This window comes from Nocardioides sp. (assembly GCF_004803405.1).
In the GTDB taxonomy this organism is placed as follows: domain Bacteria; phylum Actinomycetota; class Actinomycetes; order Propionibacteriales; family Nocardioidaceae; genus Nocardioides; species Nocardioides vastitatis.
Genome location: NZ_SSXI01000226.1, coordinates 63,837 through 119,823, shown reverse-complemented (window position 1 = coordinate 119,823; position 55,987 = coordinate 63,837). Strand labels below are relative to the sequence as shown.

At 70.8% G+C, this 55,987-nt stretch carries 57 protein-coding genes and 1 pseudogene (1 of these 58 running past the window's edge); 43 read left to right on the top strand and 15 right to left on the bottom strand.

Annotated elements, in window-relative coordinates; genetic code table 11:
* Positions 1–1,029, top strand: the 3' portion of a protein-coding gene (locus E7Z54_RS15710) for an LCP family protein (protein ID WP_168798366.1). The gene continues 3 nt to the left of window position 1, outside the view; only the last 1,029 of its 1,032 coding nucleotides appear in the window; its start codon lies beyond the left edge, outside the window; its stop codon occupies positions 1,027–1,029.
* Here the strand turns inward: E7Z54_RS15710 and E7Z54_RS15705 are convergent.
* Entirely contained in the window at positions 1,010–1,693 is a 684-nt protein-coding gene (locus E7Z54_RS15705; protein ID WP_136435239.1) for a helix-turn-helix transcriptional regulator, read from the bottom strand. The two genes, E7Z54_RS15710 and E7Z54_RS15705, sit on opposite strands and share 20 nt — an antisense overlap.
* A 434-nt stretch (positions 1,694–2,127) precedes the next feature.
* Here E7Z54_RS15705 and E7Z54_RS15700 point away from each other — a divergent pair, with 434 nt between their 5' ends.
* Together E7Z54_RS15700 and E7Z54_RS15695 are read left to right on the top strand one after the other, a co-directional pair.
* On the top strand, positions 2,128–3,501 hold the full coding sequence (locus tag E7Z54_RS15700) for a sensor histidine kinase (protein ID WP_168798365.1): 1,374 nt from the start codon (positions 2,128–2,130) through the stop codon (positions 3,499–3,501).
* Positions 3,502–3,506: 5 nt separating this feature from the next.
* The gene (locus E7Z54_RS15695; RefSeq protein WP_136435235.1) at positions 3,507–4,199 is read left to right on the top strand and encodes a response regulator; all 693 of its coding nucleotides are present in this window, start codon (positions 3,507–3,509) and stop codon (positions 4,197–4,199) included.
* Positions 4,200–4,203: 4 nt separating this feature from the next.
* Here the strand turns inward: E7Z54_RS15695 and E7Z54_RS15690 are convergent, their stop codons facing one another.
* Complete coding sequence (locus tag E7Z54_RS15690; protein ID WP_168798364.1) at positions 4,204–5,571, bottom strand: sugar transferase; 1,368 nt, start codon at positions 5,569–5,571, stop codon at positions 4,204–4,206.
* A gap of 436 nt (positions 5,572–6,007) precedes the next feature.
* Between E7Z54_RS15690 and E7Z54_RS15685 the strand changes: the two genes are divergently transcribed.
* The 5 genes from E7Z54_RS15685 (at position 6,008) to E7Z54_RS15665 (ending at position 10,877) form a co-directional block, all read left to right on the top strand.
* On the top strand, positions 6,008–6,658 hold the full coding sequence (locus E7Z54_RS15685) for a LuxR C-terminal-related transcriptional regulator (RefSeq protein ID WP_240769718.1): 651 nt from the start codon (positions 6,008–6,010) through the stop codon (positions 6,656–6,658).
* A gap of 226 nt (positions 6,659–6,884) precedes the next feature.
* Positions 6,885–7,706, top strand: a complete 822-nt coding sequence (locus tag E7Z54_RS15680; RefSeq protein WP_206056278.1) for a hypothetical protein — start codon at positions 6,885–6,887, stop codon at positions 7,704–7,706.
* Between the two features lie 174 nt (positions 7,707–7,880).
* Positions 7,881–8,525: a LysE family translocator gene (locus tag E7Z54_RS15675; RefSeq protein ID WP_136435228.1), complete on the top strand. Its 645-nt coding sequence runs from the start codon at positions 7,881–7,883 to the stop codon at positions 8,523–8,525.
* A gap of 28 nt (positions 8,526–8,553) precedes the next feature.
* Entirely contained in the window at positions 8,554–8,991 is a 438-nt protein-coding gene (locus tag E7Z54_RS15670) for a methyltransferase family protein (protein WP_136435226.1), read from the top strand.
* A 77-nt stretch (positions 8,992–9,068) separates the two neighbouring features.
* A complete protein-coding gene (locus tag E7Z54_RS15665) occupies positions 9,069–10,877 on the top strand; it encodes a CocE/NonD family hydrolase (RefSeq protein ID WP_206056276.1) in 1,809 nt (602 codons plus the stop codon).
* Between the two features lie 40 nt (positions 10,878–10,917).
* Here the strand turns inward: E7Z54_RS15665 and E7Z54_RS15660 are convergent, their stop codons facing one another.
* Positions 10,918–11,391 (bottom strand): nucleoside deaminase, encoded by a 474-nt coding sequence (locus E7Z54_RS15660; RefSeq protein ID WP_136435224.1) that lies wholly within the window; start codon positions 11,389–11,391, stop codon positions 10,918–10,920.
* The gene (locus tag E7Z54_RS15655; RefSeq protein ID WP_136435222.1) at positions 11,388–12,473 is read right to left on the bottom strand and encodes a hypothetical protein; all 1,086 of its coding nucleotides are present in this window, start codon (positions 12,471–12,473) and stop codon (positions 11,388–11,390) included. The genes E7Z54_RS15660 and E7Z54_RS15655 overlap by 4 nt, the downstream gene beginning before the upstream one ends.
* A 41-nt stretch (positions 12,474–12,514) precedes the next feature.
* Between E7Z54_RS15655 and E7Z54_RS15650 the strand changes: the two genes are divergently transcribed.
* The 8 genes from E7Z54_RS15650 to E7Z54_RS23805 all read left to right on the top strand — a co-directional run bounded on the left by E7Z54_RS15650 (position 12,515) and on the right by E7Z54_RS23805 (position 19,166).
* Positions 12,515–12,805 (top strand): hypothetical protein, encoded by a 291-nt coding sequence (locus E7Z54_RS15650; protein ID WP_136435220.1) that lies wholly within the window; start codon positions 12,515–12,517, stop codon positions 12,803–12,805.
* Positions 12,806–12,875: 70 nt separating this feature from the next.
* Positions 12,876–13,799 (top strand): N-acetyl-1-D-myo-inositol-2-amino-2-deoxy-alpha-D-glucopyranoside deacetylase, encoded by a 924-nt coding sequence (mshB, locus tag E7Z54_RS15645; RefSeq protein WP_136435218.1) that lies wholly within the window; start codon positions 12,876–12,878, stop codon positions 13,797–13,799.
* A gap of 1 nt (position 13,800) precedes the next feature.
* Complete coding sequence (locus E7Z54_RS15640) at positions 13,801–14,166, top strand: DUF6113 family protein (protein WP_136435216.1); 366 nt, start codon at positions 13,801–13,803, stop codon at positions 14,164–14,166.
* A 16-nt stretch (positions 14,167–14,182) separates the two neighbouring features.
* Positions 14,183–15,976 (top strand): VanW family protein, encoded by a 1,794-nt coding sequence (locus E7Z54_RS15635; RefSeq protein WP_240769721.1) that lies wholly within the window; start codon positions 14,183–14,185, stop codon positions 15,974–15,976.
* A gap of 75 nt (positions 15,977–16,051) precedes the next feature.
* Positions 16,052–16,621 (top strand): 2'-5' RNA ligase family protein, encoded by a 570-nt coding sequence (locus tag E7Z54_RS15630; protein WP_136435212.1) that lies wholly within the window; start codon positions 16,052–16,054, stop codon positions 16,619–16,621.
* Between the two features lie 98 nt (positions 16,622–16,719).
* Positions 16,720–17,163 (top strand): Zn-ribbon domain-containing OB-fold protein, encoded by a 444-nt coding sequence (locus E7Z54_RS15625; protein WP_136435210.1) that lies wholly within the window; start codon positions 16,720–16,722, stop codon positions 17,161–17,163.
* On the top strand, positions 17,160–18,350 hold the full coding sequence (locus tag E7Z54_RS23810; RefSeq protein WP_136435209.1) for a lipid-transfer protein: 1,191 nt from the start codon (positions 17,160–17,162) through the stop codon (positions 18,348–18,350). Before E7Z54_RS15625 ends, E7Z54_RS23810 begins: the two co-directional genes overlap by 4 nt.
* A 6-nt stretch (positions 18,351–18,356) precedes the next feature.
* Positions 18,357–19,166, top strand: a complete 810-nt coding sequence (locus E7Z54_RS23805) for an enoyl-CoA hydratase (protein ID WP_136435207.1) — start codon at positions 18,357–18,359, stop codon at positions 19,164–19,166.
* Positions 19,167–19,169: 3 nt separating this feature from the next.
* Here the strand turns inward: E7Z54_RS23805 and E7Z54_RS15610 are convergent, their stop codons facing one another.
* On the bottom strand, positions 19,170–19,994 hold the full coding sequence (locus E7Z54_RS15610; protein WP_136435205.1) for an adenylate/guanylate cyclase domain-containing protein: 825 nt from the start codon (positions 19,992–19,994) through the stop codon (positions 19,170–19,172).
* 52 nt (positions 19,995–20,046) lie between these two features.
* On the opposite strand from E7Z54_RS15610, the gene E7Z54_RS15605 reads away from it, so the two are divergent.
* From E7Z54_RS15605 to E7Z54_RS15565, 9 genes are all read left to right on the top strand, one after another.
* Positions 20,047–21,552: an AAA family ATPase gene (locus E7Z54_RS15605; protein ID WP_136435203.1), complete on the top strand. Its 1,506-nt coding sequence runs from the start codon at positions 20,047–20,049 to the stop codon at positions 21,550–21,552.
* Entirely contained in the window at positions 21,545–23,560 is a 2,016-nt protein-coding gene (locus tag E7Z54_RS15600; RefSeq protein WP_136435201.1) for a vWA domain-containing protein, read from the top strand. The genes E7Z54_RS15605 and E7Z54_RS15600 overlap by 8 nt, the downstream gene beginning before the upstream one ends.
* Before the next feature lie 61 nt (positions 23,561–23,621).
* A complete protein-coding gene (locus E7Z54_RS15595) occupies positions 23,622–24,194 on the top strand; it encodes a hypothetical protein (RefSeq protein ID WP_136435199.1) in 573 nt (190 codons plus the stop codon).
* A complete protein-coding gene (locus E7Z54_RS15590; RefSeq protein WP_136435197.1) occupies positions 24,185–24,511 on the top strand; it encodes a hypothetical protein in 327 nt (108 codons plus the stop codon). Before E7Z54_RS15595 ends, E7Z54_RS15590 begins: the two co-directional genes overlap by 10 nt.
* Positions 24,512–24,514: 3 nt before the next feature.
* Entirely contained in the window at positions 24,515–26,353 is a 1,839-nt protein-coding gene (locus E7Z54_RS15585) for an alpha/beta hydrolase (RefSeq protein ID WP_136435195.1), read from the top strand.
* Positions 26,350–26,862, top strand: a complete 513-nt coding sequence (locus tag E7Z54_RS15580) for a hypothetical protein (protein WP_136435193.1) — start codon at positions 26,350–26,352, stop codon at positions 26,860–26,862. Before E7Z54_RS15585 ends, E7Z54_RS15580 begins: the two co-directional genes overlap by 4 nt.
* A 30-nt stretch (positions 26,863–26,892) precedes the next feature.
* Positions 26,893–27,672, top strand: coding sequence for a TSUP family transporter (locus tag E7Z54_RS15575; protein ID WP_136435191.1), 780 nt, complete (start codon positions 26,893–26,895; stop codon positions 27,670–27,672).
* A gap of 65 nt (positions 27,673–27,737) precedes the next feature.
* Positions 27,738–28,514, top strand: a complete 777-nt coding sequence (locus tag E7Z54_RS15570) for a VOC family protein (protein ID WP_136435189.1) — start codon at positions 27,738–27,740, stop codon at positions 28,512–28,514.
* A 60-nt stretch (positions 28,515–28,574) separates the two neighbouring features.
* Entirely contained in the window at positions 28,575–29,336 is a 762-nt protein-coding gene (locus tag E7Z54_RS15565; protein WP_136435187.1) for an MOSC domain-containing protein, read from the top strand.
* Here E7Z54_RS15565 and E7Z54_RS15560 read toward each other — a convergent pair.
* A complete protein-coding gene (locus E7Z54_RS15560) occupies positions 29,333–30,679 on the bottom strand; it encodes an ABC1 kinase family protein (RefSeq protein ID WP_136435185.1) in 1,347 nt (448 codons plus the stop codon). The genes E7Z54_RS15565 and E7Z54_RS15560 overlap by 4 nt on opposite strands.
* 69 nt (positions 30,680–30,748) lie before the next feature.
* Complete coding sequence (gene msrA / locus E7Z54_RS15555) at positions 30,749–31,387, bottom strand: peptide-methionine (S)-S-oxide reductase MsrA (RefSeq protein ID WP_136435183.1); 639 nt, start codon at positions 31,385–31,387, stop codon at positions 30,749–30,751.
* Positions 31,388–31,519: 132 nt separating this feature from the next.
* Between msrA and E7Z54_RS15550 the strand changes: the two genes are divergently transcribed.
* Entirely contained in the window at positions 31,520–32,680 is a 1,161-nt protein-coding gene (locus tag E7Z54_RS15550) for a cystathionine gamma-synthase (RefSeq protein WP_136435173.1), read from the top strand.
* A gap of 18 nt (positions 32,681–32,698) precedes the next feature.
* A complete protein-coding gene (locus tag E7Z54_RS15540; protein WP_240769717.1) occupies positions 32,699–34,147 on the top strand; it encodes an AI-2E family transporter in 1,449 nt (482 codons plus the stop codon).
* Between the two features lie 15 nt (positions 34,148–34,162).
* Here E7Z54_RS15540 and greA read toward each other — a convergent pair whose 3' ends face one another.
* Entirely contained in the window at positions 34,163–34,675 is a 513-nt protein-coding gene (greA, locus tag E7Z54_RS15535) for a transcription elongation factor GreA (RefSeq protein WP_136435167.1), read from the bottom strand.
* Positions 34,676–34,793: 118 nt separating this feature from the next.
* Positions 34,794–35,204 (bottom strand): DUF4307 domain-containing protein, encoded by a 411-nt coding sequence (locus tag E7Z54_RS15530; protein ID WP_136435166.1) that lies wholly within the window; start codon positions 35,202–35,204, stop codon positions 34,794–34,796.
* Positions 35,205–35,245: 41 nt separating this feature from the next.
* Between E7Z54_RS15530 and mca the strand changes: the two genes are divergently transcribed.
* From mca to E7Z54_RS15515, 3 genes are read left to right on the top strand one after another with little or no spacing between them, the layout of a single operon-like run.
* Positions 35,246–36,145, top strand: a complete 900-nt coding sequence (gene mca, locus E7Z54_RS15525) for a mycothiol conjugate amidase Mca (protein WP_136435164.1) — start codon at positions 35,246–35,248, stop codon at positions 36,143–36,145.
* A gap of 12 nt (positions 36,146–36,157) precedes the next feature.
* The gene (locus E7Z54_RS15520) at positions 36,158–36,391 is read left to right on the top strand and encodes an FxsA family protein (protein WP_136435162.1); all 234 of its coding nucleotides are present in this window, start codon (positions 36,158–36,160) and stop codon (positions 36,389–36,391) included.
* Positions 36,391–37,041: a LysE family translocator gene (locus E7Z54_RS15515; protein ID WP_136435160.1), complete on the top strand. Its 651-nt coding sequence runs from the start codon at positions 36,391–36,393 to the stop codon at positions 37,039–37,041. Before E7Z54_RS15520 ends, E7Z54_RS15515 begins: the two co-directional genes overlap by 1 nt.
* Before the next feature lie 14 nt (positions 37,042–37,055).
* Here the strand turns inward: E7Z54_RS15515 and E7Z54_RS15510 are convergent, their stop codons facing one another.
* Positions 37,056–37,307: a hypothetical protein gene (locus E7Z54_RS15510; protein WP_136435158.1), complete on the bottom strand. Its 252-nt coding sequence runs from the start codon at positions 37,305–37,307 to the stop codon at positions 37,056–37,058.
* Positions 37,308–37,381: 74 nt separating this feature from the next.
* On the opposite strand from E7Z54_RS15510, the gene E7Z54_RS15505 reads away from it, so the two are divergent.
* A complete protein-coding gene (locus E7Z54_RS15505; protein WP_136435157.1) occupies positions 37,382–37,753 on the top strand; it encodes an MmcQ/YjbR family DNA-binding protein in 372 nt (123 codons plus the stop codon).
* Between the two features lie 7 nt (positions 37,754–37,760).
* Here the strand turns inward: E7Z54_RS15505 and E7Z54_RS15500 are convergent, their stop codons facing one another.
* From E7Z54_RS15500 to E7Z54_RS15480, 5 genes are all read right to left on the bottom strand, one after another.
* On the bottom strand, positions 37,761–38,432 hold the full coding sequence (locus E7Z54_RS15500; protein WP_136435155.1) for a PaaI family thioesterase: 672 nt from the start codon (positions 38,430–38,432) through the stop codon (positions 37,761–37,763).
* A gap of 106 nt (positions 38,433–38,538) precedes the next feature.
* Positions 38,539–38,868, bottom strand: a complete 330-nt coding sequence (locus E7Z54_RS15495; protein WP_168798362.1) for an STAS domain-containing protein — start codon at positions 38,866–38,868, stop codon at positions 38,539–38,541.
* Complete coding sequence (locus E7Z54_RS15490; RefSeq protein ID WP_136435151.1) at positions 38,865–41,042, bottom strand: SpoIIE family protein phosphatase; 2,178 nt, start codon at positions 41,040–41,042, stop codon at positions 38,865–38,867. Before E7Z54_RS15490 ends, E7Z54_RS15495 begins: the two co-directional genes overlap by 4 nt.
* A 487-nt stretch (positions 41,043–41,529) precedes the next feature.
* On the bottom strand, positions 41,530–42,552 hold the full coding sequence (locus E7Z54_RS15485; protein ID WP_240769720.1) for an ROK family glucokinase: 1,023 nt from the start codon (positions 42,550–42,552) through the stop codon (positions 41,530–41,532).
* A gap of 146 nt (positions 42,553–42,698) precedes the next feature.
* Positions 42,699–43,439: a GntR family transcriptional regulator gene (locus E7Z54_RS15480; RefSeq protein ID WP_136435150.1), complete on the bottom strand. Its 741-nt coding sequence runs from the start codon at positions 43,437–43,439 to the stop codon at positions 42,699–42,701.
* A 133-nt stretch (positions 43,440–43,572) separates the two neighbouring features.
* On the opposite strand from E7Z54_RS15480, the gene E7Z54_RS15475 reads away from it, so the two are divergent.
* The 12 genes and pseudogenes from E7Z54_RS15475 to E7Z54_RS24070 form a co-directional block, all read left to right on the top strand.
* Entirely contained in the window at positions 43,573–44,574 is a 1,002-nt protein-coding gene (locus tag E7Z54_RS15475; RefSeq protein ID WP_136435148.1) for a Gfo/Idh/MocA family protein, read from the top strand.
* The gene (locus E7Z54_RS15470; RefSeq protein ID WP_240769716.1) at positions 44,571–45,452 is read left to right on the top strand and encodes a sugar phosphate isomerase/epimerase family protein; all 882 of its coding nucleotides are present in this window, start codon (positions 44,571–44,573) and stop codon (positions 45,450–45,452) included. Before E7Z54_RS15475 ends, E7Z54_RS15470 begins: the two co-directional genes overlap by 4 nt.
* A complete protein-coding gene (gene iolC / locus E7Z54_RS15465) occupies positions 45,449–46,396 on the top strand; it encodes a 5-dehydro-2-deoxygluconokinase (protein WP_276606232.1) in 948 nt (315 codons plus the stop codon). Before E7Z54_RS15470 ends, iolC begins: the two co-directional genes overlap by 4 nt.
* Positions 46,389–47,285 (top strand): Cgl0159 family (beta/alpha)8-fold protein, encoded by an 897-nt coding sequence (locus tag E7Z54_RS15460; protein WP_136435146.1) that lies wholly within the window; start codon positions 46,389–46,391, stop codon positions 47,283–47,285. The genes iolC and E7Z54_RS15460 overlap by 8 nt, the downstream gene beginning before the upstream one ends.
* Positions 47,282–48,142 (top strand): 5-deoxy-glucuronate isomerase, encoded by an 861-nt coding sequence (iolB, locus tag E7Z54_RS15455; protein WP_136435145.1) that lies wholly within the window; start codon positions 47,282–47,284, stop codon positions 48,140–48,142. Before E7Z54_RS15460 ends, iolB begins: the two co-directional genes overlap by 4 nt.
* Positions 48,139–50,022 carry a 3D-(3,5/4)-trihydroxycyclohexane-1,2-dione acylhydrolase (decyclizing) gene (gene iolD / locus E7Z54_RS15450; protein ID WP_136435143.1) on the top strand — a complete coding sequence of 628 codons (1,884 nt, stop codon included), beginning with the start codon at positions 48,139–48,141 and terminating at the stop codon, positions 50,020–50,022. Before iolB ends, iolD begins: the two co-directional genes overlap by 4 nt.
* A 33-nt stretch (positions 50,023–50,055) precedes the next feature.
* Complete coding sequence (locus E7Z54_RS15445) at positions 50,056–51,552, top strand: CoA-acylating methylmalonate-semialdehyde dehydrogenase (protein ID WP_136435141.1); 1,497 nt, start codon at positions 50,056–50,058, stop codon at positions 51,550–51,552.
* A gap of 45 nt (positions 51,553–51,597) precedes the next feature.
* Positions 51,598–52,563 carry a sugar ABC transporter substrate-binding protein gene (locus tag E7Z54_RS15440; RefSeq protein ID WP_136435139.1) on the top strand — a complete coding sequence of 322 codons (966 nt, stop codon included), beginning with the start codon at positions 51,598–51,600 and terminating at the stop codon, positions 52,561–52,563.
* A 64-nt stretch (positions 52,564–52,627) separates the two neighbouring features.
* Positions 52,628–53,662: an ABC transporter permease gene (locus tag E7Z54_RS15435; RefSeq protein WP_136435137.1), complete on the top strand. Its 1,035-nt coding sequence runs from the start codon at positions 52,628–52,630 to the stop codon at positions 53,660–53,662.
* Positions 53,659–54,645 (top strand): ATP-binding cassette domain-containing protein, encoded by a 987-nt coding sequence (locus E7Z54_RS15430; RefSeq protein WP_136435135.1) that lies wholly within the window; start codon positions 53,659–53,661, stop codon positions 54,643–54,645. The genes E7Z54_RS15435 and E7Z54_RS15430 overlap by 4 nt, the downstream gene beginning before the upstream one ends.
* Complete coding sequence (locus E7Z54_RS15425; protein ID WP_136435133.1) at positions 54,642–55,679, top strand: Gfo/Idh/MocA family oxidoreductase; 1,038 nt, start codon at positions 54,642–54,644, stop codon at positions 55,677–55,679. The genes E7Z54_RS15430 and E7Z54_RS15425 overlap by 4 nt, the downstream gene beginning before the upstream one ends.
* Positions 55,676–55,987: pseudogene (locus E7Z54_RS24070) on the top strand (hydroxypyruvate isomerase); the annotation flags it as partial. The gene E7Z54_RS15425 and the pseudogene E7Z54_RS24070, both read left to right, overlap by 4 nt.

Genomic DNA, 55,987 nt, shown 5'->3' with positions numbered 1-55,987 from the left:
GCGACCAGACGACGCCGGGCCTGGACCCGCGCGGCTGTGGTGGTGACGCTGGTCGTCGTCTCCATCGCCGTCTCGATCACGGTCTATCTCGAGCGCACGCTCGTGGCGCCGGTCGACCGGATCGAGGGCGTGTTCACCGACCTGCCCGACCGACCCCCGATGCCACGGGCTCGTCCGGGGCGGAAGCCGGTCAACATCCTGTTTCTCGGCACGGACCGACGATCAACCGCGCAGACCACGGGCGCACGGGCGGCTGGCAGGGCATGGGAGCCGGGCGCGCAGCGGACGGACGCGATGCTGGTCGTACACATCGACGGCGACCGGGATGGCATGTCGGTGATCTCGTTGCCGCGCGACTCGTGGGTCGAGATACCCGGGCACGGCAGTGCCAAGATCAATGCCGCGTTCTCGTACGGCGGCCCGCGGCTCGCGGTGGCGACCGTGGAGCGGCTGACCCGCGTCCGGATCGACCACCTCGCCATCATCGACTGGGAGGGTCTTCGGCAGCTGACCGACGCGCTCGGTGGCGTCACGGTCGACGTACCTGAGACCGTCCACGACTCGGCGCGTGGCATCACCTGGACCGCCGGACCACACACGCTCGACGGCCAGGACGCCCTCGACTACGTCGGGCAGCGCTACGGCCTCCCCGGGGGCGACCTCGACCGCGCCCGCCGCCAGCAGAACTTCCTGCGCCTGGTCCTGGCCGACACCCTGGAGCGGATCTCCGGTGGGGGTCCGTTGGAGGTTTTCCGCCTTCTCCGCGTGGTGGCGGACAACGTCAGCGTTGATGCCGGGTGGTCGACCGACGACATGGCACGGCTCGGATGGTCCCTGCGTGACCTGGACGCCACCCGGACGCGCTTCCTGACCACTCCCGTCGCTGAGTTCGGGTGGGAGGGCGCCCAGAGCGTGGTCCGTCTTCACGACCGTCGCGGTCGGGCGCTGTGGAAGGCGGTCCGCGACGATCAGGTCGCGGACTGGGCGGACCACAACCCCGACGTGGAGCTCACGGACGACGTCCGTTGAGCCCGCCGGGCTCTCGCCCCTCAGCACGGACGAGCAGGGCGACTGCGGCCAGCTGGGAGTGCACACCGAGCTTGCGGAGCACTGACCTGATCTGGGTGCGCACCGTCGACGGTGAGGAGTCATTGAGCTCGGCGATCTGGGGGACGGTCAGACCCGATGCGAGCAGCTCGAGGATCTCCCGCTCACGGCGGGTCAGCGTCCTCAGGTGCGCGCTGGCGGCGGCCTCGAGTGCCCGCGCGTCGTGCCAGGCTGCCACGAGCTCGTCGCGGCCCGGGACCTCGACGGGCTGACGACCGGCGGCGAGCTCCTCGATGACCGTGACCAGGTCATCGAGCGTGATGCGACTCGGCAGCACTCCGACCACGCCGAGCTCCAGCAGCGCTCCCCACTCGGGGCCTCGAGGCGTGTCGGTCAACAGGATCCAGCGGCTCGGGTACGCCATCAACAGGCGCCGCGCCGGATCGATCGTCGCCGGGCCCAGGTCACAGAGCAGGATGGCTTGATCCGCTGGAGCTCTGCGCCCCCGCCACGGCCGGCTGCTCGGCTCCGGGGTGCCTTCCCACGGGAGGCGGACCACCGTCAGGCCGCAGGCGGCCACCGCCGCGGACAGCGTTTCGGCGACGAGAGCCCGATCGGCGGCTACTGCGACTTCGATTCCGGTCATGCCCGGTCGCGTCTGGCAATGGCATCGCCCATGTCTCTGCCCTCCCGTCTCCCTCCGGACGTCGCATCCTTTCTCCGGTCGCGACCGGGCGGACGGAACATGGGCGGTGCTGCCTGAAATTGGGGATGCCGCGAAGGGCGACGGCCGGCGGCCGAGCCCCGTCGCCTCGAGTGGTCCAGTCACCAATTTGAGGTATCCGTCCCCAAAGGACTGTGTTATCAGCGACCCGGTTCCTACCTTCGATTGGTGATGTGGATCAGGCAGTCGGGGAGCACCACCCTCCGGGCCGGCGTGGCGCGGAACCCCGCACCGGCAGAAGTGCCCGCAGCCCGCTCGGGGGGCCGTCACTGATGCTTCAACGCTATCCGCGATCGATCTGGAACCCGGCGGCAACCGCAGTTGTCACTGCGCTCGTGATCCTGCCGTTGGTAGGCGTGACGATCCTGGCGCCGAAGATGCGCTCCTCCGAGGGCATCGCCACGGCCACGCAGTTGGTGGTCTTCCCCGTGGTTCTGGGCGCCGCCGTCCTGCTGTACCTGTACTTCCGCGGAACCGAGTCTGGCGAGGCCGGCTGGCTCACCCTCTGCCTGACCGTCTACGCCGTCCAAGGCGCCACCCTCGCCGGTCTCCGGACCGCAGACGTCGACTTCTTCGTCGGCCGGCCGGAGTGGGTCCTCCTCGTTCACCTACCTGTCGGCATCCTCGTCCTCACTGCCGTCGTCTTCGCAGCCCGGGCACCGCTGCGCGTCGACCCGATGGTGGCAGGACTGGTGCTGGGCCTGTTCGTCGCCGCCTGCTGCGTGGCGGCGAACCGGTTGGGCCCCGAGCTGCCCATGACCAGCCCGCCGATGCTCGCGGTCGACCTCGTCCTGGTTCTGATCGCTGCGGCCATCGCTCACGCGGCGCTGCGCCTGCGCGACCTCCCCAGCTGGTGTGTCAGGCGGCTGGCGGTGGGCACGGTCGCCTTGGTGGTCAACCAGGTCGCGATCAGCCAGCCGGCCGCGGGAGCGACTTCAGCTGTCGCAGTCGTCGCCGGTGTCACCGCTGCGGTCTGTATGGCGAGCGCAGCGGCAGCCGTCCTCCGATGGGCGCTCCTGGAGCAGAGCTCAGCGGTGGTCGACCTGTCCGAGAGCATCGCGGAGATCGAGGCGAGCAACCGCCACAGTCGTGCGCGGTTGCATGAGATCACGAACTCGATCGCCGGCATCGCCGCAGCCTCGAGCCTCATCAACCGCCATGACGCCATCCGAGCCGAGGATCGCCGGAGGCTGGAGGAGATGCTGGAGAGCGAATCGAACCGGCTCGCACGACTGCTCGGCGGCAACCGCCTGGTGACGAACGGCTCGAGGGAGGACGGCAGACCGCATGGGTCTGAGCCTCGCCTGCTGGACGTCGACCAGGTGATCCGGCCACTCATCACCGGTCAGAAGGCTCTCGGTCGCCGGATCCACTGGCGTCCGAGCGCCGAGGTCGCCGTCGGCGACGCTGACGCGGTCGCAGAGGTCATCAGCATCCTGCTCGACAACGCGGCCCGGCATGCGCCCGACTCCGAGACCGTCGTCGAGGTCGTTCGCACCGCGAGCACGGTGGAGATCGCTGTGCGGGATGACGGGCCTGGGATCCCGGCGGAGGTGCGACGTCGGCTCTTCGAGTGGGGAGGCCGGGGCCCCGACTCGAACGGCCAAGGCATCGGCCTGCACCTCGCGCACCAGTTGATGTCGTCGAGAGGCAGTTCCCTACGGCTCGACCTGAACGGAATAGGCACCACCTTCGTAGTCGGACTCCCACTACCACCTGAGGACTCGTAATGACGATGACAGCCCCTACCGCCGTTCGCGCGAAGACGCGGGTCCTGATCATCGAGGACCACGTGGTGTTCGCCGAGTCCCTCGAGCTCGCCCTGAGCATCGAGGGCTACGACGCCCGCCGACTGCCGCTGCCGGACTGCGCGCGGAGCGGTGAGCTGGTCGCGACGGTCGCTCGCCTCCGTCCGCGCGTCGTCCTGCTCGATCTCGACCTCGGCTCCTTCGGCGACGGCGTGCGGCTGATCCATCCGATGGCCCGGTCCGGCGCGAATGTCGTCGTGGTTACCGCTTCGGCGGACAAGTGCCTCTGGGGTGAGTGCATGAGGAACGGCGCGCGAAAGACGCTCACCAAGACTCAGCCTCTCAACGAGATGCTGGCCGTCGTCAGACGAATCCAAGAAGGCCTGCCGGTGGTCTCCGCGGCTGAGCGGGAGGACCTTCTCGCCTGCTGGGACGAGCATCGGATCGCCGTGGAGCAGCAGCGCGAACGACTGGGGCGGCTCACTCGCCGCGAGCGAGAAGTGCTGGCGCAACTCACTCTCGGCCGCTCGGTCCGTGAGGTGGCTCGCACCAGCTTCGTCTCCGAGGCGACGGTACGCACGCAGGTGAAGTCCATCCTGGCCAAGCTGGACGTGTCCTCCCAGCTTGCGGCGGTGGGCCTGGCGAACCATGCGGGCTGGCGGCCGCCGGTGGACGCCTGATGGCTCAGTAGGCGCCGCGGTGTCCGACGATCGCACCCGGCGTCCGGCAGAGGATCGCCAGGTCCAGCCACGGGGACCAGTTGTCGACGTAGTGAAGGTCCAGGCGGACCGTCTCCTGCCAGCTGAGGTCGGAACGTCCCGAGACCTGCCACAGGCCGGTGATGCCGGGCTTGACCACCAGCCTGCGCCGGGCGTCCTCGCTGTATTCGGTCACCTCCTCGGGTAGCGCCGGGCGGGGGCCCACCAGTCGCATGTGTCCGAGCATGACATTGGCCAGCTGAGGCAGCTCGTCGAGTGAGTATCGCCTAAGGCAGCGTCCTAGCGGCGTCACCCGCGGGTCGCTGCGCAGCTTGAACAGCACGTCGTCGAAGTCGTTGTCGACCAGGGTCGGCCGAGGGGCGGCGACCATGGTGCGGAACTTGTAGATCGTGAACACCCGACCGTGCTGGCCGACGCGCACCTGGCGGTAGATGGCAGGCCCGGGTGACGTCGACCGGATCGCAACAGCGATCAGGACCAGGGCAGGCAACAGGATCGCCAGGCCGACTGCCGCGGTGACCCGGCCGGCCCAGCCGATGACCGTCCACGACAGGCCCCGACGCTGGGCCGCCCGGATCCGAACAAGCGAGAGGCCTCCGACGTCGACGGGCATCAGTCGCGTCGAGGCGACCCCGACCATTCCCGGGTCGACGTAGAACGGCATCCGAATGCCCTCGAGCTCCCACTGGAGGTGTCGCAGCGACGCCGCGTCCAGCCCGGGTCCCGGAATCGCGACCACGGCCCCCGCCTGCACCCGACGGGCGTAGCCCGCAACGTCCCCGACCCCCAGTGCTACCCCCACGTCCGGTCGGCGCGCCGACGCGTCGGTCACGACCTGGGCCACCGGAACTGGGCCACCCACGCGCCGCTCGAGCGTCGCCAGGGCGTGCGGGCTGAGCTGCTCGCCGTCGCCGACCACGACCAGCGGGCGCGATGCACGTGCCGCGCCCGCACCGAGCGACGCGACGGCGAGCCGGAGCGCGCACGAGAGTGCCACCCAGAGTGCCGCGAGGACGAAGACCTCCCGCGGGGCAAGTGAGTCGGCGAGCACCAAGGTTGCAGCGGTTCCCGTGAGGGCGAGGGAGCAGCCGGCCCGGACCACGTGGTGGCACACCCGGGGCCTGGACTCCACCCACGACGGATCGGCCGCATGGGATGCGACCAGGCAGGTGACCCACAACGCGAGCAGAACACCCAGGGCGACCGGCGAGGCCGCGAACCATCCACTCTGCACGCCGAGTACACCCGTGAGGATGGCGGCCGCGAAGTCCCCGGACAGCAGAGCGGTGGGCGCCGTCCACCCCAGGACACGGCTCGACTCAAGCGTGTCCACTGCTCGCTTCTGGTCAGCGGACGCTGTCTGCAACACGAGTGCTGCGTCGGTCACCTGTGCTCACCCCAGACCTGCTCTGCCATCACGGGACGTTCGTCAACCTAGGAGCCGCGCGAGATCCGCACATGCCCCAATTCGGGCATTCCGATCGGAGCGACGGGGCTCCGGGAGCACTCGCGGTCGCGGCCAGAGGAGATCCGCGAGAGCGTTCGGTTAAATTTCGGCGAGGTTGATGATCAATGCGCCATGACGGGTGACGATGGCTGTTAGAAGACGCGGATCTCCGCAGTTCGGGTGCGTGGCGTCGTAACCGACACAGCACCCGGGGGATCACATGGTTTCCGCTCGCCAAGGGAATGCAAGGCACCCGACGCCGCAGGCACAGCTGCGTTCCCCTTCTTCGGGCTCCACGGCCTCGGCCGCCCGGATCACTGTGGTGGACGACCACCTGCTGTTCGTCGAGATGCTCGAGCTCTCACTCACCCGCGAGGGTCACGACGTCCGGACGGTGGCGGTCAGTGATCCGAGAGTTCAAGCGCGACACCTGTGCTCCGCGATCCTCAGGACCCGGCCCCAGATCGTCCTGTTGGACCTCGACCTGGGACTCCAGGTCGACGGCGTCTGCTTCGTCGAGCCGCTCCAGCGTGCGGGGGTGGCGGTCATCGTCGTCACCGGCGACGAGGACGAGACACGCTGGGGTGAGTGCATCGCGCGCGGCGCCCGGATCGTCCTGCCGAAGTCGGCCTCACTCGACACGATCCTGAGGACGGTTCGTCGAGTTGCCGAGGGTCGGCCAGTCATGGGGCCTGAGGAGGCGGATCGGCTGCTCCGCCGTTACCGGCAGGAGCTGGGCTGGGTGCAGGACGTCAGGGCGCGCCTGGACACGTTGACGCCGCGTGAACGGGAGATCCTCGCGGCCTTGATGAGCGGACAGAACGTGCATGACATCGCTCGCGCGGCATTGGTCTCGGAAGCAACGGTGCGGTCGCAGGTGAAGTCCGTACTGGCGAAGCTGCACGTCTCTTCGCAGCTCGCCGCCGTGGGGATCGCCCACAAGGCGCACTGGCTGGAGCCGCACTCGGCATGACAGACTCCCGAAGGTCGGTCCGTCATCCAGGCGTCCCCTGGGACTGCGTGCAGCCAGTCATCCCGGGTGAGGGCGCAGTGACCCGTTTGAACCGTGTGTCTTCGGACACCGTCATGACTGTGTGCCTGCCGGCGCGCAATGACCCCCCTCGAAGTCCTGGAGCCAGAAAATGCGTGGTACTCGTTTGAAGTCCGTCGGTGCGGCCCTCTCCGCCGCAGTCCTGAGCGTGAGCATCCTTGCTGCAGGCCAGGAGGCGACGGCCGCACCGACCCTCAGCACCTGGGCGCCTGCCGCCACCGCGGAGATCCACCCCGGGGTGCAGACCTACACCGACGGTGGGCAGTGCACCGCGAACTTCGTGTTCACCGACGACGCCGGCAACGTCTACCTCGGGCAGGCGGCGCACTGCTCCGGGACCGGCGCGGCGACCGACACGAACGGCTGCGACGCCGGCACGCTTCCGCTCAACATCGAGGTCACGTTCAACAAGGGAGGCAGCCTGGTCTCCGGCGGCACCGTCGTCGGGCGGGGGACGCTGGCCTACAGCAGCTGGAACACCATGCAGGAGCGCAACGAGAGCGACGCCAACACCTGCGCCTACAACGACTTCGCGCTGGTGAAGGTGGCCGCGGCGGACGTGGCCAAGGTCAACCCGACGGTGCCGTTCTGGGGCGGCCCGGTCGGCCTCAACACGACCGGGACGCAGGCAGGCGACAAGGTCTACAGCTACGGCAACTCCAGCCTGCGCGGCGGTCGTACCGAGCTCTCGCCCAAGACGGGCGTGAGCCTCGGCCAGGACCCGGCCGACGGTGGCTGGACCCACCCGCTCTACACGGCGACCCCGGGGGTCCCCGGAGACTCCGGCAGCGCCTTCCTCGACGCCGAGGGCAACGCGGTCGGCACGCTGTCGACCTTGGGCCTGGCGCCGCTCCCGGCGTCGAACAACATCGGCGACCTCGCGCACGAGCTCGCCTACGCGCAGAACCACTCCGGCATCGCCGGGCTACGGCTGGTCCTCGGCACGGAGCCGTTCGACCCGGCGCTCTGAGGGCGCTCCGACCAGGCCTTCGACCGTACGCCGAGCATGACGACCGTCGATGGCCAGAAGACGGGACCTCAGGCAACAGCGAGCCGGGATTCCATGCCTGGCCGATCGACGCGGACGAGCCGCGGATGAGGAAAGGGGTCGCGCGCGTGGCGGGCGCTGCCGGATACTCGGCGCGTGCCCTCGACCAGCCAGCTCGCCGCATTCGCGGTGGCCTCCTTCCTCCTGATCCAGGTGCCTGGACCGAGCCTGCTGTTCACGCTCGGTCGCGCGCTCACCGTGGGGCGCCGGGACGCGCTGCTCTCAGTGATCGGCAACGCGCTGGGGCTCTTCGCGCAGGTCGCCCTGGTGGCCGTCGGGCTCGGAGCGGTGGTGGCCGCGTCCGCGACCGCGTTCACCGCTCTCAAGCTGGTCGGCGCCGCGTACGTCGTCTACCTCGGCATCCAGGCGATCCGGCACCGTGCCGACGCGCGCGCCGCGCTCGAGAGCGCCGGTGCGCTGGCCTCGGCGCCGAGGGCCGGGCTCGCTTCGGTGCGCACGGGCTTCGTGGTCGGCGCGACCAACCCGAAGACCATCGTCTTCTTCGTCGCCTTCCTCCCGCAGTTCATCGACGGCGGCGCGCCGGCCGCGCCGCAGCTGGTTCTGCTCGGCGCGCTGTTCGGCGCGATGGCGATCTGTTCGGACACCTGCTGGGCGCTGGCGGCGAGCCGGGCGCGTGACTGGTTCGCGCGCAAGCCGGCTCGCCTCGACACGCTCGGCGCGACCGGCGGGGTGATGATGGTCGGGCTCGGGGCCGCGCTGGTGACGAGCAACAACCATTAGGGCCTGACGTCGATGGCAGGCTGAGCCCATGCCCCACGTCCCGCCACCCGTGGTCGCCCTCGCCGCCGGGACCGCCCAGCACCTGCTGGCCGGTGACCGACGCCCCGGTCCACTCCGTGCCGCCGTCGCCGCGGCGGTGGCTGCTGGCAGCGCCTATCTGCTGGTGGGGAGCACGCAACGCTTCGCCAGCCACCACACCACGGTCGACCCGCTGCGCCCGGCCCGGGCGAGCGCGCTGGTCACCGACGGTCCGAACCGGATCACCCGGAACCCGATGTACCTGGGCATGGCCGGCCTGCTCGCATCGCACGCGGTGGCCCGTGGCGGGCCGGTCCTCGCGCTGCCCGTGGCCGCGTTCGTCGCGATCATCGACCGGGTCCAGGTCCGTCCCGAGGAGGCTGCGCTGCGCGGTCAGTTCGGCGCGGAGTACGACGCCTACTGCCGCACCGTCCGCCGCTGGCTCTGAGGCCGCGTAACGGGCGTCACACGACGCTCGTTGGGGTCCTTGCGGCCCGGACCGACCGGGAGCAGATCGGACGGACAGTGAAGCGCATCTCCGGCGTCCTCGTCGCCCTGGCCACCCTCGTCACGGCGGTCCTCATACCGCTGACGGCGACCACGACCGCGGCGGCGGCCCCGCCGTACTCGGTGCGGACCCTGCACTTCCGGGTCGTCGTCGGGCCGGCGGACGACCAGGTCTGCGACATCGTCGGCGACATCTATCTGCCGACCGGGGCGACCAGCACGTCGCGAGTGCCGGCCATCCTGACGACCAACGGCTTCGGCGGGTCGAAGAACGACCAGGCGTCGTTCGCCACCGCGTTCGCGAGCCGGGGGTACGCGGTGCTGTCCTACTCCGGTCTCGGCTTCGGAGGCTCGAGCTGCAAGATCACGCTCGACGACCCGGACTACGACGGCAAGGCGGCGAGCCAGCTCATCAGCTACCTCGGTGGGTCCGGCGGGATCGCCTACCTCGACGCCGCGCACAGCCAGCCGGCCCCCCTTCTCGAGGTGATCACGAAGGACGCTCGCGACCACCGCGGGATGCGCCGCGCCGACGACCCGCGGGTCGGGACCTTCGGCGGCTCCTACGGCGGCGGCTTCCAGTTCGCGGTGGCCTCCCTCGATGCCCGCGTGGACGCCCTCGTCCCGCTCATCACCTGGAACGACCTCAGCTACAGCCTCGGCCCCAACAACACCGGCCAGACCGGCGTCTCGACCACCATCCCGGGCGCTGCGAAGATCAACTGGGCGGCTGGGTTCTCCGCGGTGGGAATGACCCGCGACCTCCAGCTGGGCCAGGTGCCGCCGGACGTGGTGCCGTGCCCCAACTTCGCCGACTTCGTGTGCCCCGCACTCGTCACCGCGGGGACCACCGGCTACCTCCAGCCCGAGCACGTCGCAGCCCTGCGGCATGCGTCGGTGGCGTCGTACGTCAGGAAGGTCAGGGTGCCCACCCTCCTCGTGCAGGGACAGCAAGACACCCTGTTCAACCTGAACGAGGCCGTCGCGACCTATCGGGCGCTGCAGAGTCAGCGCACCGAGACGAAGATGATCTGGCAGCAGGGCGGCCACTCCGGGTCCGCCGCCCCGGGCGAGATCAACTGGGGCTCACTGACCTCGGGCTACGTCAGCGGCCGGATCCTGGGCTGGTTCGAGCGCTACCTGAAGGGTCGTGGCGGCGACACCGGACCCGAGTTCGCCTACTTCCGGCCCTGGGTGAGCTACCAGGGCAGCGCGGCGCCCGCCTACGCGACTGCGACGTCCTTCCCGGTGGGCGACCGGCGCACCTGGCGGCTGTCCGGGGCCGATGCCCTGGTGACCGACAGCAGCATCGCCGCGCCGGGCGGCCAGTCCTTCGTCACCCCGGCGGCCGGCGCACCGACCTCGATCGACCAGGCCGACGTGCTCGGCTCGGTCATGGCCCCGGTCGTCCCGACGGTCCGCGACCTGCCGGGGACGTTCGCCGCGTGGTCGACACGTGCGCTCGGGACGCCGCTCCGGGTGGTGGGCTCACCGACGGTCCGGATCAAGGTGGACGCACCGACCAGCGCTCTCAGCCAGAACGCCGGCCCGGGCGGCCGGCTCGTGCTGTTCGTCAAGGTCGTCGACGTGGCGCCCGACGGCACCGCCCGGCTGATCAACGGCACCGAGGCGCCGGTCCGGGTCCCGGATGTGACCGAGCCGTTCACGGTCACCCTGCCCGCGATCGTGCACGAGTTCGCGACGGGCCACCAGATCCGGCTGGTCGTCGCCGGCGGGTCGGTGAACTACCGTGGCGGCCTCGTCGCCTCGCCGGTGACGATCTCCTCGGGGGCAGCGCAGACGCTGAGCCTGCCGGTCGTGAGGTGACGACAGCACGACGGACCCGGCGGGCTGGCGGGCCGCAGGCTCAGTAGCGGGTGCGGTCCTCGGTGGCGAGCCACGTGTCGAACGGCTCCGAGGCTGTCTCGACCCGCTCGTTGACCACGGCCATCGGCCACGTCTCCCGCGGCCTGGAGAGCAGCTGGTAGAAGAAGCTGTCGTCGAAGCCGCCGCGAGCGGCGTCGTCGCGGTCGGCGGCGTAGACCACCCGGTCCAGCCGTGCCCACAGCGACGCGGACAGGCACAGCGGGCACGGCTCGCACGAGGCGTAGAGCACGCAACCCGCCAGGCTGAAGTCGCCGATCGTGCGGCAGGCCTCGCGGATCGCGACCACCTCGGCGTGGGCGGTGGGGTCCAGGTCCCGGGTCACGAGGTTCTGCCCGGTGCCGACCGTGGCCCCGTCGCGCACCACCACCGCGCCGAAGGGTCCACCACCCTCCGCGACGTTGGCCGTGGCCAGCCGCACCGCCTCGTCGAGCCAGCGCGCGTCGTCGCCCGTCATCGAGTCCTCCTGAAGCCCTTGCGGCCCATCGCGTAGATCCAGCGTCGGTGCGGATGCTCCGTCACCGACCAGAGCGCGTCGTTCTGGGGCCAGTACACGAGGTCCTCCGGTCCGATCGGCGTGGCGAAGCGGTGGCGACGAAACTCGCCCAGCCGTCCAGTATGGACCGTGCCCGGCGCGACCGGGCCGTTGGACGACGTCACGTAGTAGACACCGTCGACCACCGCCGCGCCCTGCATGCGCTCCTCACCACGCTCGTCGAGATCCGGGACGACCAGCCCCTCCGCGTCCGCCCGCGGCATCCCCGTCTCCGGATCCGTCGGGAAGCGGGCCAGCCGGCGGGTCCGCCCCGTGCGGCCGTACTCGCCCACCACCATGGTCGGCGGCTCGGTGCTGCGATCGAGGCTGAGGAACGAGAACCGCAGTCGCTCGATGCCCTCCTCGCTCGCCCCACGGTGGGCGAAGCGGACCGGCAGGACGTAACGGTGGCCGTACGTCTCGTACGGCGAGCCCGGCGGCACCCGCATCGCGTCCTCGAGCCGAACGGTGAAGAACCCGCGTCCGGTGCCGGCGACGTGGAGGTGCGCCCCGTGCCACAGGATGCCGCCCGCATGGACCTTCAAGGGCATGAAGCCCGGCCTGCCGTCCTCCAGCATCGGCGTCACCAGCAGCACGTGGCCGTAGCGACGCCGCTCGAGGTCGACGACCGATATTCGCGACCCGGCGCCGTCCTTGGCGTACCACGACACGGCGAGCACGTCGTGCCCGTGGACTCGGTCGACGCCGGTGGCGACCGACGAGGAGATGCCCTGCGGCCACCAGTTCCGGTCACCGTTGTCGGCCCGGTCCCAGGTGTACGCACGGTCCACCTTCAGGCCGAGCAGCCGCGGGTGAGGAGCCCAGCTCCGGCGGACCTTCCGATGCAGGTCCTGCAGCACCGCATGGATGCCGACGCGGCCTCCTCCGTCAGCCGCCAGCTCCGCTGCCAGCGCGTCGATCTCGGCGACGTTCTCCTGAGTGCGCCTCAGGTGCAGCCCGGGCGCGTGCCGGCGCGCCGGTCCGGGGACGTCGTCGGCCTGCACGGCCGCAACGGTAGCCGAGCAGGATGCGCGATGATGGGGCCGTGAGGGGCATCTTCTTCGACGAGGACGACGCGCGCGCAGCTGCGCTCGCCCTGGTCCGCGGCGGCTATACCGCGGAGGTGGTGCGGGAGAGGCTCGCGGGCGAGGACGACGACGAGGACCACCCCTGGGCGGTGCTCACCGACGCGCCCGAGATACAGCTGGACATGCTCGTCGACATGTACGACGGATGGCTGGACTTCGAGGAGCCGTCGACCGACGGCGCGCTTCCCGCGGCCGGCACGCCGCTGCCGCTGCCGGAACAGCCGCGGCGGCTCAAGCGCGAGCCCTGACCACTCCGGCAGCCGGGCGGACTGGCAGCCGGGCGGACTGGCAGCCGGGCACCTCACTACGCTGCAGGACATGACTGCGACGCCGCCGCACCGGCTGCTGTTGGTGCACGCCCATCCCGACGACGAGTCGATCGGCCAGGGCGCGACGATGGCGAAGTACGCCGCCGAGGGGCGCGGCGTCACGCTGGTCACCTGCACGGCGGGGGAGATGGGCGAGATCCTGGTCCCCGAGCTCGAGCACCTGGCGGCCGATCGCGAGGACCGTCTAGGTGAGCACCGCCAGGGAGAGCTCGCCAACGCCATGAAGGCGCTCGGCGTCTCCGACCACCGCTTCCTCGGCGGCTTCGGCACCTACCGGGACTCGGGCATGAAGTGGCACGAGGACGGCCACGCCGTCGCTGCCGACGAGGTGCATGAGAACGCCTTCTGGAACGCCGACCTCACCGAGGCCGCGAGCCACCTGGTCGCGGTGATCCGCGAGGTCCGGCCGCAGGTGCTGGTGACCTACGACGAGTTCGGCGGGTACGGCCATCCCGACCACATCCAGGCCCACCGCGTGGCGATGTACGGCGCTCAGCTCGCCGCCGCGCCGTCGTACCGCCGTGACCTTGGCCCGGCGTGGGACATCGCGAAGATCTACTGGGGCACGATCTCGGAGAGCCGGATGCGCGAGAGCCTCCGCCGGCTGCGCGACGCGGGCGACACCACGTCGTTCGAGGGGATGGAGCCGGACGGTCAGCTGCCGCCCCTGTTCAGTCCCGACGGTGACATCAGCTGCGAGATCGACGCGAGCGAGTACGTCGACCGCAAGCTCGACGCGCTGCGCGCGCACGCCACCCAGATCACCACCGACGGCCCGTTCTTCGCGCTGTCCAACAACAAGGGCGCCGAGGCGTTGGGACGCGAGCAGTACCGGCTGGTGAAGGGCGTGCCCGGCGAGCTCGGGGAGGATGGTTGGGAGACCGACCTCTTCTCCGGGATCCCCGCGAACTGACGTGCGTGCGGCGCTCCGTGCGGCGCTCGTGGTGCCGTGCCTCGTGCTCGGGTCCGCCATGTCGCTGTGCACCGTGCTGCTCCACGACTACTGGTGGGGGCTGGGTCTCGGCATCGCCGCGACGGCCGCGACGCTGGTCGCGCTCCCGGCCGGCTGGGGGACGCGTCTGCCCTTCGCGACCGGCTGGGCCGTGGCGCTGCTGCTGGTCACACCGGAGCGGCCGGAGGGGGACTACCTCGTGTCCGGGGACCCGTCCGGGTACCTGCTGCTGGGGGCTGGGATCGCCGTGTTCGGGGCCGGCTTCACGGGGCTGATGCCCCGGCGTGGCGCGGCTGAGGATTCCGGGGGCGCCGGACCGGCTACCTAGGATGGCCGGCGTGACGATGTGGGAGTCCGGCGCCGACGGCGCAGACGCGAAGCGCGAGCGCCCCGGCGGCAGGGTCGTGATCGCTGTCGTCGCCGCGCTCGTGCTCCTCGTGAGCGGCGGCTACGCCGCGGCGTATGCCGTGGCCGGGGACAAGGTGCCCCGCGGTACGTCCATCTCCGGCGTCGACGTCGGCGGCCTGACCCGAGCGAAGGCGATGAGCACCCTCGAAGCGGCCTTCGAGGACCGCGCCGACGCGCCGATCGAGGTGTCGGTCGAGGCGTCCGGGTCGACACCCCGCACCGCCACGGTCCGACCTGAGGAGATCGGCCTCTCCGTCGACTACGCGGCGTCCGTCGACGAGGCCGGTGCCGGCGAGAGCTGGAGCCCCGGGCGGCAGTGGGACTACTTCACCAGCGGCGGGGACGTCGACGCCGTCGTGGTGATCGACGAGCAGCGTCTGGACGCGAAGCTCGACGAGCTGTCCGAGGGCCTCGGGACGCCGCCCCAGGACGGCCGGGTGACGTTCACGTCCGACGGGGTCGAGACCGCCGAGGCTGTCCGCGGCGAGGAGATCGACCGCGACGCGGCCCGCGACGCCATCATCGGCGCCTACCTCGGCGAGGACGCCGAGGTCGAGCTGACGGTGGCGCCGGCGGAGCCCGAGATCGACGACTCCGACGTCGCCGAGGCGGCCGAGGGCTTCGCGAACCCGGCCATGGCCGACCCGGTCGACCTGGTGTTCGGCAAGAACCGGATCCGCCTGAAGCCGGCGCAGTACTTCCGGGCACTCGCGATGGAGCCGGAGAACGGCGAGCTGGTTCCCGTCATCGACGAGGCGGTGCTCACCCGCCTCGTCAACGGCGCGACCACCGACGGCAAGCCGGTCGACGCGACCGTCCGCCTGGTCAACGGCAAGCCCCGGGTGATCCCGGCCAAGCCCGGCGTCAGCTTCGACCCCGCCGAGGTCGCCTCCGTGTTCGAGCGCCTGCTGACGGCGCCGCCCGGCTCGCGCCGGGGGACGGTCAAGGCGAAGGTGGTGGAGGCCGCGTTCACCACGAAGGACGCGAGGGCCCTGAAGATCGTCGAGAAGGTCTCCGAGTTCAAGACGTTCTACCCGCACGCCGACTACCGGAACGTGAACATCGGTCGTGCCGCCGAGCTGATCGACGGCACCGTGGTCAAGCCCGGAGAGCGGTTCTCGCTCAACGAGACCGTGGGGGAGCGGACCGCCGAGAACGGCTTCACCGAGGGCTACATCATCAGCAACGGCATCCTCCGCAAGGACCTCGGCGGTGGTGTCTCGCAGCTGGCGACCACGACCTTCAACGCCATGTTCTTCGCGGGTCTGAAGGACATCGAGCACAAGCCGCACTCTTTCTACATCGACCGCTACCCGGTCGGTCGCGAGGCGACCGTCGCGTGGCCGACGGTCGACCTGGAGTTCGAGAACGACACCCCGTACGGGGTCCTGATCCGCGCGTGGGTCGAGCCGAGCAGCTTCGACCGGCAGGGGGTGGTGACCGTGCAGATGTGGTCCACGAAGTACTGGGACATCGACACCACGACCTCTCGCCGCTACGCGTACGTCCCGCCGAAGACCAGAACCCTGACGACGCCCGACTGCGAGCCTCACTCCGGCTGGTCCGGCTTCCAGGTGGACGTGACCCGGATCTTCCGCAGGCACGGCGACTCGGAGGTCGTGAAGACCGAGAAGTTCCACACCGTCTACACCCCCTCCGACACCGTGAAGTGCGAGTCGCCCGACCCGCCGCCGGCCGAGGCCGGCGAGGAGCCCGACCCGGCGGAGTAGCCCACGCGTTCCGCCGTTCCGCTACGGATCGCGCCCTGCTGTCCGATCGGGGCCGGTGAGAGGGGTGTGGTCACCATGATGTTGCGAGCCGCGTTCGTGCCGCCCGAGCCGGTGTTGCACGAGCTTCGCGAGGCCAGCGACCGAATCGACGTGCTCTCGGAGCTGCGTTCCACGCCGCCGGACCGGCTGGACGTCCCGGTGGCCGGCTTCGGCAACGTGACCGACGCTGACGCGCGTCGGCTGCGGGCCGCGCTCGTCGCACGACTAGCGAACGAGCCTGCGCCGGTGGTCCGGTTCGCCGGGGTCGACGTCGGCCACGACGGCGACGTGCTCGTCCCGCTGATCGGTGACGTCGCACCGCTGACCTCGATCGCCCAGGTCGTCGCCCAGGTGGCGGCTCGGGTCAACCTCTACGTCGATCGACGCCGGTTCCGTCCCGCGCTTCCGATCGCGACGCCCGCCCGGCTCTCCTCCGGATCGTCCGCTCTCGGCCTGGAGCGCGGGACGCCCGCGTGGACCGGCATGGAGTGGGAGGCCGCGGGTGTCTCACTGCTCCGGACCCGCTGGTTCGCCGGCGGTGCGATCTGCGAGGAGTACGGGTTCGTCGAGCTCGGCCATCCGCTGGACCGCCGCGCCGGGGCGTGACGCCCGGTCCCGTCAGACGGGACGTCCGACCCTGCCCCTGCTCTCCGCTAGAGTGAGAACACGTTCTAGTTCTGGCCGAGTGCCACGGAGGGGGCCGCATGACCGCCACGCCCGTCATCGACGGCTGGTTCACGACCGGCGAGGAGCCGCACCTCCTCGCCTCCCGCTGCATCGGCTGCAGCAACATCGTGTTCCCGCCGGTCTCCAGCGAGGCAGGGGGCGCGACGTCCTACTGCCGGAACCCGACCTGTGACGGCGAGGAGCACGAGACCGTCGAGCTCTCGCGCCGCGGCACCGTCTGGTCCTACACCGACGCGCAGTACCAGCCGCCGGCGCCGTACGTCCCGCAGGCAGAGCCCTACCAGCCGTTCGCGCTGGCCGCGGTCGAGCTCCCCGAGGGGATCGTCGTGCTCGGTCAGGTGGCCGACGGCTACGGCGTCGCGGACCTGAAGGTCGGCGCCGAGGTCGAGCTCGTCGTCGAGACCCTCAACACCGATGACTCGGGAGACCGCACGATCTACCGCTGGAGGCCGGTCCGATGAGCAACGCAGTCGCGATCGCCGGGGTCGGCATGCACCCGTGGGGCAAGTGGGGACGCAGCTTCGTCGAGTACGGCGTGCACGCGGCCCGCGCTGCGCTGAAGGACTCGGGCATCCCCTGGTCGGACGTCGATCTCGTGGTCGGCGGCGAGACCGTGCGCAACGGCTACGCGGGCTACGTCGCGGGGTCGACCTTCGCCCAGGCACTGGGCTGGAACGGTGCGCGGATCGCGACGTCGTACGCCGCGTGCGCCACCGGGGCCCAGGCCATCGACACGGCCCGCGCCCGGATCCTCGCCGGGATGTGCGAGGTGGCGCTCGTCGTCGGCGCCGACACCACGCCCAAGGGCTTCCTCGCGCCCAACGCCGGCGAGCGCTGGGACGACCCCGACTGGCTGCGGTTCCGGCTGCTGGGCATGACGAACCCGGCGTACTTCGCGCTCTACGCACGGCGCCGGATGGATCTCTACGGCGCGACGGCCGAGGACAACGCGTTGGTGAAGGTGAAGAACGCCAGGCACGGCCTGAGGAACCCCTACGCCCGGTTCCGCAAGGAGACCACGGTGGCCGACGTGCTCGCCTCGCCGGTCGTGTGCGACCCGCTCCACCTGCTCGACATCTGCGCCACCTCCGACGGCGCTGCCGCAGTCGTGCTCACCAGCGTCGAGTACGCGAGGCGGCACGGCATCGCCAACCCGGTCCGGGTCGAGGCCGTCTCCACGGTGACCCCGACCTTCCCGAACACCACGATCGACATGCCGCTGCTCTCGACCGACTCGACCGCCGTCGCGGGCGCGCCCGAGCTGACGTTCAAGGAGGCGATCGGCCAGGCCGCCTACGAGGAGGCCGGCATCGGGCCCGAGGACGTCGACGTGGCCGAGGTCTACGACCTCTCGACAGCGCTCGAGCTGGACTGGATCGAGGACCTCCAGCTCTGCAAGCGCGGCGAGGCCGAGGTGCTGCTCCGGTCCGGCGAGACCACGATCGGCGGGCGGATCCCGGTCAACCCCTCCGGGGGGCTGGCCTGCTTCGGCGAGGCGGTCCCGGCCCAGGCGATCGCGCAGGTCTGCGAGCTCGCCTGGCAGCTCCGCGGCGACGCGGAGGGCAGGCAGGTCGAGGGCGCGAAGGTCGGCCTCACCGCCAACCAGGGCCTCTTCGGGCACGGCTCCTCGGTGCTGCTGGCGGTCTGAGCGCCGATGAGCTTCGTCCTGCAGGACCGGCCGGTTCCCGAGGTCGCAGTCGTCACGCTCAACCGCCCGGAGCGGATGAACGCCATGGCCTACGACGTGATGGTGCCCCTGCACGACGTGCTGCGTGAGATCGGCCAGGACAACGGCGTCCGCGCGGTGGTCCTGACCGGGAACGGCCACGGCTTCTGCTCCGGCGCCGACCAGGAGTCCGCCGGGGTGCCCCCGGGCGTGGCCGGGGTGACGCGCCCGACGTACGCGCTGCGCGCGATGGAGGCGTTGGAGGACGTGGTGCTCACGCTGCGCCGGCTGCATCAACCGGTCATCGCGGCGATCAACGGCGCGGCGATCGGCGGGGGGCTCTGCCTGGCACTGGCGTGCGACCTGCGTTACGCCGCGCCGTCGGCGTACTTCCGGGCCGCGGGCATCAACAACGGCCTGACGGCCAGTGAGCTCGGGCTGTCGTACCTCCTGCCGCGGGCGATCGGCTCCACCCGCGCGGCGGAGCTGATGCTGACGGGGCGGGACATGTCGGCCGAGGAGGCCGAGCGCGCCGGGCTGGTCTCGGCCGTCCACGACGACGTCCTCACGGCCGCGGTCGAGGTCGGGCGGCGGATCGCGAGCTTCTCGCAGCCGGGCGTCGAGCTGACCAAGAAGTCCCTCCAGGCAGGGATCGCGGCATCCTCCGTGGAGGCACACCTGCCGAGCGAGGGGATCGGGCAGCTCTACCTGCGACTGCTCACCGACAACTTCGAGGAGGCCAGCCTGGCCCGCAGGCAGGGACGGCCGCCGGTGTTCCGCGACGGCCGGGACGCCTGAGCGTCAGGCCGGCGGGAGGATCTGCCAGACGACGTGCTCGCCGCCGAGCCCCCTGAGCTCGACCGAGGACATCTCGGCCAGCTCCACCGCGGCGTCCTCGTCGAGCGCCTCGCGGACGGCGTCGCTGCCGAGTACCTCGCCGCCGTGCGCCAGGTCGGCGACCCGGGCGGCCATGGCGACGTTCCGCCCGAAGTAGTCACCGTCGCGCGCCACCACCTGACCGGTGTGGATACCGATCCGCACCTGGATCCGGCCGTGCCGCCGTAGCGCCGGATCCCTCGGCAGGTCACGCTGGATGTCCAGCGCGGCCCGGCAGGCCGCCTCCGTGTCGCGGAAGGCGACCATGAAGCCGTCACCGGCGGTCTTCACCACCTGGCCGCGGTACTGCGCGATCCGGCCGCGCAGCACCCGGTCGTGGGCAGCCAGGACCTTCACCCAGGTCGCGTCGCCGAGCTGCTCGTTGAGCTGCGTGGAGCTCTCGATGTCGGAGAAGAACAGGGTGACCGTGCCGTCGGAGGCCGCCATGTTGAGGATGTCGGCGCGCTCGTCGGCGCTGGCCCAGGTCTGGACGTCCTCGAGGGTGCTCTGGATCAGGCCGGTGATGCCGTGCTCCCGGACCTTCGACGCGGTCCGGAGCACCCGACGCACGGCCCGCTCGGCCGAGCTGCTGGGCGGCGGCGGCCGCAGCGCCGCGTCCAGGTCGGACTCCAGCTCATGGATCCGCTCGCCGGCTGCGACCAGCTGCTTCTCCAGCCCCCGGTTCTGCTGCCTCAGCCAGATCGCCACGGCGAACATCCCGATGCAGAGCACGCCCAGAGCAATCACCACAGGTCGAGCGTAGGGCCCGCACGGGGTTGCGGACCGGAAGTAGCGTGAGACAGTGACCACTGTCGCCTCCTCCCAGACACCTGGCCCCGCGCCCTCGATCGCGACCGTCGGCGAGCTCCGGGCCGCCGGCCACGAGCAGAGGACGCTGCGCGCCGAGCTCCGCGACAACCTGCTGGCGCGCCTGGCTGCCGGTGAGGACCCCTGGCCCGGACTGCACGGCTTCGCGGACACCGTCATCCCGCAGCTCGAGCGGGCCATCATCGCCGGTCACGACGTCGTGCTGCTCGGCGAGCGCGGACAGGGCAAGACTCGCCTGCTGCGCACGCTTGTCGGGCTGCTCGACGAGTGGAGCCCGGTGATCTCGGGATCCGAGCTGGGCGAGCACCCCTATGCGCCGATCACCCACGCATCGAAGGCCGCAGCCGCTTCCTACGGCGACGACCTGCGCATCTCCTGGCGACACCGCAGCGAGCGCTACGCGGAGAAGCTGGCGACCCCGGACACCTCGGTCGCCGACCTGATCGGCGACGTCGACCCGATGAAGGTCGCCGAGGGCCGCTCCCTCGGCGACCCCGAGACGATCCACTTCGGCCTGATCCCGCGCTCCCACCGCGGGATCGTCGCCGTCAACGAGCTGCCGGACCTCGCAGAGCGGATCCAGGTCGCGATGCTCAACGTGATGGAGGAGCGCGACATCCAGATCCGCGGCTACGTCCTGCGGCTGCCCCTCGACGTACTGGTGGTCGCGTCGGCCAACCCCGAGGACTACACCAACCGGGGTCGGATCATCACTCCTCTCAAGGACCGCTTCGGCGCCGAGATCCGCACCCACTACCCGCGCGAGCTGGACGCGGAGATCGCCGTGGTCCGCCAGGAGGCCCACCTGCTCGAGGACCGGGTCGACGTCCCCGACTTCCTCGTCGAGATCCTCGCCCGGTTCACCCGCAACCTGCGCGACTCGAGTGCCGTCGACCAGCGCTCCGGGGTGTCCGCGCGGTTCGCGATCGCCGGCGCGGAGACGATCGCGGCCGCCGCGCTGCGGCGGGCGGCCGTCCGTGGCGAGGACCGCGCAGTGGCCCGGGTCGTCGACCTCGAGACCGCGATCGACGTGCTCGGCGGGAAGATCGAGTTCGAGTCCGGCGAGGAGGGCCGCGAGGCGGAGATCCTCACCCACCTCCTGCGCACGGCGATCGCGGAGACCGTGCGCGAGAGGTTCCGTGGCCTCGACTTCGCACTGCTCGTCGCCGCTATCGAGGACGGTGCCATGGTGACCACCGGCGAGGTGATGAGCGCCCGCGACGTGCTCGCCGGCCTGCCGGTGCTGGGGGAGTCCGACCTCTACGACCAGGTGTGCGAGCGCATCTACGGCGCCCCGTCGGTCGACGAGGTCGATCTCGAGACGCTTGCTGCGAGAGCTTCTCGATCCGAGCCGCAGCGATCGGCACGAGACCTGACGGACGGCGAGCGGGCGGCCGCTGTCGAGCTGGCGCTCGAAGGCCTGTTCCTCGCCCGCAAGATCGGCAAGGACACCGACGGATCCGAGACGATCTATGGCTAGCTCCCGCTACCACCGGTACGACGGCGGCGATCCCCTCGCGCCGCCGGTCGACCTCGCCGAGGCGCTGGACGCGATCGGCGAGGACGTCATGGCCGGTTACAGCCCCGAGCGCGCGATGCAAAAGTTCCTGCGCCGCGGCGGTCAGGACCACGCCGGCCTCGACGACCTGGCCCGCAGGGTGGCCGAGCGCCGCCGCGACCTGCTGCAGCGGCACCACCTCGACGGGACCATGGACGAGGTCCGCGAGCTGCTCGAGAAAGCCGTCCTGGAGGAGCGGAAGCAGCTTGTCCGCGACCCGATGATGGACGACGCGGACCGCGCCTTCCGCGAGCTGCGGATGGACAGCCTGCCGTCCTCACCGTCCGCTGCCGTCAGCGAGCTGGCGGACTACGACTGGCAGTCCCGTGAGGCACGCGAGGCCTACGAGCAGATCAAGGACCTGCTCGGCCGGGAGCTGCTCGACCAGCGGTTCGCCGGCATGAAGCAGGCCCTGGAGAACGCCACCGAGGCGGACCGGCGAGCGATCCAGGAGATGCTCGACGATCTCAACGAGCTGCTGGAGAAGCGCACGCGGGGTGAAGACACCCAGCAGGACTTCGACGAGTTCATGGCGAAGCACGGCCAGCACTTCCCGGAGAACCCCCAGAATCTCGACGAGCTGATCGACGCCATGGCGCAGCGTGCCGCCGCTGCCCAGCGGATGCTCAGCTCGATGACGCCGGAGCAGCGGGCCGAGCTGATGCAGCTCTCCGCCCAGGCATTCGGCTCACCCGCGCTGATGGACCAGCTGGCCCGCCTGGACCGGAACCTGATGAGCCTCCGGCCGGGCGCCGACTGGGCCGGCTCCGAGCGGTTCGGGGGTGACGAGGGGCTCGGTCTCGGCGACGGCACCGGCGTGTTCCAGGACCTCGCGGACCTGGACGCGCTCGCCGACCAGCTCTCCCAGTCCTACGGTGGGGCGCGGCTGGACGACGTGGATCTGGACAAGCTGGCGCGACAGCTCGGCGAGGAGGCCGCGGTGGACGCGCGGAGGCTGCAGGAGCTGGAGCTCGCACTGCGGCGGTCGGGTGCGATCGAGCGCGGCTTCGACGGGGAGCTGCGGCTCACCCCGAAGGCGATGCGTCAGCTCGGCAAGGCCCTGCTCCGCGACGTCGCGCAGCGGATGTCCGGACGCCAGGGCCAGCGTGACCTGCGCCAGGCCGGCGCCGCCGGGGACCTCTCCGGAGCGACCCGACCATGGGCGTTCGGGGACACCGAGCCGTGGGACATCCCGCGCACCATGCTCAACGGCGTGCTGCGACGGTCCGGTGATCCGAACGGGCCGCTCCTGTCGATCGAGGACGTGGAGGTCGCGGAGACCGAGGCCCGCACCCAGGCCGCGGTCGCACTCTGCGTCGACACCAGCTTCTCGATGGCCATGGACGGTCGCTGGGTGCCGATGAAGCAGACGGCGCTGGCCCTGCACACGCTGATCGGCACCCGGTTCCGCGGTGACGACCTGGAGCTGATCGGCTTCGGGCGGCACGCGGAGACGATGAGGATCGAGCACCTCACCGCGCTGGACGCGCGCTGGGCCAAGGGCACGAACCTCCATCATGCGCTGCTCCTCGCCAACAGCCACTTCCGCAAGCACCCGAACGCTCAGCCGGTCCTGTTGATCGTCACCGACGGAGAGCCGACCTCCCACCTCGGTCCCGACGGCGAGGTGTTCTTCTCCTACCCGCCGCACCCGATGACGATCGCGCTCGCGGTCCGGGAGCTGGACAACGCACGCAGGCTGGGAGCGCAGACCACCTTCTTCCGGCTGGGCGAGGACCCGGGCCTGGCGCGCTTCGTCGACTCGATGGCGCGGCGCGTCGAAGGCTGCGTGATCGCGCCGGAGACCGGTGACCTCGGTGCGGCAGTCGTCGGCTCCTACCTCGGCTCGCGCCGCGGCGGTGGCCGTGACACCAGCGGGCCCGGCTCCTACGGAGACTTCTTCGGATCCCGGGGGTTCTGGGTCGGCTGACCCCTGTGGACAGCGACCGGGCGACGTTTGCCGGGCCCGGATGCCGGGCAGTCGTCGCCGTATGACTGATGAGGAGCTCGGGCCCTACCGGAAGGTCGATCAGGCGGTCGTGGAGCGCGACCGCTTCTGGGCGCAGGTGCGTCGCCGTCACCCCGACGTCGACATCGTGCTGCTGGAGCCGGCGGGTGACGCCGAGGACGCGCTCGGGCAACCCACCGTCGCCATCGAGACGGTCAGGTCCGTGGCCGACGAGCTCACGCAGGCCTGGCGCTCGATCGTGTCCGTGGTTGCCGATCGCGGCTCGGTCCAGGCCCCGGCGGTGCGGTGGGGAATCGGTGCGGGCGGCCACGCACTTCTCGTCGAGAAGGCTCTCCAAGGACTCGGCTCCCACGCCGGCGCCGGGCTGCTCCGGGACATCGCGTTCCGGATCGGCGCCGACGGATGGCGGATGCGGCCGACGACGCGCGACGACCGGCCGCTGCTGCGCGCGACCAACGGGCTGCTCGACCTCCAGGCGGAGGCCGGCGCCGGTGCGACCGTGCTCACCCTCGCCACCGGGGTGATGCCGGTCGCCGAGGCGGATCGTGTCGTCGTACGCGCCGATGTCCGCGGGGAGGTGGAGTCGTGGGCGTGACCCTCGATGTGCCCGCCCACGTCCTGCAGCACTTCAAGGGCGAGTGGGATGCCGCCGCCGACAAGCTCGACGGCGCCTGGCGGCGCCTGGCCAAGGCATCCACGGACGGCTTCGCTCGCGAGGTGGTCAGTGCGGTGGAGCAGTTCCAAGACGCGTGGGTCGAGGAGATCAAGAGGATCGCCGGCGTCGCACAGGGCAACAGCGACGCATTCGTCCTGGCAGGCGACGACTTCGCGATCACCGACCGCGGCGAGGCCGAGCGGCTCCGCAGCCTGCTGTCCTGGGGCTACCACGACGCGAAGATCCGGGAGAGCTGACCGATGGCGATCGTGCTGCCCGGGACCATCGCGGAGTTCCAGGAGATGGAGTCGACGCCTGAGCGGGCGATGACGCTCGCGACCAACCTCCGAGCGGTCACGACCAGCGTCAAGGACGTTCAGGGCTGGGCGGGGTTCCTCGGCGCCGGGCAGTGGGCAGGCGACACGAAGGAGGCCTCCGACCACGCGCTCACCCGCTTCGGACGGAGACTCGAGGGACCCGAGGCCGCCCTGTTCCGGGCGGTCACGGCCACCGACCGCTTCGAGGACCGGCTCCGCAGGCTGAAGGCGCGCCGGTCGGCCCTCGAAGCGCGACGGTCCGGTCTCAACACCGACGTCGACACGCTGGAGGGCGAGATCAACGGCGCCGGCGACGGGGTCGACGAGGCCACGGTCGCGACATGGGAGCGTCGGGCGGAGCGGCTGCGCAGGCGAGCCGACGAGGTGGGCGCCGACATCACCGCGTGGGTCACCGACTACACCAGCGCCGAGACCGACTACATCGCTGCCCTGCAGGGGGTGGACTCGGTGGCCGAGGGGAAGACCGCTGCCGAGGATCCGACGCTGCCCGACGTGGACCACCTCACCGAGGGCTTCGAGCAGCGCAGGGAGAGCCCCGAACTGCTCAATGCCTGGTGGCAGTCCCTGACCCGAGCGCAGCGGCAGGCTCTGGTGACCGAGTACCCGGAGCTGATCGGCAACGCGGACGGCATCCCCGTGCGCGACCGTGACGAGGCCAACCGCGCCGGCCTCTACAGCGACATCGACCACCTGACCGAGCGGGAGACGGACGGCCAGCTCACCGAGACCCAGCGAGAGATCCTCGAGAACGCGAGGACCATCCGGGAGAACCTGGACGACTACAAAGAGCGCGTGGACCCGGCCACCGGCGACCACCTCACCAACCTGATCGTCTACAAGCCCGGCATCCACACCGAGGACGGAGGTGTCGCCATCAGCTTCGGTGATCCGGACCGGGCCGACCACGTGGCGGCGTTCGTCCCCGGCCTCACCAGTGAGACGTCCAGCCTTCCGGGCAACCTGGCGAGCATCGACCAGCTCTATCAGGAGGCGGCCGGCAACAAGAACGGCTCCGTCGCCACCATCTTCTGGCTCGACTACGACGCACCGAGCGGTGACTTCAGCTCGTCCGAGGAGGTCCTCGACTTCGCGGAGGTCATCGCCTCGGGTGCGGCCGACCGCGGCGGCGAGCGCTTCGGAGACTTCATCGACGGTCTCCGGGCATCCGACAGCGGCGAGCCGGCGCACCTGACCGCGATCGGTCACAGCTACGGCTCGACCACGGTCGGCCACGCCCTCCAGGACGGCGCGCCGGTCGACGACGCGGTCCTGATCGGCAGCCCCGGTCAGCCGGTCCGCACGGCCGACGCCCTGACCGACGCGGACGTCTGGGTGGGCTCCAAGGACTACGACCCGGTCACCCTGCTCGGTCTCGGCGACCGCGGCGGCATCGGCGCCCTCGGACACGATCCTGCGCAGGAGACCTTCGGCGGCACCCGCTTCGAGACCGGCAACGGGTTTTACCGAGTCGAGGACCTGTTCACGAACCACACGTCGTACTTCGACGGCGAGTCGCTCGAGAACCTCGGGCACATCGTCGCCGACAACGACGGCGGCGTCACCCGGGACGACCCGCGCGACGCCTGGACCGCTGGGCACTACCAGACCCTCGACGAGCTCCTCCTCGGCACGTCCGTGGCCAGTGGTGGTGACTGGTTGTGGGATCGTGGCAAGGACGCGGCCGAGGGGATCGGTGAGGCGCTGACGGGGATCCCCGACAGCCTGGTGAGGGGCTTCGGCCCAGGAAGGTTCATCCCGTGAGGACGTTGTGGGGCATCAGCTGGGGGGCGCTCGCGGCGTTCGCCGTCCTCCTCGGCGGCTGCGACTCCGGGGGAGAGCCCGAGGACGCCCGCGCTGCCCTCGACGATGCCGAGCAGGCCGTCGACGCTCGCACCGAGGAGGTGCTCCCGGTCGCGCTGCAGGAGCTGCGTGCGGCGTTCGGCACCGGCACGGCCGGCTTCGAGAGCTGCACGATGGGCCTGGCCGGTGACGCCCGCTACGTCGCCAAGGTGCAGCTCCGGCAGGACGCCGGCGTGCCGCCCGAGGAGGCCGCGTCGCGGGTGGCCGCCCAGCTCGAGTCGGCCGGCTGGACGCTGGGCGACGACTCCATCCCCGGGCGCCTGGAGGCCGAGCGCGACGGTGTGACCCTGTCGCTGACGACGGGGCAGTTCGCCACCGACCTGTGGCTGGAGTCCGCATGCGTCGAGGCGTCGGACGACCTCACGCAGGAGTACACCGAGCGGGACCAGAAGGACATCCCGGCTCCCTGACGGCGCCGACCGCGCCCTAGGGTCACTCCGATGAGCGACCTCAGCCTGACCCTGCTCGCACTGCTCGCGCTCGCGGCGCTCACGGCCGGGTTCGTGGACGCGGTGGTGGGCGGCGGCGGCCTGATCCAGCTGCCCGCGCTGCTCGTGGGGCTCCCGAGCGCCAGCCCGGTGCAGATCCTGGCCACCAACAAGATCGCCTCGGTGTGCGGCACGGCAGCGAGCTCGGTGACCTACTACCGGCGCATCCGTCCCGATCCCAGAACGTTCGCGCCGCTGATGCTCCTGGCCCTGGCGGGGGCGTTCACGGGCGCCCTGGCGGCCTCTCACATCCCCCGCGAGGCGTTCGAGCCGATCGTCCTCGTCGTGCTGGTGGTGGTGGGTGCCTACGTGGTGCTTCGGCCGAGGATCGGCGAGGAGACGTTGCTCCGGTTCTCCGGGCACCAGCACCTCGCGGCCGCGATGGCTGTCGGCTTCGTCATCGGCCTCTACGACGGTGCCCTGGGACCGGGCACGGGGAGCTTCTTCGTGTTCGCGCTGGTGGGCCTGATGGGCTACAACTTCGTCGAGGCGTCGGCCAAGGCGCGGATGGCGAACTTCGCCACCAACCTCGGCGCCCTGCTCCTCTTCGTCCCCACCGGCGCGGTGCTGTGGGATGTCGGGCTGATGATGGGTGCGTGCAACCTGATCGGCGGCTATGTCGGTGCCCGGACCGCAGTCGCCCGTGGCGCGAAGTTCGTGCGTGCCTTCTTCATCGTGGTCGTCAGTGCCTTCGTCGTCCGGATCGGCGGCGGCGTCCTCGGCGTGTGGTGATGCCGCCACCTCAGCTCGGACCAGCGCGGCGCAGTCCCTGCGCCGACCTCGTCTAACGTGAGGACATGAGCACCCCCGCGGACCCGGCGGACCTCGGGACCCCGGTCAACCCGCTCTGGCTGACCGCGTTCTTGGACAACAGCGCCGCCCACCACGACGCGAGCGTGGAGTTCTGGCGGCAGGCGACGGGATACGGGCTGTCGCTGCCGCGCGGTGACGACGGCGAGTTCGCGTCGCTCGTGCCGGCTGCCGGCGACGCCTACCTGAAGACCCAGAGACTGAGCGCCGGTGCGGACGGGGTGCACATCGACGTCCACGTGCCCGATCCCCGGGCGGCGGCGGATCGGGCCGTCGGCCTCGGCGCCACCGAGCTGACCTTCGTCGGGGTGGGCTACGTCGTGCTCACCTCACCCGGCGGCCTGCGCTTCTGCTTCGTCTCGCATCCGGCCGAGCGAAAGCCGGGTGCGACGAAGCATCCCGGCGGGCACGAGTCGCGGGTGCACCAGGTCGCCGTCGACACTCCGAGCGCGGAGTTCGAGCGTGAGCTGGGGTTCTGGCAGCAGGTGACCGGCTGGACGCCCCGACCGTCCTCGGAGTTCGAGGAGTTCATGCTCCTCGGCCCGGGCGGGGGCCAGCCGCTCGGGCTGCTCGTCCAGCGGCTCGGCGAGGACGACCGGGGCCCGGTCCGCGCCCACCTCGACTGGGGTACGACGAACCGGGTCGCCGAGACCGCCCGGCACACCGCGCTCGGGGCCACGGTGGCCGAGGTCCACCGGCGCTGGACCGTCATGAGGGAGCCGACCGGGCGCAGCTACTGCCTCACCGACAGCGATCCCGCCTGACCCGGGGCCCCTTCCGGACCGGTTGCGGGCGGCTCCTCCGCGGGTGGCACGCTCGGCATCATGCATGTGGTCGAGAGCGGCTTCGCACCCGTCAAGGGCACGCGGCACCGGGCGTTCGACGAGGTGGCGTTCGACGACCACGGACCGGTCGGCGACCGCGCGTTCTGCATCGTCGACGTCGAGCGCCGCAAGGTCCTGCGCACCGTCCAGCACCGGTCGCTCCTCTCCGTCACGGCTCACTGGGACGGCGCGGAGCTCGCCCTCGAGCTACCCACGAGCGAGACCGTCACGGGAGCGGTCCGCCTCACCGGCGAACGGCTGGTCTGCGACTACTGGGGCCGCTCGGTCGCCCACGGTCTGACCGACGGCCCGCACAGCGCGCTGCTCTCCGACGTCGTGGGCAGGCCGGTCCGCCTCGCCGCCTCCCCGCGCGGGGGCGTCGTCTACGGAGCGGCGGTCAGCATCCTCACCACCGCGTCGCTGCGCGACCTCTCCGATCGCACGGGTCGTCCCGATCTGCTCGCCACGGCCTCCCGGTTCCGGATGACCATGGTCGTCGACGCGGGTGACGAGCCGTACGTCGAGGACGGCTGGTTCGGCCGCAGGCTGAGCTTCGGCGGCGTCACGGTCGCGGTCGAAGCGGCCGTGCCCCGGTGCGGGGTGATCGACCTCGACCCCACCACGGGTGCCAAGGACGGCTCCCTGCTGAAGGCGCTGGCGGGCTACCGGCCCAGCACGGGCGGCGAGCCCTGGTTCGGTGTGGACGCCCATGTCGTGGTCCCGGGGACGATCCGTCCGGGCGATCCGGTCACGGTGTCCTAGGACGTCGGCTGCGTCGGGGCGAAGCCCGGCAGGAACTCCTCCATCAGCGCCCGGAACGGCGCCTCCGCCTCCAGCTGGCTGAGCACACCGACGCCGCCCACGGTGGTCCGGTGGATCAGCAGGTACGACGCCGGCAGGTTGAGCTTGATGGTGACCGTGTAGGCGGGGTCCTTCGGGTTGTTGAGGCGCTGGAACTGCTCGCGCATCCACTCGCGGGTGAACCGGAAGCGCTCCACCTTCGTCGGCTCCGCGAACGGTGCCAGGTACGACAGGACCTGGTGAGGGTCGATCTGGATCCGGTCCTTCACGAACCCCTCGGCGCGCAGGCCCTCCATCAGCGCCTCGACGTCGCCATCGGCGCAGAGCCGGACGATGCGACCCAGCGGTGCCGGCAACCCGCGCTGGGGGAGCCGGGCGATCGCGCCGTAGTCGAGGACTCCGAGCCGGCCGGGGGTCCCGTCGTCGTTGCGGATGATCCGGTAGTTGCCGGGGTGCGGATCGGCGTGGAGCAGGCCGGTGCGAGTGGGACCTGAGAACAGGAACCGCGCGAACAGCCCGCCGTAGTGGTCGCGCTCCGCACGAGTTCCGTCGGCGATGATCGTCGCGAGCGACCCCGCGGACTCGAGCCACTCGGTCACCAGCACCCGTTTGCCGACGGCGACCACGTCGGGCACCACGATGTCGGGGTCGTCGCGGAACGCGGCCGCAAACTCCCGCTGCGCCTCGGCCTCGAGGTCGTAGTCGAGCTCCTCGATGGCGCGGGCCTGGATCTCCTCGACCAGCGGCTTCATGTCGACGCCCGGGATCAAGGGGCCGATCGCACGGGCGGCGCGGGCGAGCGTGCGCAGGTCGGACTCGAGGGCGGCGCCGGCGTCGGGGTACTGCACCTTCACCGCCACCATGCGGCCGTCGTGCCACCGGGCCTGGTGCACCTGGCCGATCGACGCAGCAGCGGCGGGTGCGCCGTCGAGCCAGGTCAGCTGGTCCTTCCAGTCCTCGCCGAGGTCCTCCGCGAGGATGTCGCGCACGGTCTGTGTCGGCATCGGTGGGGCGGCGTCCTGGAGCCGGGTCAGGTGCTCGCGGTACGGCGCCGCCATCTCCTCGGGCAGTGCCGCCTCCAGCACCGAGAGGGCCTGCCCGAACTTCATCGCCCCGCCCTTGAGCTCGCCGAGCGTACGGAACAGCTGCTCGGCCGTCCGCTGCTGGATGTCGCTCATCACCGCATCGGCCTGCGCGCCGCCGAGACGCCTCCCGAACCCCAGCGCGGTGCGACCGGCGTAGCCCAGGGGAAGGGCAGCGAGGCGCGCGGTACGGGCGGCTGCCTTGCGGGGGAGGTCGGCCATGGGTCCCATTCTCCGGTGCCGCGCAACCAATGCCGCTGGCGCGAAGGCACCAGCGCTGGCGAGCCGCGATCACACGGGGAACGGCACTCCGGTGTTCGCGTGGCACCGGTAGCCGTGCGGCACCTTGTGGAGGTACTGCTGGTGCTCCGGCTCGGCGTAGTAGTACGCGCCGGCCGGGGCGATCTCCGTGGTGATCGGGTCGAAGCCGCGGTTGGCCAGCTCGTCGCCGTACACCTTGGTGAGCTCGCGCGCGACCTGCTCCTGCTCGGGTGTGGTGACGTAGATGGCGGAGCGGTACTGCGTGCCGACGTCGTTGCCCTGGCGCATGCCCTGCGTGGGGTCGTGCACCTCGAAGAACCTCTTGACGAGGTCGGCGAACGAGACCCGGTCGGGATCGAACACGATCCGCACGGCCTCGGTGTGCCCGGTGCGGCCGCTGCAGACCTCCTGGTACGTCGGGTGCGGGGTCACGCCGCCGGCGTAGCCGACCGACGTGGACCAGACCCCGGGGGTCTGCCAGTAGATCTCCTCGGCGCCCCAGAAGCAGCCCAGACCGAAGATCGCCACCTCGAGACCCTCGGGCACCTCGTCGGTGACCAGGGGCGTGCCGAGCACCTCGTGCCTCTCGGGCAGCGGGAACGCCGGTGCGGAGCGTCCGGGGAGAGCCGCGGCGGGGTCGACCATCTCGGTCCTGTGGCGGGAGAACATGCCCCCATTGTCTCCCGCGCGCCAAGGCGCACACCCGGCCCGACGGCAAAGGATCTCCGCCCAGCCGCCTGCGCAGCTCTCCGCGGCGGGCTCGGCATGCCGGAACCGGCCGGTCGACAGTAGGCTCGCGGGGTGAGCCAGGAGCGCAGCCAGAAGAGTGGGTTCGAGACCCGCGCCATCCACGCGGGCTACGAGCCGGACCCGACGACCGGAGCGGTCATCCCGCCGATCTACGCCACGTCCACCTACAAGCAGGACGGTGTGGGCGGCCTTCGCGGCGGCTACGAGTACAGCCGCAGCGCGAATCCCACGCGGACCGCGCTCGAGGGCGCCCTCGCCGCGCTGGAGGAGGGGGAGCGCGGCTTCGCGTTCGCCTCCGGCCTGGCCGCCGAGGACACCTTGGTGCGTGCCCTGTGCCGGCCCGGTGACCACGTCGTCATCCCCGACGACGCGTACGGCGGCACGTACCGTCTCTTCGACAAGGTGGAGCGGGCGTGGGGGCTCGAGTACAGCCCGGCGCCGGTGAGTGACATCGATGCCGTGCGTGCCGCGATCCGCCCCGGCGACACCACGATGGTCTGGCTCGAGACTCCGACCAACCCGCTGCTGAACGTCGGCGACATCGAGGCGCTCGCCGCGGTCGCGCACGACGCCGGAGCCCTGCTCGTCGTGGACAACACGTTCGCCTCGCCCTACCTCCAGCAGCCGCTCACGCTCGGTGCCGACGTCGTGGTGCACTCGACGACCAAGTACGTCGGCGGGCACTCCGACGTGGTCGGCGGCGCTCTCGTCGTGCGCGACCTCGAGGTGGCCCAGCAGGTCGCCTTCCACCAGAACGCGATGGGCGCCGTCGCTGGGCCGTTCGACGCGTTCCTCACCCACCGAGGCCTCAAGACGCTCGGCGTGCGCATGGACCGGCACTGCGACAACGCAGAGCGACTCGTCGAGTTCCTGAGCGCTCACCGCGCGGTCTCCCAGGTGATCTACCCGGGCCTGCCCGAGCACCCCGGCCACGAGGTGGCCTCCCGCCAGATGAAGCGGTACGGCGGGATGGTGTCCTTCCGCGTCGCGGCGGGCGAGGAGCGGGCACTCGCGGTGTGCGGGGCCACCGAGGTGTTCACGCTCGGCGAGTCGCTCGGCGGCGTGGAGTCGCTGATTGAGCACCCGGGACGGATGACCCACGCCAGCGTCGCCGGGACCGACCTCGAGGTGCCCGCCGACCTGGTGCGGCTCAGCGTCGGCATCGAGAGCGTGGAGGACCTGATCGCCGATCTCGACCGGGCCCTGGGGTGACTGCTCTAGCCTTCACGAGTGACCAGCGACGGCCCCGAGGTCCCCGACAGCACCATTGATCCGGAGGAGCGGCCGGAGCCCGCGCCCGAGCCCCAGCCCGCGCCCGAGCCCGAGTCCGAGCCCGAGTCCGAGTCCGAGCGGGGCGTCGACCCGGACGCCGCCGACCATGCGCCCCCGCGTCGCCGGCGTCGGCTGCGGCTGCGGGGCGACCACGGCGACCACGGTGGCCACGAGGACGAGACGCCGGAGGAGCGGGCCGAGCGAGAGCGCGACGAGACCCTGCTCCGTCGGTTCGCCCAGCAGTGGGCGCTGGTCCGCGAGGAGCGGCGGTCCGAGCCGATGCCGGTGGCGACGGGACCCTCGAACTTCCGGCGCGCCGAGGTGCCGTTCGGCCTGGACCTCGCCGCCGGCTGGGCCTGGCGTCTCCTGATCATCGCCGCCGCGGCATGGCTGCTGATGAAGCTCGTCGGCTTCTTCGCGATCGTCACCGTGCCCCTCGCGGTCGCGCTCCTCATCAGCGCGCTCGCCTCGCCGTTCGTCCGTGGCCTCGTCCGGGCCGGGTTCCCGAAGGGTCTGGCGGCACTGCTCGTCGTGATCAGCGGCTTCGTCGTGGTCGGCGCGCTGCTGACCTTCGCCGGCCAACAGGTCGCGGCCGGCGCCAACGACCTGGCCGAATCGACGGTGCAGGGGCTGCAGCAGATCCGCGACTGGCTGCGCGACGGTCCGCTCAACGCGAGCGACTCCCAGATCAACGACTACATCAAGAGCACCCAGGACATGATCAGCGAGCGCTCGCAGAACGGCGCCGTGCTGGGTCAGGTCACCGCGTTCGGCTCGGCGGTCACCCACGTGATCGCGGGCTTCTTCATCGCGCTGTTCGCGACCTACTTCTTCCTCGCCGACGGGGAGCGGATCTGGTCCTGGGTGGTGCGGCTCTCCCCGCGAGCCGCGCGCGAACGGGTCGACAGCTCGGGCCGCGTCGCCTGGATCTCGCTGACCCAGTTCGTGCGGGCCACGGTGCTGGTCGCGCTCGTCGATGCCGTCGGCATCGCGGTCGGTGCCGCGATACTCAACGTGCCCTTCGTGCTCGCGATCGGCGTGCTGGTGTTCCTGGGCGCGTTCATGCCGATGGTGGGCGCCACCGTCGCGGGCAGCGTCGCGATCCTCGTCGCGCTGGTCGACCAGGGTCCGGTCACCGCCCTGCTGATGCTCGCCGTGGTGATCGGCGTGCAGCAGCTCGAGGGACATGTCCTCCAGCCGTTCCTGCTCGGCCGTCTGGTCTCCTTGCACCCGCTCGGGGTGATCATCGCCATCGCAGGCGGCGTGCTGGTCGCCGGCATCGCCGGGGCGCTGGTCGCCGTTCCGCTGGCCGCCGCGGCCAACGCCGTGGTGCTGCACCTGGCGGAGATGGCCGAGCCGCCCGCCCCGGCGGGAGCGGACGGCTCGGAAGAGGCTCAGCCGGCCTGAGTCGGGCTCGCCCGATCAGACGGCGTAGGGCCGGGCGTCGAGGATGACGACCTTCAGCTCCTTGCCGTTGGGCGCGGTGTAGCTGACCGTCTCGCCGCGGTTGCGACCGTTGATGGCCTGGCCCAGCGGCGACTGGGGCGAGTACACGGTGAGGCCCTCGGGCTCGATCTCGCGAGCACCGAGGAGGAACGACTCCGCCTCGTCGTCGTCGTCGCCCTCGAACTTGTACGTCACCACCATGCCGGGCTCGACGACGCCGTCGTCGGGCGGCGTCTCCCCGATCTCGGCGCGACGCAGCATGTCCTCGAGCTGGACGATCCGACCCTCGTTCTTGCCCTGCTCCTCGCGGGCAGCGTGGTAGCCGCCGTTCTCCTTGAGGTCTCCCTCGTCGCGAGCAGAGCTGATCGCGGCCACGATCTCGGCCCGCTTGGGGCCCTTCAGGTGCTCCAGCTCCGCCTGCAACTTGTCGTAGGCGTCCTGGGTCAGCCAGATCGTGTTCTGTCCGCCGGCCTGGTCGGTCTGCGTCATCGCGTTCTCCTGTGCTGCTGGACTGTCGTGAAGGGGTCTCACGAGGGACCCCTCGTGGGTGCAGAACGTACGAGTCTACCAACCGGGGCCACTCCGGCCGAGTCGTCGGAGAAAGCGCTCAGCGCGGCCGGGGCTGTCCCGGCGCGGTGCAGCCGAGCCACTCGACGGTGGTCGCGCGCCGCTCGGTCTTGACCTCGACCTCGTGGATCGGTCCGGCATCGGGATCCGGCGTGAAGCTGGTCTCCCCGACGATCGACTTGTCGTGCGCGATCGCGCGCAGCGAGCAGGTCGCGTCCACCGGCTCGTCGCCGTACTCGATGCGCACCTCGACCCTGGCGAGGTGCTCGTCGACGACCTCGTGGCCGATCTCCTGGGAGGACACCGCCGGGTCGGCGTGGAAGAAGGTCGCCCACGCCAGCCAGCCCAGGAATGCGACCGCCACCGCACCGGCCACGACCGCCACGAGCGTGCGCCGGCCGCGTGAGGGCACGCCGTACCGCTGGGCGAGGGAATCGGGCGTGCTGCTCACCGGTTCATGCTCCCATGCCGTCGGTTCCTACGATGGGTCGCATGCCGACCTCTCACGCGCCCGCGACCGATCGCACCGGGCTGCGGCTGTTGCACGTCCACGCGCACCCCGACGACGAGTCGAGCAAGGGCGCGGCGTCGACGGCCAAGTACGTGGCCGAGGGTGTCGACGTGCACGTGGTCACGTGCACCGGGGGCGAGCGAGGGTCGGTCCTCAACCCCAAGATGGACCGCCCGGACGTGCGGGAGAACATCACCGAGATCCGGCGTCAGGAGATGGAGCGGGCCCGCGACATCCTCGGCGTCCGCCAGGACTGGCTCGGCTTCGTCGACTCGGGCTGGCCCGAGGGCGACCCGAAGCCGCCGCTGCCGGAGGGCTGCTTCGCGGTCGCGCCGCTGGAGGAGGCGACCGAGCGGCTGGTGCGGATCGTGCGTGAGTTCCGACCGCACGTGATGACGACCTACGACGAGCGCGGCGGCTATCCCCACCCCGACCACGTCCGCTGCCACGAGGTCAGCGTGGCGGCCTTCGAGGCCGCCGGCGACCCCGAGCGGTTCCCGGACGCGGGCGAGCCGTGGCAGCCCCTGAAGCTCTACTACCACCACTCGTTCAACCGACCGCGGATGCTGGCGATCCACGAGGCGATGCTCGAGCACGGGCTCGAGTCACCCTGGGCCGACCGGCTCAAGGAGTGGGAGCCGGAGCCGGAGTGGGACGCTCGGATCACCACCAAGGTGCCGTGCGCGGAGTACTTCGGGGTGCGGGACCAGGCGCTGCTGGCGCACGCGACCCAGATCGACCCCGACGGGCCCTGGTTCGCGATCCCGCGGGAGATCCAGGAGAACGTCTGGCCGACCGAGGACTTCGAGCTGGTGACCTCCTTCGTCGAGTCCACGCTGCCCGAGGACGACCTCTTCACAGGCATCAGCCTGGACGCCTGAGAGACTGGACCCATGCACGCGCTCGCCGTCACCCTCGCCTCCGCCCTCCTCCGCGTCGAGGAGCAGACGCCCGAGGACGAGGACGTGCTGGCCGGCTGGATGGGTTTCGCGGTCTTCGTCTTCCTGATCGTCGCGGTCGCCATCATCGGGTGGGCGCTGACCAAGAGCCTGCGGACGGCGGACCGGGCCAAGGACGCCGGCGTGTACGGCGACGCCCCCTCGTCCGAGGACGAGAAGACGGACTGATGGTCGGCCTCGACCAGCTGCTCGGCTTCGGGCTCGCCGCACTGGTCGTGATCGTGATCCCGGGTCCCAGCGTCGTCTTCGTGGTGGGCCGCGCGGTCTCCTACGGGCAGCGTGTCGCGCTGGCAAGCGTCGCCGGCAACACCGCCGGCCTGTTCGTGGTGATGGCCCTCGTGTGCCTCGGCCTGGGCGCGCTCGTGGCCGAGTCGCTGCTCGTCTTCACCGTGCTCAAGCTCGCCGGCGCCGCCTACCTGGTGTGGCTCGGGGTCCAGGCGCTGCGACACCGCCGCGACATGCGGCTCGGCGACGCCGGGGCCGAACGGGTGCCGGTGACCGGCTGGCGCGCGGTGCGGCAGGGCTTCGTGGTGGGGGTCAGCAACCCGAAGGCGTTCATGATCTTCGCAGCGATGCTGCCGCCGTTCGTGGAGCGCTCGACGGACAGCGCCTCCGTGGCCGGGCAGATGCTCACCCTCGGCACGTTGGCGGTGCTGCTGGGGCTGGTCTGCGACACCGCGTGGGCGCTCGCCGCCGGCCGGGCGCGCGAGTGGTTCGCCGGCTCCCACTCGCGGGGCAGCGCCCTCGGCGCGATCGGCGGCACCTCGATGATCGGGCTGGGCGTTGGGATGGCCCTCACCGGTCACGACACCAGGTAGCCGGCCGCCGACCGTCAGACCCGGGCGGTCCTCGACGGCTGCTTCGTCGCACGTAGGCATCGACCGCGGCGGCGTCCTCGATCCTGTCCCCACCGGCGCCGGCACTTCATCAGCGCCGTCTGGACCAGGTCCTCGGCCCGGTGGCGGTCACCGGTCAGCAGCCAGGCACTGCGCCACAGCGCGCGGCTGCGGGCGACGACGTACTCCTCGAACGCCGGCACGGCATCGGTCCGCTCGTCGGTCACCACCGGCACAGCCTCACGCATCACGTCACCTCCGTCTGGCAGGACGAGGTGGACTCCCCGGACGGTTGTCGGTGGCGTCTGGCAGATTCGTTGTTGTGCCCGACCGCCCCGACGTCCCCGGCGACCACCTCGCGCGGCTGCGCGCCATGATGAGCAGACTTCCCGAGTGCGTTGAGGAGGACGCCTGGGTCGGCGTCCGCTGGCGGGTCGGTGGGTCGACGGTCGCGCACGTCTTCGGCGGCGAGGACCAGCTGTTCCGGATCACGTTCCGTGCCGAGCCGGACGAGGTGATGGCCTTCCAGCACCTCGGGGCGCCGTACTTCAAGACGGAGTGGGGCAGCAACGTGGTCGGCATGCTGCTCGACGACGACACCGACTGGGACGAGCTCGGCGAGCTGCTCACCGACTCGTTCTGCATCCAGGCGCCACCACGGCTGGCCGACCTCGTCGACCGGCCGACCGGCTGATCGCCGCTCAGCCCTCGGCGAACCTCGCCCAGGTCCGGTCGCTCTCGTCGACCGGCGCCCAGCTCGGGATGATGAAGAGACCGGTGGCCTCGACCGTCGGCTCGCCGTCCGGACCGGCGAGATGGGCCTGGACGGTGATCTTGCGGCCGGACTCCGAGGCGATCCGGCCCTCGATCCGGACGGGACCCAGGGGAGTGCCGCGGCGGTACCGGAGGCTGAGGGTGCCGGTCATCGTGAGCCGCTTGAACCCGCTGGCGGTCTCTCCCATGATCTGGTCGAGCAGCAGCGCCGCCACGCCGCCGTGCACCATCCCCGGCGGGCCCTCGTACGCGGCGCCGAGCACCACGTCCGCACGGGCCGAGCCAGGGCCGTCATGCACGATCTCCAGCGGGGGAGCGAGCGCGTTGTGCTGGCCGACGACGGCGTTGCCCCAGTTCCACGAGCGTCCCTCGGCGTTGTAGCGGACTCCGGCCGGCCCGGCGAGCTGTGCGGCCCGCAGGCGGCTGACCAGTGCGTCGACCTCCTCCCGCACGGCGAGGATCTCGTCGTCGTCGACGGTGCTCCGGATCGTCGCGTCGACGAGGTCTCGGACGGAGTCGGTGAGTGCGGCCACCACCTTCTCGCGACGGTCGACCTCGCCGGTCGAGGTCTCGTCGAGGATGAACATCTCCATCGTCATTGCGCCACCCTGCCACAGGCTGGTCACCTGTTCAGTCCGTTGTCCAGCGCGACGGCGGACGCGACGCAGGGCTGCTCCTCGAGTCCCCGGCGCCGTACCCCGTTGGTCAGTCGACGCTGTGGTGCGTCGGAATGATCCGGTCCATCTGCGTCAGCCTGATCACCGCTCGGATCGGCGCATCCGGCGGAACCACCAGGCGGAGCTCCTGGCGGTTGTACCCGAGTCGCTCGGCGAGACGGAAGATCATCGCGATGCCGGCGCTGTCGAGGTAGGCGGTGTCGCTCAGGTCCAAGACGATCGAGGTCGTGGCGTCGGGCACCGCGGCTCCGATCGCGTCCCGCACCTCCGCGGCGTTCGAGAGGTCGATCTCACCGCGGACGCGCACGATCGTCGTGCTGTCGACCGTGGTCGCGTCCACGTGCGCAAGGTCGGTCACCCGCCACCTCCGTGCTCGGCGTCCTTGAGTCGTCGACGCATCCGCACCACTGTCCCGTCGGCGGTGCGGTCCACGTCGACCGAGTCCATGAGGCCACGGATGAGCTGCAGGCCCCAACCCCCACCACGCTCGGCCGGCGCGCGCCACGCCCCCTGATCCCGCACCGTCGCCTCGACCGCCCCCTCCACGATGCGCGCCTCGAGCACCAGACTCCCCGGTGCAGTGGCATAGGCATGCTGTACGACGTTCGCGCACGCTTCGCCGCAGGCGACCAGGATCTCGTCCTCGTCCTCGGTGGTGACCGCGGAGTCGCGAAGCCACTGCCGTAGTACCCGGCGTGCGTCCGCGAGGACCCGGGGCTCCGCGGGGAGGGTCAGCGCGAGCGGCCGCCCCGCCACGGACAACGGACGCATGGCGAGGAGCGCGACGTCGTCGGCGACATGATCCATCTCGATCAGCGACGACAGGATGCCGTCACACAGCTCGTCGACGTCGGCGCCCTGCCGGCGGAGTGCCTCCCGGACCAGCCGATGGAGTCCGAGCTGGATCGACTCTCGGCGGCGCTCGACCAGCCCGTCGGTGTAGAGCAGCAGGGTCGAGCCGGCCCACATGGTCTGCCTGTACTCCATGTAGTCCGGCTCCGCCGTCACCCCGAGCGGGGGTGCGAGCCCGTTCTCCAGGTACTTGCTCTTCCCGCCGCCGACGATCAGCGGCGGCGGATGCCCGGCGTTGGTGAAACGCAACGTCCGCGTGGCCGGATCGAACACGAGGTAGATCAGGGTCACCATCTCCGGCATCGCGAGGTGGGAGAGGAGCCGGTGGACCCCGCTCATCACGGAGACCGGCGACGGGTCCTGCACGGCGTACGCCCGGAGCGCCATGCGCACCTGGCCCATCGCCGCGGCTGCGGAGGGACCGTGGCCGGCGACGTCGCCGATGGCCAGCCCGATGAGCCCGTCGCGCAGCTGGATGACGTCGTACCAGTCACCTCCCACCTCCACGTCGGAGGTGGCCGGCTCATACCGTGCGGCCAGGGCTACCGCCGGGATCTGCGGCATCCGGTCGGGGAGCAGGCTCCGCTGCAGGATCTCGGCGATCTCGTGCTCACGGCGTGCCCGGGCCTCTTCCTGGCTCAGCTGCTCCTCGGCCTCGAATCGCTCCTTGATCTCCTCCAGGAGCCGCGCATTCGCGGCGGACAGCTCCGCAGTACGCGTCTCGACCCGGTCCTCGAGCTCGACGGTCGCCGCCTCCAGTGCGGCTGCCGTCCGGTTCCGCTCGGTGACGAGGGCGGCGAGGAAGAACGAGCTGAGGGCGATGCAGGCGTTGAAGGTCTGGAGGGTGAACATCCGCTCGAACACCGACTCGCGTGCGAACCATCCATCGGCCTGGCTCGCCGACCAGGTGGCGACCAGGGACACCACGAGAGCCGTCGGCGCGGCACCACGCAGCTGGAGGCGCCACGCCGCCCAGCCCACGACGGGTGGCAGCAGGTAGAGCGCCCGCAGCTCGGACTGGGCCGCCCAGGTGATCGTCGCTCCGGCCACCACGAGGATGGCCACCGCCTCGAGCCAGCGCGCCGGCGACCACGCCGGGAGCTCGCGGAAGAGCGGCAGGCACAACAGGAACGGGGCAACGGTCAGGACTCCCATCGCGTCGCCGGTCCACCACACCGCCCAGGCGTTGAGAAGCCGGTCCGACCCGATCGCATCGGAGACCACGAGCGTCCCCGCGCCGATCGTGGCACTGATGAGCGTGCTCGCCAGGGCGCCGACGAAGACGATGGCCAGGGCATCACGTCGGCGGTCCAGCTGGCGCCGGAAACCGACTCTGCCCAGCAGGACCGCCGCTGCCAGGGGCGCCAGCGTGTTCCCGGCGGCCGTGACCGCAGCGGCGAGCGCCCCCTCGCTGATCGGCAGGTTCACCGCGAAGGCGGCCGCGGCGACACCGGGCCACAACGACCGGCTGCCGAGCAGGAACGCGGCCACGGCGATGCCAGTGGGTGGCCACAGCGGCGTCACGTTGCGCTCGACGAGCGAGAGAGTCAGGCCCATCCGCGCACCGACGTAGTACGCGACCCCCACGAGCAGGACGGCGGAGAGGTAGCGGACCAGGTCCCGGCGTGAGCGCGCACCGAAGGTCCACCGAGAACCCCTCTTCCCTGCGAGACCTGTCATCGCGCTACCGAGCCCTCTGCCGGCCGTCTGTCCCGCGAGCGTACGGCGGAGGCTGTCCGGCTCGCCGCGATATCAGGGAAGACTCCTGAGCCGATGCCGCGCGGCACGAACGAGTGAGAAACGCGTCGCGGGGTGATCCAGGTGCCGCCGGTGGCCGGCGACGCCGATGGTCGCGGATCATTCGACCGCCCTTCGGGCCCCCCGTCCGTCAGCAAGTCCTACGTCGCACCGTGAGCAAGCGCGCCGAAGCTTGTCGCGCGTTTCGCGTGCCGCAGCCTTGCGCGCGGGATGTGACGATCGTCGGGCGCGACTTCGAGGCGTCTGGCCACGCCGATGCTGTCCGCGCTCGGCGGCACCCCGATGAGCACGGCCGCGGCCCCGATCAGCAGCAGCGTGCTGAACGGCGAGCCGGGCTGCCGGGAGACGATGCTGTGCTCCGGGGAGTGACGGACCTGTCAGCGAATGCCTGCGAGCTTGTCGGAGCCGGTCACATCACACGTCGTCGACTGCCAAGTGGTGCGACGGAGCCTCGTACGCGCGCGCGACGCCTGTCCGCGCGCCGGGTCCTTCGACGCGCCTTGCGTGCTGCCGAGCGTGCCATGTCCGCCGCGCCGATGAAGCCGGCCTCCGGCCCCAATGCCGCAGCTAGGATCTCCGGCTCACTCCGGTAGCCGCGACCCGTGAGCGCCTTTGAGAAGGCGGAGCGCGTCGGACTCAGGAGCAGGTCGCCGGCATCGGACAGCCCACCCCCGATGACGATGCATGACGGGTCGAATGCCGCCGCGAGACCCGCCAGTCCGACACCGAGCCACTCCCCGATGTCGCTCAAGAGCTCGAGCGACATCGGGTCCCCGTTGCGCGCCTCCTGGGTGACCTGCGGACCGGTGAGTCTGGCGGGGTCGCCGTCGACAAGTTCGCGAAGCCGGTGGGCAAGCGGCGAGCCGTTCGCGATCAGCTCTCGTGCGTCGCGCAACAAGGCCGTTCCGGAGGCGTACTGCTCCCAGCACCCACGGTTGCCACACTCGCAGCGGTGTCCCGTCGGCACCATCTGCATGTGGCCGAACTCTCCAGCCATCCCGTTGTTCCCCCGGAACACCTTGCGATCGATGATCAGTGCGCCCCCGATGCCCGTGCCGAGCGTGATGCACAGCACGAAGCGATGGCCCCTGGCCGCGCCGTAGAGACATTCGGCGAGGCCCGCCACATTGGCGTCATTGTCGACGACGACGGGAAGGCGGACTCGCTTCGCGATGGCCGATTGAAGGGGTTCGCGGCGCCAGTTCAGATGGGGGGAGAACATGACGACCCGGCGAGCCGCGTCGACGAATCCAGCGGCGCCGATGCCTACCGCAGCAATCTCGTGCGACTGCCGAAGGTCCTGGACGATGGACACGACCGAGTCCTCAACCAGCTGGACGTCGTGACCCGGCGTCGGGACCTGGCGTCTCGCCAGCACCTTCCCGTAAGGGTCGACGACGCCCGCGAGGATCTTCGTCCCTCCGATGTCCACTCCGATCGTCGACGCCTCCGCACGGAACAAAATCGATCGGCGAGGAGAGGTCTCGGGCACGTCTTCAGCCTAGCCTGCAGGGGTCGGCACGCCGTCAACTCGTGCCACCTGGAGTGAGCTCCCTGCGCTCTCACATCGGATCGTGCTCAGCGCTCGACCAGCGTCACCTCGAACGAGTACGCCTCCGGTCGATAGCAGTGGTCGCCGTACTCGATGGCACGACCGGAGTCCGCGTATGCCGTCCGCTGCATTGTCAGCACCGCATCGTTCTTGCGCCGGCCGAGCAGTCGGGCCTCCTGTGTCGTCGCGCCGCGAGCTCCGATCCGCTGCCGCGCGATCTGGACGTGCGTCCCGGCGGAGCGGACGAGCTGGTAGAGCCCGCCGCCCTCGAGCTCCTGGTCGGTGGGCGAGATCACGTTCGCGGGGAGCCAGTTGCGTAGGACCGCCAAGGGCTCGCCGTCGGCGAGACGGAGCCGCTCCAGGTGGAGCACCTCCTCGCCCTCGGCAATCCCGAGCTCGTCGGCGATCGCGGCCGTGGCCGGTTCCAGCACGTTGAGCAGCACTTGGGTGGAGGGCTGCTGGCCGCTGCCACGCAGGTCGTCGTAGAGGCTGGTCAGCTCCAGCTCGCGGTGCACCCGGCCGTGGACGACCTGCGTCCCCACCCCGCGCTTGCGCACGAGCAGGCCCTTGTCGACGAGCTCCTGGATCGCGCGCCGCATCGTGGGTCGGCTGAGCCCGAGCTGGTCGGCCAGTGAGATCTCGTTGTCGAGCTTGAAACCGGGCGAGACCTCTCCGCTGGCGATCGCCTGCTCGAGCTGCTTGGCGACCTGGTAGTAGAGCGGTACGGGGCTGCGTCGGTCCACCGTGAGTCGCAACTGTTCACCCATGGCCCTGATACTACTGAGCAATCGTCAGAATGACTGAAAGACAGAATGTCAGGACAAACCGTTGACACGCTCGCCGTCTGAGGACTAGAAAGTTCTTGTAACCCTCATCACATGCATCTGGAAAGGGCCATCCATGCGGATCGGATTCCTGGGCGTGGGACGGATCGGCGCCAGTCACGCCGCCGTCGTCGCCCGACACGAGGGGGTGACCTCTCTGGTCGTCGCCGACGCCGACCCGGCGCGGGCGCGCGCTGTCGCCGACGAGCTGGGAGCGGAGAGCGCGACCGATGTGGCGGCGGTCCTCGCCGCTGACGTCGACGCCATCGTCGTCGCGACCGCCACCGACAGTCACGCCGAGTTGATCGCCGCCGGCGCCCGTGCCGGCGTTCCCGTGTTCTGTGAGAAGCCGGTTGCACTCGACGTGTCCGGCACCCTCCGTGTGCTGGAGGAGGTGCGTGCGGCCGGCACGCCGGTGCAGATCGGCTTCCAGCGTCGGTTCGACGCCGGGTACGTCGCCGCCCGCGAGGCGCTGCGCACTGGCCGCTTGGGCGAGCTGCGCCGGGTGCACGCCGTCACGGCCGACCCGGCACCGCCGCATGCGTCGTACATCCCGACCAGCGGCGGGATCTACCGCGACTGCCTGATCCACGACTTCGACATCGTCCGGTGGGTCACCGGCCGGGAGGTGGTCGACGTCATCGCTCTTGGCGCCAACCGGGGTGCGACGTTCTTCGTCGAGGCCGGTGACGTCGACGAGACGGTTGCGATCCTGACCCTCGACGACGGCACTCTCGTGAGCGTGCACGGTTCCCGCTACAACGGCGCGGGCTACGACGTGCGGATGGAGGTCGCCGGCACCGAGGGGACGATTGCGGTCGGGTTGGACGAGCGCGCAGCGCTCCGTTCGGCCGAGCCGGACGTGGGCTTCCCTTCGGGCACACCCAACCCCACGTTCTGGGAGCGGTTCGCGGACGCCTACGTGGCGGAGATCAACGCCTTCGTCGAGGTGGTCCGGGGTGAGCGGCCGAGTCCGTGCTCGGTCGAGGAGGCGCTGGAGGCGTTGTACGTCGCCGAAGCCGCGACCCGGTCGCGCCTGGAGGGCCGACGGGTCGAGATCGCGGAGGTGCGCAAGTGACCACAGAAGTGCAGTCACGGATCGCCGGCGCCCCGATCTCCTGGGGTGTGTGCGAGGTGCCGGGGTGGGGACACCAGATGGCACCGGAGCGGGTGCTGCGCGAGATGGCCGACCTCGGCCTGGCGGCCACCGAGTTCGGACCCGAGGGCTTCCTCCCGGGCGACCCGCACCAGGCGGCCGACCTGCTCGCCGCCCACGGGATGAGTGCGGTCGGTGGGTTCGTCCCGGTCGTGCTGTTCGACGAGCTCCACGATCCCCTTCCCGAGGTCGAGCGGGCGCTGGCCCATTTCAGGGCCGCGAGCGCGACCAGCCTGGTGCTGGCCGCCGCCTCCGGCGTTGACGGCTACGACGCCCGGCCGGTGCTTGACGAGACGCAGTGGGAGGTACTCCTCGCCAATCTCGACCGGATCCGCGATGTAGCCGGCGAGCAGGGGATCGAGGCCACTCTCCACCCGCACGTAGGGACGATGGTCGAGAACGCCGAGGAGGTCGACCGCGTGCTCACCGGTTGCAGGATCGGGCTCACCCTCGACACCGGGCACCTGCTGGTCGGCGGCGCCGATCCGGTTGCGCTTGCCCGGACGGCCACCGACCGGATCCGCCACACGCACCTCAAGGACGTCCGCGCCGACGTGGCTGAGCGGGTCCGCGCCGGCGAGCTGACCTACACCCGCGGAGTGCAGGAGGGCCTGTACGTGCCGTTGGGACAGGGCGATGTCGATGTGGCCGCGATCGTGCAGACACTCGAGGGTGCCGGCTACCGCGGTTGGTACGTCATGGAGCAGGACACCATCCTCGACGGTGAGCCGCGGCCGGGTGCCGGTCCGGTCGCCGACGTCCGAGCGGGGCTGGAGTTCCTCACCGAGGTGGCCTCGTGAACCACGAGGTGATCACCATGGGCCGGGTCGGGGTGGACATCTATCCCGAGCAGGTCGGCGTGCCCCTCGAGGATGTCGCCTCGTTCGCCAAATACCTCGGTGGCAGCGCAACCAACGTAGCGGTGGCCGCGGCGCGGCACGGCCGGCGCGCGGCCGTCATCACCCGCACCGGCGAAGACGCGTTCGGCCGGTTCGTGCACAAGGCTCTCGCTGGCTACGGCGTGAGCGACGAGTTCGTCACTGCGGTGCCGACCTGGCCGACCCCGGTCACGTTCTGCGAGATCTTCCCGCCCGACGACTTCCCGCTGTACTTCTACCGGACCCCCACCGCGCCCGACCTCCAGATCCGGGCCGACGAGCTCGACCTCGACGCGATCCGGGATGCCGACCTGTTCTGGGTGACCGTGACCGGCCTGTGCCAGGAGCCGAGCAGGGAGGCGACGCTGGCCGCCCTCGAGGCGCGGGGCCGCCGCGGCATCACGGTGCTCGACCTCGACTACCGGCCGATGTTCTGGGCCCGGCCCGAGGAGGCCACCGAGCAGGTCACCCGCGCACTCGAGCATGTCACCGTCGCCGTCGGCAACCGCGAGGAGTGTGAGGTCGCGGTCGGCGAGACGGAGCCGACGGCCGCGGCCGCGGCGCTGAGGGACCGCGGCGTCCAGGTGGCGATCGTGAAGCAGGGGCCCAAGGGCGTCCTCGCCGTGGACGAGCACGGAGTCGTCGACGTACCGCCGGTCCCGGTCGAGGTGGTCAACGGCCTCGGGGCCGGAGACGCCTTCGGTGGCGCGCTCTGCCACGGCCTGCTCTCCGGGTGGGAGCTGGGCCGGACCGTCCGGTTCGCCAACGCGGCCGGGGCGATCGTCGCCGGCCAGCTGGCGTGTTCAGACGCCATGCCGTCGACCAGTGAGGTCGACGCCGTTCTTGGGGAGGTTCTCGATGCCTGACTACTCGACCGCTACTGGTGAGGAGCTGGCGCGGGCGATGACGTCCATCCGGCTCCAGGACCCCGGCGCGATTGCGGCCGCAGCCGCCGGGCGCAAGCGCCGCGCTTCGCTGGTCGGCGAGAGCGGTCGGCTGATGATCATCGCGGCCGACCATCCCGCCCGAGGTGCGCTGCGGGTCGGTGAGGACCCGCTCGCGATGGCCGACCGCGGCGACCTGCTGCGTCGGCTCGCGGTCGCCCTCGACCGCCCCGGCGTCGATGGTTTCCTCGGCACGGCCGACATGGTCGAAGACCTGTTGCTGATGGGGGCGCTCGATGACAAGGTCGTCCTCGGCTCGATGAACCGCGGCGGCCTCGCCGGGACGGCGTTCGAGATCGACGACCGGATGACGGCGTACGACGCGGCAACCATCGCCGCGATGGGGTACGACGGGGGCAAGATGCTCACCCGCATCGACCCGGACGACCCCGCGACCGTCGCAACCCTCGAGGCATGCGCTCGCGCCGTCACCGAGCTGGCGTCGCACCACCTGATGGCCATGGTGGAGCCGTTCATCTCGCACCGCGTCAGCGGCCGCGTGCGCAACGACCTGAGCCCCGAGGCCGTGATCCGGTCGGCCACCGTGGCGGCCGGGCTCGGCGCGACGTCGGCGCACACCTGGCTCAAGCTGCCGGTGGTGGACGACATGGAACGGGTCGCCGCGGCGACCACGCTGCCGGTGCTGCTGCTCGGCGGTGAAGCGAGCGTCGACCAGCCGGAGACCTTCGAGCGCTGGCAGCGCGCACTCAAGCAGCCCACGGTCGTGGGCATGATCGTCGGCCGGGCCCTGCTCTACCCGCCGGACGGCGACGTGGCCGCAGCTGTCGATCGGACGGTGGGCCTGCTGTGAACGCGCGCCACCTCCCCGCTGCCACGGCCGTGAGCCCTGCCGATGCCGGGTGGACCTACAGCGGTCTCCGCGTGGTCACGCTGGCGCCGGCCGAGCGGCACACGCTCGCCTCGGGCGAGGAGGAGATGCTGGTGCTGCCCCTCGCAGGCGACTGCGTGGTGGAGTGCGACGGCGAGGTCGTCGAGCTCGGAGGGCGCGCGAGCGTGTTCAGCCGGGTCAGCGACTTCGCCTATGTTCCTCGCGACTCGGACGTGACGATCAGCTCCGCCGACGGCGGCCGGTTCGCGCTCCCGTCCGCACGGTGCGAGCGCCGGCTTCCGTTCCGGTACGCGAAGGCGGAGGACGTCCCCGTCGAGCTCCGCGGCGCCGGCAGCTGCAGCCGCCAGGTCAACAACCTCGCTGCGGCCGACACGTTCGAGTGCGACCGCCTAATAGTGGTCGAGGTGCTCACGCCGGGCGGCAACTGGTCGTCGTACCCGCCCCACAAGCACGACGAGGACCGGCCCGGCGCCGAGAGCGTGCTGGAGGAGATCTACTACTTCGAGGTCGCCGACGGGCCCGACGGACCGGGGGTGGCCTACCAGCGGGTGTACGGAACCGACGACCGTCCGGCGGACCTGCTCGCCGAGGTACGGACCGGCGACGTGGTCACCATCCCGCACGGCTGGCACGGGCCGTCGATGGCGGCGCCCGGCTACGACCTGTACTACCTGAACGTGATGGCGGGTCCGGGCGCCGAGCGCGCCTGGCTGATCTGTGACGACCCGGCCCATGCCTGGGTGCGGAGCACCTGGGACGACGCGGCAGTCGATCCGCGGCTGCCCCTGACCACCACCGACGAGAGGAGCACCCGATGAGCGGTACGGTCCGGTTGACCGTCGCACAAGCGCTGGTGCGGTTCCTCGGCGTCCAGTACTCGGAGCGGGACGGCGTCGAGCACCGCCTGGTCGAGGGCTGCTTCGGGATCTTCGGCCACGGCAACCTCGCAGGCGTCGGCGAGGCGCTGCTCGAGGAGGAGCTGCGCGAGCCCGGCCGGCTGCCGTACTGGACGGGTCGCAACGAGCAGGGCATGGTGCACGCCGCCGTCGGCTACGCCCGGATGCGCAACCGGCTGTCGACGCTCGCCTGTACGGCGTCCGTCGGCCCGGGCGCGACCAACATGGTCACCGGCGCCGCGCTCGCCACCATCAACCGGATCCCCGTGCTGCTCCTGCCCGGAGACGTGTTCGCGACCCGAGTGGCGTCCCCTGTGCTGCAGGAGCTCGAGCTCCCGTCCAGCGGCGACGTGTCGGTCAACGACGCGTTCCGACCGGTGTCGAAGTACTTCGACCGGGTGTGGCGCCCCGAGCAGCTGCCCTCGGCCCTGCTGGGCGCGATGCGGGTGCTGTCCGACCCGGTCGAGACCGGCGCGGTCACACTCGCCCTGCCGCAGGACGTGCAGGCGGAGGCGTACGACTGGCCATTGGAGCTGTTCGAGAAGCGGGTGTGGCGCGTGGCTCGACCGCAGCCCGAGGACGCGCTGGTGGCTCGCGCCGCCGAGCTGCTGCGCGGCGCCCGTCGGCCGCTGATCGTCTCCGGCGGTGGCACCATCTACGCCGAGGCGACCGAGGAGCTGCGTGCCTTCGTCGAGGCGACCGGCATCCCGGTCGCCGAGACCCAGGCCGGCAAGGGATCCCTGCCCTACGACCATCCGCTGGCCCTCGGCGCGGTCGGCGCGACCGGCACCACCGCAGCCAACGCGATCGCCCGTGACGCGGACGTCGTCCTCGGGATCGGTACCCGCTACAGCGACTTCACCACCGCCTCGCGCAGCATCTTCGCCGACCCCGACGTCCGGTTCGTCAACCTCAACGTCGCGAGCCTGGACGGGCACAAGCAGGCCGGCCTGCCGCTGGTCGGAGACGCCCGCGAGGGCCTGAGGGCGCTCGCCCAGGCCCTCGCGGGTCGCCAGACCGACGGCGACTACCGCGACCGGGTGCGCTCGCTGGCGGCGGACTGGGACGCCACGGTCGAGCGTGCCTACCACCTGGGCCACGGACCGCTGCCTGGGCAGTCGGAGGTCATCGGTGCCGTGAACGACGTCGCCGACGCCCGCGACGTCGTCGTGTGCGCGGCCGGCTCGATGCCCGGTGACCTGCACAAGCTGTGGCGCACCCGGGACCCGAAGGGCTACCACGTCGAGTACGGCTTCTCGTGCATGGGCTATGAGATCGCCGGCGGACTCGGAGTCCGAATGGCCGCGCCCGACCGGGACGTGTTCGTCATGGTCGGCGACGGCTCCTACTTGATGATGGCCTCGGAGCTGGTCACGGCGGTCCAGGAGAACGTCAAGATCATCGTGATCCTCGTGCAGAACCACGGGTTCGCCTCCATCGGCGCGCTCTCGGAGTCGCTCGGCTCCCAGCGCTACGGGACGGCGTACCGCCGCCGCAACCCGGCGACCGGGCGACTCGACGGAGACAAGCTGCCGATCGACCTCGCCGCCAACGCCGAGAGCCTCGGCGCCCAGGTGCTCCACGCCAGCAGCATCGACGAGCTGCACCAAGCACTGCGCAAGGCGAAGTCGGACGCGACCGGACCCGTCGTGATCCACATCGAGACCGACCCGCTGGTGCCCGCACCGAGCAGCGGAGCCTGGTGGGACGTCCCCGTCGCGGAGGTCTCCGAGCTTGAGTCCACGACCGAGGCCCGGGCCCGGTACGACGCCGCGAAGCGTGATCAGCGGCTTCACCTCTGACCCATCCACTGCACCCAGTAGGAAGAGAAACCTGTGAGGACGATCGAACACTGGATCGGCGGCACTCGGAGCGCGGCTGGTTCGACCCGCACCAGTCCGGTCTGGAATCCCGCGACTGGAGAGGAGCAGGCCGAGGTACTGCTCGCCTCAGCGACCGACGTGGACCACGCGATCGCGGTGGCACGTGACGCCTTCGACACCTGGTCGCAGAGCTCGCTGAGCGCCCGCACGAAGATCCTGTTCCGCTTCCAGCACCTGGTCGAGGCCAACCTGGACCGGCTGGCCGAGGCGATCACCGACGAGCACGGCAAGGTACTGTCCGACGCTCGTGGCGAGGTGCAGCGCGGCCTGGAGGTCGTCGAGTTCGCGTGCGGCATCCCGCAGTTGCTCAAGGGCGACTACTCCGACCAGGTGTCGACCGGTGTGGACGTGTTCTCCTTCCGCGAGCCGCTCGGCGTGGTCGCCGGGATCACGCCGTTCAACTTCCCGGCGATGGTGCCGATGTGGATGTTCCCGGTGGCGATCGCGTGCGGCAACACGTTCGTGCTCAAGCCCAGCGAGCGCGATCCTTCAGCGTCCGTCCTGCTCGCGGAGCTGTGGGCCGAAGCGGGATTGCCGGAGGGCGTGTTCAACGTCGTCCACGGTGACAAGGAGGCGGTCGACGCGATCCTGGACCACCCCGACGTCGCCGCGGTGTCGTTCGTGGGCTCCACGCCGATCGCCCGCTACATCCACCAACGCGCCAGTGAGAACGGCAAGCGGGTTCAGGCCCTCGGCGGCGCCAAGAACCACGCGATCGTGCTTCCGGACGCCGACCTCGACTTCGCCTCCGACCACCTGGTGGCTGCGGCGTTCGGGTCGGCGGGCGAGCGGTGCATGGCGATCTCGGCCGCGGTGGCGGTGGGCCGCACCGGCGACGCGTTGGTCGAGGCCGTGAACGCCAAGGCGCGTGCCGTGGTCGTCGGCTCGGGCCGTGACGCAGCGAGTGAGATGGGCCCGGTGGTCACCCCGGCGGCCCGCGACCGGATCGTCGGCCTGATCGACGCCGGCGAACGGCAGGGCGGGCGGGTCACCGTCGACGGGCGTCGTCTCGTCGTACCCGGACACGAGGACGGGTTCTTCGTCGGGCCGACCGTGATCGACGGCGTGACGCCGCAGATGGACTGCTACACCCAGGAGATCTTCGGCCCGGTGCTGTCCGTGCTGCGCAGCGACGACGTCGACGAGGCGATCGCCCTGGTCAACGCCAACCCCTACGGCAACGGCACCGCGATCTTCACCTCCAGCGGCGAGGCCGCGCGGCGGTTCCAGCGCGGCGTCAAGGTCGGAATGATCGGCGTGAACGTCCCGGTACCAGTACCGATGGCGTACTACTCCTTCGGCGGGTGGAAGGACTCCCTCTTCGGCGACAAGCACGTGCACGGCCCTGAGGGCGTGTCGTTCTACACCCGCGCCAAGGTGGTCACCTCACGCTGGCCCCACGTCGAGAACCCGATCGGCGCAAGCTTCCACTTCCCCACGAACGCCTGACCGGGCACGCTGTCCGACCGGGTCCCGCAGAGAAAGGCACCACACATGAGGAACAGAAGGATCACCATCGCCGGGCTGGCCGCATCAGCCCTGTTGCTCGCTGCGTGCAGCGGGACCGGCAAGGAGGAGAGCGGGGCCCCGACGGAGACGTCGGACCTCACCTACGCGGTCATCACCCACAGCGGTCCTGGCGACGCGTTCTGGGACCGGGTGAAGTCCGGCGCCGAGCGCGCGGGTGACGACTACGGTGTCTCGGTTGAGTACTCAGCCGATCCCGATCCCTCCAAGCAGTCCGAGCTCATCGACGCCGCCGTCGCCGACGACGTCGACGGCATCGTCGTCTCGATGGCCAACCCGGACGGCCTCCAGGACAGCATCGAGACGGCCGTGGAGGCGGGTGTCCCGGTCGTGACGATCAACTCCGGCTACGACCAGTGGGCGGACTTCGGGGCCATCACGCACATCGGTCAGAGCGAGACGATCGCCGGGCGCGCGGTCGGCGAGCGGCTCAAGGAGGAGGGCTTCAGCAACATCCTCTGCGTCATCCAGGAGGCCGGAAACATCGGTCTGGAGGAGCGATGTGCCGCAGTTGCCGAGACCGCCGGCGGGAACGTTGAGAACCTGCAGGTCGATGGCACCGACGAGAACGCCGTGACCTCGACGATCACGTCCAAGCTGCAGTCCGACGACTCGATCGACGCCGTGCTCACCCTCGGTGGCCAGTACGGCATCAACGCCGTGGCGGCCGTCGACCAGGCTGGCAGCGACGCTCAGGTCGCGACCTTCGACCTGAGCGAGGACGTCATCAACGAGATCAAGGACGGCACCATCCTGTTCGCCGTCGACCAGCAGCCCTACGTCCAGGGCTACCTCGGCGTCAGCACGCTCTACCTGAAGTCGATCAACGGCAACGACGTGGGCGGCGGCCAGGCCATCAACTCCGGCCCGGCGTTCATCACGAGCGACAACGCCGACGCGGTGCTCGAGTTCGCCAAGAACGGCACCCGCTGAGTGGGGCGTGGGGCCTGCCGGTGTCCGGCGGGCCCCACCCCGGCTTCTGGAAAGGAACCAGCACATGACCACCACTGCGGTCGCGGACGAACGCGTCGTCCGCACGTCTCCTGTCGCCAGGGTGATGAAGCGCCCCGAGATCGGCGCGCTCCTGGCAGCGGTCGCGATCTTCGTCTTCTTCGCCGTCACGACCGACACCTTCGCAACCGCTCGGGGAGCCAGCACCTGGCTGGACTCGGCGTCGACGATCGGAATCATGGCCGTTGCGGTCTCGCTCCTGATGATCGGCGGCGAGTTCGACCTCTCCGCCGGGGCGATCACGGGCTTCACCGGCCTCGTGGTCGGCGTCCTGACGACCGAGTACGGCCTGAACATCTGGGTCGCGATCCTCGTCTCGCTCGCCCTCGCCCTCGGAGTCGGCTTCCTCAACGGCCTGATGGTGATGAAGACGGGATTGCCCAGCTTCATCGTCACCCTCGGCACGTTCTTCGTGCTGCAGGGCATCGACCTCGCCGGGACGAAGGCGCTGATCGGCCAGGTCGCCATCCAGGGCATGCGCAACGTCCCCTTCTACGACCAGCCGCAGAAGATCTTCGGGTCGTCGTTCGACCTCGCCGGCGGCACGGTCGTCATCTCGATCGTGTGGTGGATCGCAGTGACCGCGCTGGCGACCTGGGTGCTACTCCGTACCCGTGTCGGCAACTGGATCTTCGCTGTCGGCGGCGCCAAGCAGTCCTCTCGGCAGGTCGGCGTGCCGGTCGTGAGCACCAAGATCGGCTTGTTCATGACGACAGCTGGCTGCGGCTGGCTGGTCGGGATGCTGCTGCTGTTCAGCAGCTCCACGGTGCAGAGCAACACCGGCGTCGGCCAGGAGTTCATCTACATCATCTGCGCCGTCGTCGGCGGCTGCCTGCTGACCGGCGGCTACGGCTCGGCGATCGGCGCCGCGTTCGGCGCGCTCATCTACGGCATGGCCAACCAGGGCATCGTCTACGCCGGCTGGGACAACAACTGGCTGAAGGCGTTCCTCGGCGCGATGTTGCTGGGTGCGGTCCTGCTCAACGAATGGGTGCGCAAGCGGGCGGAGGAGTCACGATGACCGATGACGAGAAGGTGAGCGCAACGGGCAAGCGGATCGGCAGGGTCGCCCGCGAGTACGCCACGCAACAGGCCAAGGAAGCTGCGCACCGCCAAAAGCAAGAGGTGCAGACCCCGACCGCCGCCGACGGTCTCGCGATTCCCCCGCGAGGGACGCCGATCATCGAGGTGACCGACATCGGCAAGTCCTACGGCCGGGTGATCGCGCTGCGGGAGGTGACGACGTCGGTCAAGGCCGGCGAGGTCACCTGCGTGCTGGGTGACAACGGTGCCGGGAAGTCGACGTTCATCAAGATCCTCGCCGGTGCGCACCAGCACACGGAGGGCACGTTCCTCGTCGACGGCGAGGAGCGCCACCTGTCCAGCCCGCGCGACGCGCTGGCGCTGGGCATCGCCACCGTCTACCAGGACCTTGCCGTGGTCCCCCTGATGCCGGTGTGGCGCAACTTCTTCCTCGGCTCGGAGCCGGTGAAGGGCATCTGGCCGGCACGACGGTTGGACGTCGAGTTCATGAAGAGGACGACCCGCAGCGAGCTGCTCGCGATGGGCATCGACCTGCGCGACGTGGACCAGCCGATCGGCACCCTCTCGGGTGGTGAGCGGCAATGCGTCGCCATCGCGCGGGCCGTCTACTTCGGGGCCCGGGTGCTGATCCTGGACGAGCCGACGGCTGCGCTCGGGGTCAAGCAGTCCGGTGTGGTGCTGAAGTACATCGCCAAGGCCCGCGACCGCGGTCTGGGCGTCGTGTTCATCACGCACAACCCGCACCACGCCTATCCCGTCGGAGACCGGTTCATGCTCTTGAGGCGCGGTCGCAGCATGGGCGACTTCCCGAAGTCGGAGCTGTCCGTGCAGGACCTGACATCGATGATGGCCGGCGGTGCGGAGCTGGAGTCCCTGGCGCACGAGCTCGAGCGCACCATGGGCTCATCGAACGACATCGTCGCGGAGCTCAAGGCCGAAGCGGAGGCCGAGGCTCAGTGACGGTTCGCATCGCCCTGGTGGGCGCCGGTCGCATCGGCGCCCACCATGCGGAGCTCATCGCCCGACACCTCCCGGGCGCGACCCTGACCGCAGTCGCGGATCCGCGCCCCGGAGTCGCGTCAGCCCTGGCGGAGACGCTCGGCGCTCGGGCCGAGACCGATCCCGGCTCGGTGTTCGCCGCGACCGACGTCGACGCGATCGTGATCGCCGCGTCGTCCGTCGCCCATGCCGGCCTGATCCGTGCGGCGGCCGAGGCCGGCAAGCACGTCTTCTGCGAGAAGCCGGCCGGGATGAACCTTGGCGAGATCGAGGAAGGACGACAGGCGACCACGGCTGCCGGCGTTGCGCTCCAGGTCGGGTTCAACCGCCGGTTCGCCGCCGACTTCGCCGCGGCCCACGCCGCGGTCGCGGCCGGTCGGGTCGGCGACGTACGGCTGATGCGCTCGCTCACCCGGGACCCGGGGGAGGGCCTGGCCGACCCCGGCGCGATCCCGCCGTGGACGATCTTCACCCAGACGCTGATCCACGACTTCGACACGCTCAACTGGCTCAACCCGGGAGCGCGAGCTGTCGACGTCTCCGCGACGGCCGACGCTCTCATCGCGCCGGACTTCAAGGAGGCCGGCCTGCTCGACACCGCCGTGGTCGTCATCCGCTACGACAACGGCGCGATCGCCACCGCCGAGGCGAACTTCGCGGCGACGTACGGCTACGACGTCCGGGGCGAGGTCTTCGGCTCACGCGGGATGGTGACCATCGGCGACGGGTCCCGCACCTCGATGCGCCTGCACGACGCCGAGGGCCGGCTCGCGTCGACCGCGCGGAGCGACACCGAGCTGCTCCGGGACGCCTACCTCGGCGAGTTCGCCGAGTTCGTGGGCGCGATCGTGGAGGGCCGCGCGCCGAGCGTCGGCGCCGACGAGGCGTGGGCCGCGTTCGCAATCGCCGAGGCCGCGATCGAGTCCTACCGCACGGGTGGGCGCGCCGAGGTCGCCGCACCCGTGGCGGCTGTTGGACGAGCAGCTTCTCGATGACATTCACGCTGGCGGTGTGCTCGGAGATGGTGTACCTCGACGAGTCGCACCTCGACCGCGTCAAGCGCATCCACGATGCCGGCTTCGCGGTCGAGATCTGGGACTGGACGGCCAAGGACGCCGCCGCACTGGCCGCTACCGGTGCGCGGTTCACGTCGATGACCGGGTACGTCGGCGGGGACCTGACCAGCCCCGACGGAGCTGCTGCGCTGCTCGCGTCGGCGGCGGAGTCGATCGACTTCGCCCGACGGATCGGTGCCCCCGCGCTGAACCTGCATGGGACGGGCCTGGGGGAGGGTGGACTCCCC

Excerpts from the sequence above, each read along its gene's own strand:
- E7Z54_RS15705 (WP_136435239.1), bottom strand. The coding sequence starts at position 1,693 with ATGACCGGAATCGAAGTCGCAGTAGCCGCCGATCGGGCTCTCGTCGCC.
- E7Z54_RS15695 (WP_136435235.1), top strand. The coding sequence starts at position 3,507 with ATGACAGCCCCTACCGCCGTTCGCGCGAAGACGCGGGTCCTGATCATC.
- E7Z54_RS15670 (WP_136435226.1), top strand. The coding sequence starts at position 8,554 with ATGCCCCACGTCCCGCCACCCGTGGTCGCCCTCGCCGCCGGGACCGCC.
- E7Z54_RS15660 (WP_136435224.1), bottom strand. The coding sequence starts at position 11,391 with ATGACGGGCGACGACGCGCGCTGGCTCGACGAGGCGGTGCGGCTGGCC.
- mshB (WP_136435218.1), top strand. The coding sequence starts at position 12,876 with ATGACTGCGACGCCGCCGCACCGGCTGCTGTTGGTGCACGCCCATCCC.
- E7Z54_RS15635 (WP_240769721.1), top strand. The coding sequence starts at position 14,183 with ATGTGGGAGTCCGGCGCCGACGGCGCAGACGCGAAGCGCGAGCGCCCC.
- E7Z54_RS15630 (WP_136435212.1), top strand. The coding sequence starts at position 16,052 with ATGATGTTGCGAGCCGCGTTCGTGCCGCCCGAGCCGGTGTTGCACGAG.
- E7Z54_RS15625 (WP_136435210.1), top strand. The coding sequence starts at position 16,720 with ATGACCGCCACGCCCGTCATCGACGGCTGGTTCACGACCGGCGAGGAG.
- E7Z54_RS23810 (WP_136435209.1), top strand. The coding sequence starts at position 17,160 with ATGAGCAACGCAGTCGCGATCGCCGGGGTCGGCATGCACCCGTGGGGC.
- E7Z54_RS23805 (WP_136435207.1), top strand. The coding sequence starts at position 18,357 with ATGAGCTTCGTCCTGCAGGACCGGCCGGTTCCCGAGGTCGCAGTCGTC.
- E7Z54_RS15600 (WP_136435201.1), top strand. The coding sequence starts at position 21,545 with ATGGCTAGCTCCCGCTACCACCGGTACGACGGCGGCGATCCCCTCGCG.
- E7Z54_RS15595 (WP_136435199.1), top strand. The coding sequence starts at position 23,622 with ATGACTGATGAGGAGCTCGGGCCCTACCGGAAGGTCGATCAGGCGGTC.
- E7Z54_RS15585 (WP_136435195.1), top strand. The coding sequence starts at position 24,515 with ATGGCGATCGTGCTGCCCGGGACCATCGCGGAGTTCCAGGAGATGGAG.
- E7Z54_RS15575 (WP_136435191.1), top strand. The coding sequence starts at position 26,893 with ATGAGCGACCTCAGCCTGACCCTGCTCGCACTGCTCGCGCTCGCGGCG.
- E7Z54_RS15570 (WP_136435189.1), top strand. The coding sequence starts at position 27,738 with ATGAGCACCCCCGCGGACCCGGCGGACCTCGGGACCCCGGTCAACCCG.
- E7Z54_RS15565 (WP_136435187.1), top strand. The coding sequence starts at position 28,575 with ATGCATGTGGTCGAGAGCGGCTTCGCACCCGTCAAGGGCACGCGGCAC.
- E7Z54_RS15560 (WP_136435185.1), bottom strand. The coding sequence starts at position 30,679 with ATGGCCGACCTCCCCCGCAAGGCAGCCGCCCGTACCGCGCGCCTCGCT.
- msrA (WP_136435183.1), bottom strand. The coding sequence starts at position 31,387 with ATGTTCTCCCGCCACAGGACCGAGATGGTCGACCCCGCCGCGGCTCTC.
- greA (WP_136435167.1), bottom strand. The coding sequence starts at position 34,675 with ATGACGCAGACCGACCAGGCCGGCGGACAGAACACGATCTGGCTGACC.
- mca (WP_136435164.1), top strand. The coding sequence starts at position 35,246 with ATGCCGACCTCTCACGCGCCCGCGACCGATCGCACCGGGCTGCGGCTG.
- E7Z54_RS15520 (WP_136435162.1), top strand. The coding sequence starts at position 36,158 with ATGCACGCGCTCGCCGTCACCCTCGCCTCCGCCCTCCTCCGCGTCGAG.
- E7Z54_RS15515 (WP_136435160.1), top strand. The coding sequence starts at position 36,391 with ATGGTCGGCCTCGACCAGCTGCTCGGCTTCGGGCTCGCCGCACTGGTC.
- E7Z54_RS15510 (WP_136435158.1), bottom strand. The coding sequence starts at position 37,307 with ATGCGTGAGGCTGTGCCGGTGGTGACCGACGAGCGGACCGATGCCGTG.
- E7Z54_RS15500 (WP_136435155.1), bottom strand. The coding sequence starts at position 38,432 with ATGACGATGGAGATGTTCATCCTCGACGAGACCTCGACCGGCGAGGTC.
- E7Z54_RS15490 (WP_136435151.1), bottom strand. The coding sequence starts at position 41,042 with ATGACAGGTCTCGCAGGGAAGAGGGGTTCTCGGTGGACCTTCGGTGCG.
- E7Z54_RS15480 (WP_136435150.1), bottom strand. The coding sequence starts at position 43,439 with ATGGGTGAACAGTTGCGACTCACGGTGGACCGACGCAGCCCCGTACCG.
- E7Z54_RS15475 (WP_136435148.1), top strand. The coding sequence starts at position 43,573 with ATGCGGATCGGATTCCTGGGCGTGGGACGGATCGGCGCCAGTCACGCC.
- E7Z54_RS15460 (WP_136435146.1), top strand. The coding sequence starts at position 46,389 with ATGCCTGACTACTCGACCGCTACTGGTGAGGAGCTGGCGCGGGCGATG.
- iolD (WP_136435143.1), top strand. The coding sequence starts at position 48,139 with ATGAGCGGTACGGTCCGGTTGACCGTCGCACAAGCGCTGGTGCGGTTC.
- E7Z54_RS15440 (WP_136435139.1), top strand. The coding sequence starts at position 51,598 with ATGAGGAACAGAAGGATCACCATCGCCGGGCTGGCCGCATCAGCCCTG.
- E7Z54_RS15435 (WP_136435137.1), top strand. The coding sequence starts at position 52,628 with ATGACCACCACTGCGGTCGCGGACGAACGCGTCGTCCGCACGTCTCCT.
- E7Z54_RS15430 (WP_136435135.1), top strand. The coding sequence starts at position 53,659 with ATGACCGATGACGAGAAGGTGAGCGCAACGGGCAAGCGGATCGGCAGG.